At 70.2% G+C, this 56734-nt stretch carries 54 protein-coding genes (2 of these 54 running past the window's edge); 39 read left to right on the top strand and 15 right to left on the bottom strand.

The annotated features are described in order from the left end of the window. The 6 genes from ACWF7A_RS00820 to ACWF7A_RS00795 form a co-directional block, all read left to right on the top strand. Nucleotides 1-578, top strand: partial view of an NAD-dependent formate dehydrogenase gene (locus ACWF7A_RS00820; RefSeq protein WP_452248292.1) — the final stretch only. Its footprint begins 583 nt before the window's first position; the window shows 578 of its 1161 coding nt (coding positions 584-1161); the start codon falls outside the window, past its left edge; it ends in the stop codon at nt 576-578. A 4-nt stretch (nt 579-582) separates the two neighbouring features. After that, nucleotides 583-1017 (top strand): cyanase, encoded by a 435-nt coding sequence (gene cynS, locus ACWF7A_RS00815; protein WP_452248291.1) that lies wholly within the window; start codon nt 583-585, stop codon nt 1015-1017. 410 nt (nt 1018-1427) lie between these two features. After that, entirely contained in the window at nt 1428-3458 is a 2031-nt protein-coding gene (locus tag ACWF7A_RS00810; RefSeq protein ID WP_452248290.1) for a putative bifunctional diguanylate cyclase/phosphodiesterase, read from the top strand. A 48-nt stretch (nt 3459-3506) separates the two neighbouring features. Then, nucleotides 3507-5648 carry a DEAD/DEAH box helicase gene (locus ACWF7A_RS00805; protein WP_452248289.1) on the top strand — a complete coding sequence of 714 codons (2142 nt, stop codon included), beginning with the start codon at nt 3507-3509 and terminating at the stop codon, nt 5646-5648. Between the two features lie 619 nt (nt 5649-6267). Continuing rightward, nucleotides 6268-6735, top strand: coding sequence for a hypothetical protein (locus ACWF7A_RS00800; protein WP_452248288.1), 468 nt, complete (start codon nt 6268-6270; stop codon nt 6733-6735). Nucleotides 6736-6801: 66 nt separating this feature from the next. After that, on the top strand, nt 6802-8349 hold the full coding sequence (locus ACWF7A_RS00795; protein WP_452248287.1) for a substrate-binding domain-containing protein: 1548 nt from the start codon (nt 6802-6804) through the stop codon (nt 8347-8349). 3 nt (nt 8350-8352) lie between these two features. Here the strand turns inward: ACWF7A_RS00795 and ACWF7A_RS00790 are convergent, their stop codons facing one another. Beyond that, a complete protein-coding gene (locus tag ACWF7A_RS00790; RefSeq protein ID WP_452248286.1) occupies nt 8353-9063 on the bottom strand; it encodes a class I SAM-dependent methyltransferase in 711 nt (236 codons plus the stop codon). Nucleotides 9064-9137: 74 nt separating this feature from the next. Between ACWF7A_RS00790 and ACWF7A_RS00785 the strand changes: the two genes are divergently transcribed. Next, the gene (locus ACWF7A_RS00785; RefSeq protein ID WP_452248285.1) at nt 9138-13223 is read left to right on the top strand and encodes an alpha-(1->3)-arabinofuranosyltransferase; all 4086 of its coding nucleotides are present in this window, start codon (nt 9138-9140) and stop codon (nt 13221-13223) included. Here ACWF7A_RS00785 and ACWF7A_RS00780 read toward each other — a convergent pair whose 3' ends face one another. Beyond that, entirely contained in the window at nt 13224-14399 is a 1176-nt protein-coding gene (locus tag ACWF7A_RS00780) for a lipopolysaccharide biosynthesis protein (protein WP_452248284.1), read from the bottom strand. 102 nt (nt 14400-14501) lie between these two features. Between ACWF7A_RS00780 and ACWF7A_RS00775 the strand changes: the two genes are divergently transcribed. The 3 genes from ACWF7A_RS00775 to ACWF7A_RS00765 are packed head-to-tail and all read left to right on the top strand — an operon-like array spanning nt 14502 to nt 17303. Then, entirely contained in the window at nt 14502-16106 is a 1605-nt protein-coding gene (locus ACWF7A_RS00775; protein WP_452248283.1) for a hypothetical protein, read from the top strand. A gap of 3 nt (nt 16107-16109) precedes the next feature. Then, a complete protein-coding gene (locus ACWF7A_RS00770; protein WP_452248282.1) occupies nt 16110-16277 on the top strand; it encodes a hypothetical protein in 168 nt (55 codons plus the stop codon). Nucleotides 16278-16334: 57 nt separating this feature from the next. Then, nucleotides 16335-17303, top strand: a complete 969-nt coding sequence (locus tag ACWF7A_RS00765; RefSeq protein ID WP_452248281.1) for a hypothetical protein — start codon at nt 16335-16337, stop codon at nt 17301-17303. Here the strand turns inward: ACWF7A_RS00765 and ACWF7A_RS00760 are convergent. Then, complete coding sequence (locus ACWF7A_RS00760) at nt 17278-18372, bottom strand: glycosyltransferase family 4 protein (RefSeq protein ID WP_452248280.1); 1095 nt, start codon at nt 18370-18372, stop codon at nt 17278-17280. The two genes, ACWF7A_RS00765 and ACWF7A_RS00760, sit on opposite strands and share 26 nt — an antisense overlap. Nucleotides 18373-18474: 102 nt before the next feature. Between ACWF7A_RS00760 and ACWF7A_RS00755 the strand changes: the two genes are divergently transcribed. Further along, nucleotides 18475-19236, top strand: a complete 762-nt coding sequence (locus ACWF7A_RS00755) for a class I SAM-dependent methyltransferase (RefSeq protein ID WP_452248893.1) — start codon at nt 18475-18477, stop codon at nt 19234-19236. Here the strand turns inward: ACWF7A_RS00755 and ACWF7A_RS00750 are convergent. Continuing rightward, nucleotides 19220-20176 carry a DUF3068 domain-containing protein gene (locus tag ACWF7A_RS00750; protein WP_452248279.1) on the bottom strand — a complete coding sequence of 319 codons (957 nt, stop codon included), beginning with the start codon at nt 20174-20176 and terminating at the stop codon, nt 19220-19222. The two genes, ACWF7A_RS00755 and ACWF7A_RS00750, sit on opposite strands and share 17 nt — an antisense overlap. A gap of 249 nt (nt 20177-20425) precedes the next feature. Between ACWF7A_RS00750 and ACWF7A_RS00745 the strand changes: the two genes are divergently transcribed. Beyond that, the gene (locus tag ACWF7A_RS00745) at nt 20426-21553 is read left to right on the top strand and encodes a hypothetical protein (protein WP_452248278.1); all 1128 of its coding nucleotides are present in this window, start codon (nt 20426-20428) and stop codon (nt 21551-21553) included. On the opposite strand, the gene ACWF7A_RS00740 is transcribed toward ACWF7A_RS00745, so the two are convergent. After that, a complete protein-coding gene (locus ACWF7A_RS00740; RefSeq protein ID WP_452248277.1) occupies nt 21538-22650 on the bottom strand; it encodes a DUF3068 domain-containing protein in 1113 nt (370 codons plus the stop codon). The genes ACWF7A_RS00745 and ACWF7A_RS00740 overlap by 16 nt on opposite strands. 259 nt (nt 22651-22909) lie before the next feature. Between ACWF7A_RS00740 and ACWF7A_RS00735 the strand changes: the two genes are divergently transcribed. Both ACWF7A_RS00735 and ACWF7A_RS00730 read left to right on the top strand, forming a co-directional pair. Further along, nucleotides 22910-24043 carry a hypothetical protein gene (locus ACWF7A_RS00735; RefSeq protein WP_452248276.1) on the top strand — a complete coding sequence of 378 codons (1134 nt, stop codon included), beginning with the start codon at nt 22910-22912 and terminating at the stop codon, nt 24041-24043. Between the two features lie 194 nt (nt 24044-24237). Beyond that, nucleotides 24238-24534, top strand: a complete 297-nt coding sequence (locus tag ACWF7A_RS00730) for a protease inhibitor I9 family protein (RefSeq protein WP_452248275.1) — start codon at nt 24238-24240, stop codon at nt 24532-24534. 31 nt (nt 24535-24565) lie between these two features. Here the strand turns inward: ACWF7A_RS00730 and ACWF7A_RS00725 are convergent, their stop codons facing one another. The 5 genes from ACWF7A_RS00725 to ACWF7A_RS00705 form a co-directional block, all read right to left on the bottom strand. Beyond that, the gene (locus ACWF7A_RS00725; RefSeq protein WP_452248274.1) at nt 24566-25033 is read right to left on the bottom strand and encodes an AAA family ATPase; all 468 of its coding nucleotides are present in this window, start codon (nt 25031-25033) and stop codon (nt 24566-24568) included. A 33-nt stretch (nt 25034-25066) separates the two neighbouring features. Further along, nucleotides 25067-25345, bottom strand: a complete 279-nt coding sequence (locus ACWF7A_RS00720) for a hypothetical protein (protein WP_452248273.1) — start codon at nt 25343-25345, stop codon at nt 25067-25069. Nucleotides 25346-25541: 196 nt separating this feature from the next. Next, a complete protein-coding gene (locus tag ACWF7A_RS00715) occupies nt 25542-26213 on the bottom strand; it encodes a hypothetical protein (protein WP_452248272.1) in 672 nt (223 codons plus the stop codon). Between the two features lie 157 nt (nt 26214-26370). Further along, a complete protein-coding gene (locus ACWF7A_RS00710) occupies nt 26371-26658 on the bottom strand; it encodes a DUF2188 domain-containing protein (protein WP_452248271.1) in 288 nt (95 codons plus the stop codon). Nucleotides 26659-26669: 11 nt separating this feature from the next. Next, nucleotides 26670-28217 carry a sensor histidine kinase gene (locus tag ACWF7A_RS00705; RefSeq protein WP_452248270.1) on the bottom strand — a complete coding sequence of 516 codons (1548 nt, stop codon included), beginning with the start codon at nt 28215-28217 and terminating at the stop codon, nt 26670-26672. 663 nt (nt 28218-28880) lie between these two features. Here ACWF7A_RS00705 and ACWF7A_RS00700 point away from each other — a divergent pair. From ACWF7A_RS00700 to ACWF7A_RS00690, 3 genes are all read left to right on the top strand, one after another. After that, nucleotides 28881-29180, top strand: a complete 300-nt coding sequence (locus tag ACWF7A_RS00700; RefSeq protein WP_452248269.1) for a hypothetical protein — start codon at nt 28881-28883, stop codon at nt 29178-29180. Between the two features lie 215 nt (nt 29181-29395). Further along, nucleotides 29396-30841 (top strand): aldehyde dehydrogenase family protein, encoded by a 1446-nt coding sequence (locus ACWF7A_RS00695; protein WP_452248268.1) that lies wholly within the window; start codon nt 29396-29398, stop codon nt 30839-30841. A 36-nt stretch (nt 30842-30877) separates the two neighbouring features. Beyond that, nucleotides 30878-31126 carry a LysR family transcriptional regulator gene (locus tag ACWF7A_RS00690; RefSeq protein WP_452248267.1) on the top strand — a complete coding sequence of 83 codons (249 nt, stop codon included), beginning with the start codon at nt 30878-30880 and terminating at the stop codon, nt 31124-31126. Here ACWF7A_RS00690 and ACWF7A_RS00685 read toward each other — a convergent pair. From ACWF7A_RS00685 to ACWF7A_RS00670, 4 genes are read right to left on the bottom strand one after another with little or no spacing between them, the layout of a single operon-like run. Next, nucleotides 31110-31739: a GNAT family N-acetyltransferase gene (locus ACWF7A_RS00685; RefSeq protein ID WP_452248266.1), complete on the bottom strand. Its 630-nt coding sequence runs from the start codon at nt 31737-31739 to the stop codon at nt 31110-31112. The two genes, ACWF7A_RS00690 and ACWF7A_RS00685, sit on opposite strands and share 17 nt — an antisense overlap. Then, the gene (locus tag ACWF7A_RS00680) at nt 31736-32656 is read right to left on the bottom strand and encodes an ACP S-malonyltransferase (protein ID WP_452248265.1); all 921 of its coding nucleotides are present in this window, start codon (nt 32654-32656) and stop codon (nt 31736-31738) included. The genes ACWF7A_RS00685 and ACWF7A_RS00680 overlap by 4 nt, the downstream gene beginning before the upstream one ends. Then, complete coding sequence (locus ACWF7A_RS00675; RefSeq protein ID WP_452248264.1) at nt 32653-33579, bottom strand: ACP S-malonyltransferase; 927 nt, start codon at nt 33577-33579, stop codon at nt 32653-32655. The genes ACWF7A_RS00680 and ACWF7A_RS00675 overlap by 4 nt, the downstream gene beginning before the upstream one ends. Further along, nucleotides 33576-34328: an SDR family oxidoreductase gene (locus tag ACWF7A_RS00670; protein ID WP_452248263.1), complete on the bottom strand. Its 753-nt coding sequence runs from the start codon at nt 34326-34328 to the stop codon at nt 33576-33578. Before ACWF7A_RS00670 ends, ACWF7A_RS00675 begins: the two co-directional genes overlap by 4 nt. A 161-nt stretch (nt 34329-34489) precedes the next feature. Here ACWF7A_RS00670 and ACWF7A_RS00665 point away from each other — a divergent pair, with 161 nt between their 5' ends. From ACWF7A_RS00665 to ACWF7A_RS00580, 18 genes are all read left to right on the top strand, one after another. Beyond that, the gene (locus ACWF7A_RS00665; protein ID WP_452248262.1) at nt 34490-35110 is read left to right on the top strand and encodes a flavoprotein; all 621 of its coding nucleotides are present in this window, start codon (nt 34490-34492) and stop codon (nt 35108-35110) included. After that, nucleotides 35098-37713, top strand: coding sequence for a class III lanthionine synthetase LanKC (gene lanKC, locus ACWF7A_RS00660; protein WP_452248261.1), 2616 nt, complete (start codon nt 35098-35100; stop codon nt 37711-37713). Before ACWF7A_RS00665 ends, lanKC begins: the two co-directional genes overlap by 13 nt. A gap of 399 nt (nt 37714-38112) precedes the next feature. Further along, nucleotides 38113-39156 (top strand): 3-oxoacyl-ACP synthase III family protein, encoded by a 1044-nt coding sequence (locus ACWF7A_RS00655; RefSeq protein WP_452248260.1) that lies wholly within the window; start codon nt 38113-38115, stop codon nt 39154-39156. Between the two features lie 17 nt (nt 39157-39173). Then, nucleotides 39174-39419 (top strand): acyl carrier protein, encoded by a 246-nt coding sequence (locus ACWF7A_RS00650; RefSeq protein ID WP_452248259.1) that lies wholly within the window; start codon nt 39174-39176, stop codon nt 39417-39419. Nucleotides 39420-39424: 5 nt separating this feature from the next. Beyond that, a complete protein-coding gene (locus ACWF7A_RS00645; RefSeq protein ID WP_452248258.1) occupies nt 39425-40057 on the top strand; it encodes a GNAT family N-acetyltransferase in 633 nt (210 codons plus the stop codon). Beyond that, nucleotides 40041-40997, top strand: a complete 957-nt coding sequence (locus tag ACWF7A_RS00640; protein ID WP_452248257.1) for a TauD/TfdA family dioxygenase — start codon at nt 40041-40043, stop codon at nt 40995-40997. Before ACWF7A_RS00645 ends, ACWF7A_RS00640 begins: the two co-directional genes overlap by 17 nt. Then, entirely contained in the window at nt 40994-42145 is a 1152-nt protein-coding gene (locus tag ACWF7A_RS00635) for an aminotransferase class V-fold PLP-dependent enzyme (RefSeq protein ID WP_452248256.1), read from the top strand. The genes ACWF7A_RS00640 and ACWF7A_RS00635 overlap by 4 nt, the downstream gene beginning before the upstream one ends. Then, complete coding sequence (locus tag ACWF7A_RS00630; RefSeq protein WP_452248255.1) at nt 42142-43575, top strand: AMP-binding protein; 1434 nt, start codon at nt 42142-42144, stop codon at nt 43573-43575. Before ACWF7A_RS00635 ends, ACWF7A_RS00630 begins: the two co-directional genes overlap by 4 nt. After that, a complete protein-coding gene (locus ACWF7A_RS00625) occupies nt 43572-43835 on the top strand; it encodes an acyl carrier protein (RefSeq protein ID WP_452248254.1) in 264 nt (87 codons plus the stop codon). The genes ACWF7A_RS00630 and ACWF7A_RS00625 overlap by 4 nt, the downstream gene beginning before the upstream one ends. Before the next feature lie 39 nt (nt 43836-43874). Continuing rightward, the gene (locus ACWF7A_RS00620) at nt 43875-44057 is read left to right on the top strand and encodes a hypothetical protein (protein ID WP_452248253.1); all 183 of its coding nucleotides are present in this window, start codon (nt 43875-43877) and stop codon (nt 44055-44057) included. A 6-nt stretch (nt 44058-44063) separates the two neighbouring features. Next, the gene (locus ACWF7A_RS00615) at nt 44064-44750 is read left to right on the top strand and encodes a GAP family protein (RefSeq protein WP_452248252.1); all 687 of its coding nucleotides are present in this window, start codon (nt 44064-44066) and stop codon (nt 44748-44750) included. Between the two features lie 17 nt (nt 44751-44767). Further along, a complete protein-coding gene (locus ACWF7A_RS00610) occupies nt 44768-45712 on the top strand; it encodes an ATP-binding cassette domain-containing protein (protein ID WP_452248251.1) in 945 nt (314 codons plus the stop codon). Then, a complete protein-coding gene (locus ACWF7A_RS00605; RefSeq protein WP_452248250.1) occupies nt 45709-46497 on the top strand; it encodes an ABC transporter permease in 789 nt (262 codons plus the stop codon). Before ACWF7A_RS00610 ends, ACWF7A_RS00605 begins: the two co-directional genes overlap by 4 nt. Before the next feature lie 42 nt (nt 46498-46539). Continuing rightward, nucleotides 46540-47667, top strand: coding sequence for a sensor histidine kinase (locus ACWF7A_RS00600; protein WP_452248249.1), 1128 nt, complete (start codon nt 46540-46542; stop codon nt 47665-47667). Continuing rightward, entirely contained in the window at nt 47664-48359 is a 696-nt protein-coding gene (locus tag ACWF7A_RS00595) for a response regulator (protein ID WP_452248248.1), read from the top strand. Before ACWF7A_RS00600 ends, ACWF7A_RS00595 begins: the two co-directional genes overlap by 4 nt. 54 nt (nt 48360-48413) lie before the next feature. Beyond that, entirely contained in the window at nt 48414-49070 is a 657-nt protein-coding gene (locus ACWF7A_RS00590) for a DUF2306 domain-containing protein (RefSeq protein ID WP_452248247.1), read from the top strand. Further along, entirely contained in the window at nt 49067-50053 is a 987-nt protein-coding gene (locus ACWF7A_RS00585; protein WP_452248246.1) for an NAD(P)-dependent alcohol dehydrogenase, read from the top strand. The genes ACWF7A_RS00590 and ACWF7A_RS00585 overlap by 4 nt, the downstream gene beginning before the upstream one ends. A 14-nt stretch (nt 50054-50067) precedes the next feature. Then, entirely contained in the window at nt 50068-50895 is an 828-nt protein-coding gene (locus ACWF7A_RS00580; RefSeq protein WP_452248245.1) for an alpha/beta hydrolase, read from the top strand. Nucleotides 50896-50904: 9 nt separating this feature from the next. Here ACWF7A_RS00580 and ACWF7A_RS00575 read toward each other — a convergent pair whose 3' ends face one another. Continuing rightward, entirely contained in the window at nt 50905-52062 is a 1158-nt protein-coding gene (locus ACWF7A_RS00575) for a mandelate racemase/muconate lactonizing enzyme family protein (RefSeq protein ID WP_452248244.1), read from the bottom strand. Between the two features lie 68 nt (nt 52063-52130). Here ACWF7A_RS00575 and ACWF7A_RS00570 point away from each other — a divergent pair, with 68 nt between their 5' ends. The 4 genes from ACWF7A_RS00570 to ACWF7A_RS00555 all read left to right on the top strand — a co-directional run. Continuing rightward, nucleotides 52131-52874: a FadR/GntR family transcriptional regulator gene (locus ACWF7A_RS00570; protein WP_452248243.1), complete on the top strand. Its 744-nt coding sequence runs from the start codon at nt 52131-52133 to the stop codon at nt 52872-52874. A gap of 187 nt (nt 52875-53061) precedes the next feature. Further along, a complete protein-coding gene (locus tag ACWF7A_RS00565; protein WP_452248242.1) occupies nt 53062-54444 on the top strand; it encodes an extracellular solute-binding protein in 1383 nt (460 codons plus the stop codon). Next, nucleotides 54441-56450: an ABC transporter permease gene (locus tag ACWF7A_RS00560; RefSeq protein ID WP_452248241.1), complete on the top strand. Its 2010-nt coding sequence runs from the start codon at nt 54441-54443 to the stop codon at nt 56448-56450. Before ACWF7A_RS00565 ends, ACWF7A_RS00560 begins: the two co-directional genes overlap by 4 nt. After that, a protein-coding gene (locus ACWF7A_RS00555; RefSeq protein WP_452248240.1) for a mandelate racemase/muconate lactonizing enzyme family protein crosses the window boundary here: on the top strand, nt 56447-56734 show its start. 984 nt of this gene lie beyond the right edge of the window; 288 of the gene's 1272 nt are visible here — the first part of the coding sequence; the start codon lies at nt 56447-56449; the stop codon falls past the right edge of the window. Before ACWF7A_RS00560 ends, ACWF7A_RS00555 begins: the two co-directional genes overlap by 4 nt.

Raw genomic sequence — 56734 nt, 5'->3', positions numbered from 1 at the left:
TCGGCACGGTCGCGGCCGGGCGCATCGGTCTCGCGGTGCTGCGGAGGCTGGCGCCGTTCGACGTGCACCTGCACTACACCGACCGGCACCGGCTGCCGGAGAGCGTCGAGCGCGAGCTCGGCCTGACGTTCCACGAGAGCACCGCCGCGATGGTGCCGCACTGCGACGTCGTGACGATCAACGCGCCGCTGCACCCCGAGACCGAGGGGCTGTTCGACGACGAGCTGATCGCCACGATGAAGCGCGGCGCGTACCTGATCAACACCGCCCGCGCCCGCATCGCCGACCGCGACTCGGTGGTCAGGGCGGTGCGGAGCGGCCGGCTCGCCGGGTACGCGGGTGACGTCTGGTTCCCGCAGCCCGCCCCGGCAGACCACCCGTGGCGCACCATGCCGCACCACGGCATGACGCCGCACATCTCCGGCAGCTCCCTGTCCGCTCAGGCCCGGTACGCGGCCGGCACCAGGGAGATCCTGGAGTCGTTCTTCGCGGGCACGCCGATCCGCGACGAGTACCTGATCGTCGACGGCGGCAAGCTCGCCGGCACGGGCGCGCACTCGTACTCGACGAACAGCTGAGCACGTGCACGCCGAGAACGAGGCAGTGCTGGCGGCCAAGGCGCGGCTCGGGCTCACCTGGCCCGCGATCGCGGAGACGCTCGACCGGCCGCCGGTGTGGACGACCTCGGCGTTGCCGGGACAGCACCCGGTGCCGCCCGACGTCGCCGCGAGGGCCGGTGAGCTGCTGGAGCTCACCGCCGGGCAGGTCCGCGCGCTGGCGGCGCAGCCCACTCGCGGGGCGCTGGACACCGCGGTGCCGGTCGACCCGACGATCTACCGGTTCCACGAGGTCCTGCAGGTCTGCGGGCCGGCGGTCAAGGAGCTCATCCACGAGCAGTTCGGTGACGGGATCATGAGTGCCGTCAACTTCCGGATGAACGTCGACCGCGTCGCCGACCCGGCGGGCGACCGGGTGGTGGTCACGCTCGACGGGAAGTTCCTGCCCTACCAGTGGTGACCGGCCGTCCCGAGTCCGCCGCGGATCGACCCCCGCTCGTGCGACCACATCGCGTGTCGATCTGGGCCGGCCTGGATCGACACGACGCCGAAGCCGGCGCCATGGCGATCCACAGGAATCCCGGGCTGCCCGGAGAACGCGGTGATCACCCCGGCGAGCACTGTGCTGTAAAAGAAGGTGCCGCAAGGCGCAGCCGATGATGTCGCAACCTTTGTTCGGTACCCGAACGGCGGTTGCACCGTCATTTCTTTTTACAGATAGTGCGTTTTTCGTCGAGCAGGACCGGCAGGACATCTCGGACCCTGGGGGCATCTCGCGTGGAGCGTTCGCACCGTTCCAGTGCCTCGGCATCGGGGCTGGTGGACGAGTCGGAGGGGCGCACGAAGCGTGATCCTTTGCGGACGGTTCGATTGCTCACCAATGCTTTCGCGTTGCTGGGCGCTGCCGCGCTGACCGGCAACCTCCTCTTCTCCGCCGGCGGCGTGGTGCGCTTGTTCCTGGCGCCGCTGGTCGTGCTCCTCGTGAGTTCGTGGTGGTTGTGGCCGCGACTGGACGGGTGGGCGTCCGCGGTGGCGGAGGGTGTCGTCACGGCCGGTTCGGCGCTGGTGCTCCCCGGCGTCCAGCCGGTGCTCGCGTTCCTCTTCGGAGTGACGACGCGGCGCGCGTTGCAGGGCGGCTCGGGGCGGTACCCGGTGAAGTCGCTGGTGGGCCTGGCCGGGTACGTGGGAGGGCTCGGCGTGTCGTTGTCCCGGCTGGACCGGGTCGACGCCGACGTGCTGATGTCCGGCGTCATGCCGTTGCTGGGACTGGTGATCGGGACGTTCGCCCTGCACGAGACCGTGCGCGCGGTCAGGGCCCAGGAGGCCGCGCGCCGGACCGTGGGCGCCTTGCTCCAGGCCACACCGGTCGGGCTGGCGCTGCTCGACGAGCGCGGTACCCCCAGGCTGCACAACCTCCGTGCCCGCGAGATGTTCAGCTGGGACGACGACACCATCGAGGCGAGCACGGTGCCGTGCGCGCACGGCGTTGCGATCACCCGGTGCGACGACGGATGCGCGGCGGCGGACGGGCCGGTCGAGGTGGAGTCGGACGCCGGGCTGGTGCTCGCCCTGCACACGGGTCCGGTCGAGCAGCCCGCCGGGCCCGACCACACGGTGGTCGCCGCCGTGGACGTGAGCAGGCGCCGTCTCTGGGAGGAGGCGCTGCGCGACAAGGCGGAGCGCGACGAGCTGACCGGTCTGGCGAGCCGGGCGCACTTCCTGCACGTCGTGCGGGAGGCGATGGCCCTGAGCTCCACGGCCGGGTTGCTGATCGTGGACCTGGACAGGTTCAAGGACGTCAACGACGCCGACGGCCACGAAGCCGGCGACCAGTACCTGAAGGCCGTGGCGGCCCGCATGGTCTCCGCGCTGCCGCCCGAGGCCGTCGCGGGACGACTCGGTGGCGACGAGTTCGCCGTGCTCGCTCCGGGGGCCGAGGTCGAGGACGTCGTGCGGCTCGCGAAGTCCGTGCTGACGGAGCTGAACGGCGCCCCGGAGCAGTTCGGCGCGAGCATCGGCGTCGCGGTCTCCGGGCCGGGCGTCGGCACGGCCGAGCTGCTGCGGGACGCGGACACCGCGATGTACGTCGCGAAGCGGGAGGGCGGCAACCGCATCCGCCTGTTCCACCCGGACATGGGCGAGCAGGCGCTGATCCGGCAGCGGGACCGGACGGACCTGCGCACCGCGGTGGAGGACGGCCAGCTCGTCGTGCACTACCAGCCCATCATCGACCTCGCGACGGGCGCGGTGACGAGCGCGGAGGCGCTGGTCCGGTGGCAGCGGCCCGGCCGGGGACTGCTGGGGCCCGACGCGTTCATCGGCCTGGCCGAGGAGACCGGGCTCATCGTGCCGCTCGGCCAGAAGGTCCTCGAGGCCGCGTGCCGCCAGGCCGTGCGCTGGCAGGCCGAGGGGCGTTCGCTGGGGGTGACGGTCAACGTGTCCACCCGCGAGCTGTCGACCCCCGGCTTCCTGCCTCGGCTGGACGGCGTCGTCGCCGCGACCGGGCTGGCGCCGGGCAGCCTGACGATCGAGGTCACCGAGAGCGTGTGGGCGGACGGACCGGCGATGCGGAGCCTGGTGGCCGTGCGGGACGCGGGGATCCGGGTGGCGCTGGACGACTTCGGCACCGGGTACTCGTCGCTGAGCTACCTGCAGCGCTACCCGTTCGACGTCGTGAAGATCGACAGCTCGTTCACTCGTGCTCTCGGCAGCAACGGCCGCACGGAGGGCGTGATCCGCTGCATCATCGCCCTCGCCGACGTCCTCGGCGCGCAGACCGTCGCCGAGGGGATCGAGACGCCGGAGCAGGCGGAGTGGCTCCGCGAGGCCGGGTGCTCCTACGCCCAGGGCTACCTGTTCGGCAGACCGGCCCCCGCGGACAGCTGGACCGCTCAGGAGTGACGTCAGGCGTGGTTCGGTACCCTCGGGCCGCCTGACGGAAGGACACGGGTGGACGACTCGTCGAAGGTCGGTAGCCACGCTCGCACGGTGCTGGCCGCCGCGGAGGCGTTCCGCGCCGAGGCAGCGGGAGTGCGCGCGGAACCGGACCGGTTGCTCGCGCTCGCCACCGCGAAGTACGAGGCGCTCCGGGACTCGCTGGTGGCCGAACGGCTCAGCGCCATGCCCGTGGACGCGCTCCGCGACTCGAAGGCGAACCTGAGGCTGAGCACGCTGAAGGCCGCCGGGTACCGGACTGTCGCCGACGTCGCCCGGGCACGCCTGGAGCAGCTCGACGGGGTGCCCGGTGTCGGCAGGCAGTCCGCCGAGCAGATCGTACGGGTCGTCCGCGCCGTCGTCGAGGGTGTCGCACGCGACCTGACCGTGCGGCTGAACCCCGACCGCGCCGACCGCTCCCAGACCGAGCTGCTGCAGCTGATGTCCAAGCTGCGCAGGGCGAACCAGCTCGTCGGCCCGCTGCGCGAGCCGCTCGGGGACGTGCTGGACAGGGTCGACGCCGACGTGCGGTCCGCGTCCCGTGCGTGGAGCCGGCTGCGGATGTTCTTCTCGTTGCGGAAGAACAGGCAGGCCGCCCTCGACTCGCTCGGCCGGCTGGAGTCGTTGCTGGCCAGCCGTGACGTGGCGGCGTTGCGCGCGGTGGGCACGCAGCTGCGCGTACCGGACCTCGACCACCGCGCGCTGTGGCGGGACTACGAGCTCGACGCGGCCGCCTACAACACGCTCCTGGCCGACCTCGCCGGTGCCGAAGCGGCGCCGGATCGCAGTGCCGCCAAGGGTTTCGTGCCGTCCGAGATCGAGCACGAGGTCGACGCGACCCCGCTCGACACCAGCCTGCTCAAGGTGTCGCTGCGCGGCTACCAGGTGTTCGGCGCGAAGTTCGCGCTGGCCCGCAAACGCGTGATCATCGGCGACGAGATGGGCCTGGGCAAGACGATCGAGGCCGTCGCGGTGATGGCCAGTCTCGCCGCGGAAGGGCGGCGCGGGTTCCTGGTGGTCTGCCCGGCGAGCGTCGTCGTCAACTGGGTCAACGAGATCGCCCGCCACAGCGACCTGGTGCCGCACCGCATGCACGGCGCGGGCCGCGACGGCGCGGTGGGCGAGTGGCTGGCGCAGGGCGGCGTCGGCGTGACGACGTTCGGCACGTTGCCGAAACTGGTGCTGCCGAAGAGGTTCCGCCCGGCCCTGGTCGTCGTGGACGAGGCGCACTACGTGAAGAACCCGGACACCCAGCGCTCGCAGGCGGTCAACAAGGTCGTGCAGCGCGCGGAACGGGCGGTGCTCCTCACCGGCACTCCGATGGAGAACCGCGTCGAGGAGTTCCGCAACCTGGTCGCCTACCTCCAGCCCGGTGTCGCGGCCCGCACGGGCACGATCGACGCCGTGGTGGGAGCGAAGGCGTTCCGCCGCGTCGTCGCACCGGTGTACCTGCGGCGCAACCAGGAGGACGTCCTGGGAGAGCTGCCGGAGCTGCTGGAGGTGGAGGACTGGGTCGAGTTCGGCAAGCAGGACCGGAGCGCCTACCTCGACGCGGTGCGCGAGGGGAACCTGATGGCGATGCGCCGCGCCGCCTACACCCCGGGCACCCCCGACGGCTCGGCGAAGCTCGAACGGCTGCTGGAGATCATCGAGGAGTCGAGGGACAACGGCTGGAAGGTCGTGGTGTTCTCGTACTTCCACGACGTGCTGGACGCGGTCGCGGAGCACGTCCAGGTCTTCGGCCCGCTGACCGGCGCCACGTCGGCGCAGGGCCGTCAGAAGATGGTGGACGAGTTCACGGCGTGCGAGGACCACGCGGTGCTGGTGGCCCAGATCGAGGCGGGCGGCGTGGGCCTCAACATCCAGGCCGCGTCCGTGGTGATCATCGCCGAGCCGCAGTGGAAGCCGAGCACGGAGGACCAGGCGATCGCCCGGTGCCACCGGATGGGCCAGGTCCGCAAGGTGCACGTGCACCGGTTGCTGGTCAAGGACAGCGTGGACGCGCGGGTGCAGGAGATCCGCGACCACAAGACCCTGCTGTTCGACCACTACGCGCGCGAGAGCGACACGAAGCATGCGCACGCGAGCGCGCTGGACTCGGCGGTGTCGGTGGAGCAGCGGGTGGTGGAGGCCGAGCGACAGCGGCTCGGGCTCTAGGCGCTGTCCTCGCCCGACGAGACCTGCAGGACGGCGCCTGGCCCAGGAGTACCTGAGGCTCACGTCCCCGCACGTCCCCGCACGTCCCCGCACGGCCCGGCCCGGCTTGGAGGCCGGTATCCGGAACGCGGGCCTCGCCTGGGTCCTGATCGACGACACCCCGTCGGTGCGCGAGCTCGTGGACCGATTCGTGCGCAAGACATGAGGATTTCATCGCCGACGGGCTCGTCGTACACGTCCGAACGGACCACTCCATAGGCCATGAATAGGGCTTTTTGGACGCGCCTGACCACGCGCTCTCGCTATGTGTAGCAGTGGTCTAACCGGGTGAATTGTGACCATGAACACTCGCCCGAGACCTTGTCGTGTTCGTTTCGTAATATCGCGGCCCGTGTGATGCCCCGTCCCCAACGCAAGGTGCTCCCGAATGCCGGGCCGACATAGAACTGACCAGTTAGCCAGCCGAAAACTGCCCCTCGCGGTCGCCATCTCCCTCGGTGCGGGACTGGCCGCGACCTTCTGGGTGGTCCAGGAGACCGGCCGGCAGGTCGATCCCACGGGCGCCGCCGCTCTGCTGGCCGCCCCGACAACCTCTGTCAGCCAGGAAGCTCCCTCCGTCGTGGCCTCGACCACCGTGCCGTCCTCGTCGGCCGTGGTGACGACCACGGTCCCTCCGGTGACCACGACGACCCCCGAGACCACCACCCCGCCCCCACCGCCTCCTCCGCCGCCCTGCCCGACCACCCTGGACGGCGTGAAGCCGCACGTGGCCCAGGTGGGTCACCACGTGGCCGGCAAGTTCGGCGTCGAGGACATCGGCGGCGCCGCCGGCCGAGGCGGCTCCGGCGACCACCCCACCGGCCTGGCGCTCGACTTCATGGTCGACACCGCGACCGGCAACGCCCTGGCCGACTACGTGCTGGCCAACCAGAAGGCGTTCGGCGTCACCTACGTGATCTGGCGCCAGCGCTACAACGACGGCAGCGGGTTCACGCCGATGGAGGACCGTGGCAGCCCCACGGCCAACCACATGGACCACGTGCACGTGTCGTTCAAGGCGGGCGCGACCGTCAAGGTCACCTGCTGATCCTCGCCGGAAATCGGAACCCGTGAGTTCTGGTCGTGCCGGTTCCTGTTGTCTAGGGTGTCCGCCATGGTGCGACCACGGCGTGTGACGGCACCTGTTGTCGCGCTCTCGGTGCTGCTCGTCTTGTCCGTCGCCGCCTGGATCGGCGGGGACGCGGTGATCAAGCGGCTCAACGCGACGCGCTGCACGGATCCGGCGACGGTGCTCGTCACCGCCGCGCCCGCCGTCGCGCCCGCCCTGAGCGACGCGGCGGAGAAGCTCGGCACCGACCCGGACTGCTATCGCGTCGAGGTCAAGGCCGAGTCCGCGCGGGAGACGGCCGCCCGGCTGGCCGCCGGCGGGGAGTCCCCGTCGGTGTGGGTGCCGGAGTCGACGATGTGGCTGAGGCAGGCGCGGGACTCCGGTGCGTGGCGGGTGCCCGAGGCAGGCGTGTCGGTCGCGCTGTCACCGGTGGTGCTCGCCGTGAAGGACCCCGGCAAGGGCAAGAACTGGCGTGAGCTGATCGGGCTCGGAGCCAAGGCGGTCGCCGGTATCGCCGACCCCGCCAAGGACCCGGCGAGCCTGTCGGCGTTGCTGGCGATGCGCGGGTTCACGTCGGGGGAGAAGGACGCCGCGGCCGCGACCGTCGCCACCATCCGGCCGGTGTCCGCCGACTACTCCGAGCAGGCCGACGACCTGTTCGCCCGTCCGCTGGACGTGTTCCCCACCTCCGAGCAGGCCCTCGAACGGCACAACTCCACGCCGGGGGCGACCAGGCTGACGGCGGTCGCCGCGGAGCAGCCGGTGCCCCCGCTCGACTTCCCGTACGTCGTGCTGCCCGACGCCGGACAGGCGCAGCGGGCGGGTGCCGAGAAGTTCCTCGCACGGGTGCGGTCCGGCACGGAGCTCGGCCGGTTCGGCCTGCGCGCGCCCGACGACTCCGCCGCCGTTCTGGACCAGGGGGCGGTGGACGAGACGCTCCGGCTGTGGAGCGGGCTCACGCTGACCGCGCGGGTGCTGGGCGTGCTGGACGTGTCGGGCTCGATGAACCAGCTCGTGCCGAGGACCGGGACCACGAGGATGGCGCTCGCCGTCGCGGCGGCCGAGCGGGGGCTGGGGATGTTCAAGCCCGGCACGCAGATCGGCCTGTGGAAGTTCTCCACCGGGCTGGACGGCGACAAGGACTACAAGGAGATCATCCCGTTCGCCTCCGTCCGGGACCACCTCGCGAACGGCCAGGCCGTCGCCGCGGTCCGGGCCACCCGCGCGACCGCGAACGGGGCGACGGGCCTGTACGACACGACCCTGGCGGCCTACCAGGAGGCCAGGAAGAACTGGGAGCTCGGCCGGATCAACATCGTCGCGATCATGACCGACGGCCGCAACGAGGACCCGGACTCGATCGGTCAGCGCCAGCTGCTGGACGAGTTGGCCAAGCTGCAGGACAAGCGCAGGCCGCTGCCGGTCATCGCGATCGGCATGGGACCGGACGTCGACGTCGACGAGCTGACCCGGATCGCCGACGCCACCGGCGGCCGGGCGTTCACCACGGTCGATCCCGCCGGCATCAGCGACATCTTCGCCCAGGCGCTGAGCACGATGCTGTGCCAGCCACCGGCCTGCCGTCCCCAGTAGACCTCAGTACGGATCGTACGGCCCGTGGTGGCCGAACAGCCGTGCCACCGGGCGCAGCCGCAGGCGCAGCAGCACCTTGATGCCCACGTTGCGCAGGAACCACGGCATCTCGGCGAGCACCCGCCTGCGATCGGCCCAACCCGGCCGCGCCAGCCGGAAGCGCGCCAGTGAACCCGCCCGGTCCAGGTACACGTACCGGTTGCCGCACAACACCTTCAGCAGGATGCCGCTGGTGACCCCGATGGACGAGAACGCGTCGTGCACCAGGATCTCGCCGTTGGGGACGAGGTTCTCCGACCACAGCATGTCGTCGGTGAACGTCCAGTAGTCGTGTTTGCCGTCGATGTACAGCAGGTCGATGCGCTCGTTCCAGCGCGTGCGCAGCTTGGTGCTGTACTCGGCTTCGAGCCGCACGACGTCCGTCAGGCCCGCGCGGGCGACGTTCTTCTCGAACCGGGTGCGCGTGGGGGTCCCGCCGAACAGCTTGCCCTCGACGAACGGGTCGACCGCGACGACCGTCGCCCCGACGGACGTGGCGGCGAGCCCCAGCACGGTGGTGGATCTGCCCTGGTGGCTGCCGATCTCCACGATCCGCGCGCCGGGCCCGAGCCGCAGCGCGGCCTGCCACAGCATGGTGGCCTGGTCAACGGTCAACCAGCCGGGCACCTGGTCGCCCAGCTCCCACGCTTGCTCGAACGCGGTCGAAGAAGTCATCTCCACCTGCCTGAGTGCGCCCCAGAACGGTCGTGGGGCCCAAGATAGCGACAGTCGCCCGCGAGCACTACCCGGTGGTAACTTCCTGCGCCATCAGCAGCCTGAAGATCGCGCACCGGAACCCGACGACGTGGGTGCTCCTCGCACTCACGGTGCTGTCGTTCGCCCAACGCTTCGGAACGGCGACGTTCGACACGAAGCTCGACCTGGCCGTCAACCCGGCCGGGTTCCTCGGCAGGGCCCTGCACCTGTGGAACCCCGCGGCGACGGCGGGCGAGCTGCAGAACCAGGCCTACGGCTACTTCTTCCCGATGGGCCCCTTCTTCGCGGCCGGCCAGCTCCTCGGCATCCCCGCGTGGGTCACCCAGCGGCTCTGGTGCGCGGTGCTGCTCTGCCTCGCGTTCTACGGCGTGCTGCGGCTCGCCCGCGCGCTCGGCATCGGCCACGAGCCGACGAGGTACGCCGGTGCGCTCGCCTACGCGCTGGCGCCCCGGGTGCTGACCGAGATCGGGCCGCTGTCGGCGGAGATGCTGCCCGCCGTCATGTTGCCGTGGGTGCTGCTGCCGCTGGTCCTCGCGGACCGCATCGGGTCACCGCGCCGGGCGGCGGCGTTGTCCGCGCTCGCGGTGCTGTGCATGGGCGGCATCAACGGCGCCATGGTCGTGATGGCGCTGGTCCTGCCCGGGATCTGGTTGCTCACCCGCAGGTGGAACGGCGCGCACGTCCGGCTGGTGCTGTGGTGGGCGGGATGCGTGCTCGCCGTCGCGCTGTGGTGGATCGTGCCGCTGCTGCTGCTCGGCCGGTACAGCCTGCCGTTCCTCGACTACATCGAGTCGGCCGCGAACACCACCGCGCCCATGTCGTTGTTCCAGGTCCTGCGCGGCACGAACCAGTGGGTCGCGTACGTGCTCCAAGGCGAACCGTGGTGGCCCAACGGCTTCCTGCTCGTGGACAACCCGGTGCTGATGGCCGGGACGGCGGCGGTGGCGCTCATCGGCGTCGTGGGCCTCGCCCGGCTCGGTTTGCCCGAACGCCGGTTCCTCGTGCTCGGCACGCTCGCCGGTCTGACGCTGCTGACCGTCGGCTACGTCGGGTCGCTCGACTCGCCGCTCGCCGAGACGGTCCGCGGGTTGCTCGACGGGCCGCTCGCGCCCTTGCGCAACGTGCACAAGTTCGAACCGGTGCTGCGGTTGTGCATCGTCCTGGGGTTCGTCCACGGCCTGCACCTGTCCCGTCCGGCCGGGCTGCGCGCCGCTCCCGAGCACTGGCGGAGGCGGGCCCGCACCGGCCTGGCCCTGCTGCTGATCGCGGTCGTCGCCGCGCCCGCGTGGCTGCTCACCCTGCGGCCCGGGCTCGGCTGGTCGGAGGTTCCGGGGCACTGGCGCGAGGCGGCGGGCTGGCTCGCGGAGAAGGACGCCAGAGCGAGAACGTTGTTGTTGCCCGCCACGGGTTTCGGCCAGTACACCTGGGGCAGGACCGTGGACGAGCCGATGCAGTCGCTCGCGGAGGCGCCGTGGGCGGTGCGCAACCAGGTACCGCTCGGGTCCGAGGGCAACACCCGGTACATGGACGCCGTCTACGACGCACTCGCGGACGGGCGGGGCTCGGCGGGGCTAGCCGACTTCCTCGCGCGTGGCGGTTACAGGTTCCTGTTGTTGCGCAACGACATCGCCCGCGAGCAGACCGGTTCGCCGCCGCTCGCGGTGCTGCGCCAGGCGTTGCGGGGATCACCCGGCATCGAGCGCGTCGCCGAGTTCGGGCCCGAGGTGCGGATGAGCGACCAGCGGCTCGTCAGCTCGGTCGACGCGGCCGCGACCGGCAGATCGCTGGAGATCTTCGAGGTCAAGCGTCCGGTCCCGGTCGTGACCGCGGTCAACGCGGCGGACGTGCCGACGGTCAGCGGCGGGCCGGAGTCGTTGCTGCCGTTGCTGTCCCAGGGACTCCTCAAGACCGACCAGCCGGCGATCCTCGCCGGCGACGCGACGGAGGAGTCCGCGGAGCTGCTCGTCACCGACGGTCTCCGGCGCAAGGAGCGCAACGTCGGCAGGGTGTCCGACAACCTCAGCCAGACGATGTCCGCGGACGAGGCGTCCCGGCAGGGCCGTGTCGCGCTGGACGTGTCGCCGTTCCAGGACGTCCGGCACCAGACCGTGGCCGAGTACCGGGGGATCCGGGCCGTCCGGGCGTCCACGTCGACCGCGTACGCCGACGCCGCGGGGGCGATCGACCCCGCGAACTCGCCGTTCGCCGCGGTCGACGGCGACGGTGGCACCGCGTGGCACTCCTCCAGCTACACCGGCCCCGTAGGGCAGTGGCTGCAGATCGACCTCGACACCCCGCGCGCGGTCGGCGAGGTGAAGCTCGACCTCGTCGACGACCTGCGGGTGGGGTGGACGGTCAACCGGATCCGGATCACGACGGACACGGGGTCGAGCGAGCACGACGTGCCGACCGGCGGCGGCCCCCACGCGTACGCCGTCAGCCCCGGGCTGACCGGCAGCGTGCGGGTGACGTTCCTCGGCGTCGCCGCGGACCGGCAGGACGGCAACGTCGGCGTCAAGGAGCTGAGCGTGCCGGGCATGACGGCGCAGCGGGCCCTGCGGGTGCCCCGCGACCGGGACGCGGCCGAGCCGGGCTTCTCGTTCACCCGCGGCAGCCAGGCGCGTCCCGCCTGCTACCGCACGGGTGACGCGGTGCGGTGCGACTCTTCGCTGTCCCGGTTCGGCGAGGAGGTCAACGGGCTCACGCGGCTGTTCCGCACCTCCGTCGCGGGGAAGTTCGCCGTGCGGGCGACCGTCGTCCCCGCGGCGGGCGCGAAGAACCCGGTGTCCCCGGACGGGGTGTCGGTGACGGGGTCGACCTCGCTCGCGGGCGACGTCGCGGCGAGTCCTCTGTCCGCTGTGGACGGTGACCTGGGCACGTCGTGGGTGCCGGACGTGACGGACATCCGTCCGACGCTCACGGTGGCCTGGAAGGGCAAGCGGACCGTGTCGGAGTTCCGGATCGAGGGCGTGCGGGGGGCGAGGACCCCGATCGAGCTGGAGGTGAGCACCGACGCCGCCACGGAGGTCGTGCGCGTCGGCGAAGGCGGACTCGTCACGATCAAACCGGCGGACACCGAGAAGCTCGAGATCGTGGTGCGCGAGGCGGGCGGTTCCGGACCGGCCGAGATCGGTGAGCTCGCGGTGCCCGCCCTGGACGGAGTGCTGAAGCCGGTACCGGCCACGACGCCGTTCACCGTGCCGTGCGGTCAGGGCCCGGTCGTCGACATCGACGGCAAGAAGATCACCAGCTCGGTGTCCGGGGTGCTCGGCGACGTCGTGGCCGGGCTGCCGCTGCAGGCCGTGCTGTGCGACGACGACCTCGCGACCGCGCTGGAGCTGCCGGCCGGGGACCACGTGCTGACCACGTCGCGGTCCGACTCGTTCGTGGTGCAGGACGTGTCCGTGACGCACCTCGATCTCGCGAAACCCGTTGCCACGCAACGGGAGGTGACCGTCGGCGCGTGGGAGGCCACCGATCGCGAGGTCACCGTGGGACCGGGCGCGCGGGCGTTGCTCGTGGTGCCCGAGAACGTCAACGACGGCTGGACGGCGACCCTGAACGGTCAGGTGCTGGAGAAGGTCCGGGTCGACGGGTGGCAGCAGGCCTACGTCCTGCCCGAGGGCGACGGTGGTGTGGTCGCGCTGGAGTTCGGGCCCGACGCCCGGTACCGCACCGGTCTGCTCGCCGGCGTGCTCGGCGTGCTCGGCGTTCTCGTGCTCGCCCTGGTCCCCGTGCGGCGGCGCGTGACGTTCGTGGCGCCGTCGCGGAGCCGGTGGCTGATGGTCGCGATGCTGGTGCTGCTGGCGGTGCTGGGCGGGATGCTGCCGATCGTGGCGGTGATCGCGTGCCTGCTCGCCCGCGAGTTCTGGGCGGCCGCGCCGAAGGTGATCGCGGTGGCGGGCGTCGCGCTGGGGTCGGTCGTCGCGGTGCTGGGCCGGGTCCTCGGCCACGGGCAGGAGTGGGCCTACGTCCCGCTCGTGCAGGCGTCGCTGCTGGTGGCGGTCTCGGCGGTGGTCGCGGCGGCGTTCCGCCCGTTCGGCCGCAAGGACGCCGAGGAGGACGCCGAGGAGGACGCCGAGAAGGACGTGGAGACCACGGCGCCCGTCACGCCGTGATCAGGCCTGGCGGCTGCCGCGGGCCTCGATGACGGTGCCCGCGACCACCAGTCCCGCGGTGGCGAGCAGCGCGCCGGTCACGACCTGACCGGCGGAGTCGTTGAGCCACAGGGAGATCAGCGCGATCTCGGCGGCCACGGCGATCCACACGGCCGCGGTGGAGCGCCGGTCCCCGCTCGCGATCCGGGCGAACAGCAGCAGCTGCACCAGCGCCAGGCACGAACCGACGAGAGCGAACTGCCACAACGGGATCGAGTCGCCCTGGTAGTGCGCGCCACCGATCAGCGACACCCCGAGCGGTCCGAACAGCGCGCAGCCCACGACCACGAACACGTCGAGGCCCGCGCAGATCGCCAGGGCCTTCGGGAGCATCCGCCGCCGGTCGTCCGCGTCCGCCATGCGCGGCAGCACGAGCACGCCGACCGCCTGGGGCAGCCAGTACGCGATCTTCGTGACCACCGCCCCCACGGCGTAGCCGCCCGACTGGTCCGCGAGCTGGTGCCGGGCCAGCACGAGGTCGAGGTTGACGAGCAGCACCAGCGCGAGCATCGCCTGCGACGCGTGCAGCACGTCGAGCCCGCCCGCCGGGCGTGCCGGGCGAGGACGGCCGCACAGGCGCCACCCGGTCAGCACGACGAGGAACGAGCCGATCGCCGTGCCCGCGAGCACCGACGTGGACGACGGGGAGAGCCAGAGGCCGATCACCCCGCCGCCGACCTTGCCGAGTCCTTCCAGCGACACCAGCAACGCCAGCGCGCCGAACCGGTGCGTGCCCTGAAGGAGTCCGTGCAGGACGCCCAGCACCGTCAGCGGGGCCAGGGACAGCGCGAGCCACACGACCGGCCAGGGACCGTCGAGGTGCAGCAGGTTCGCGAGCAACGGCACGAGAGCCAGCGTCAGCACGGTCATCCCGGCGCTCACGCTCAGCCCCAGGCCGAAGAGCGGACGCGGGCCGAGGTTCGTCACCCGCAGGGCGGCGACGGTCTGCAGGCTCATGGCGGGCACCACGCCGATGACCACGAGCGCGAGCAGGGCGCTGAGCTCGCCGAAGACCGCGGGGGCCAGGACCCGTGCGGCGGCGATGGTCAGCAGGTAGCTCGCGGCGTTGGCGCCCAGCAGCGCGCCCGTGATCAGCACGGCGTCCATGCGGGTCGTGGTCGTGGCCGGAGCGGACACGCGGGATCCTTCCGGTGGCAGGTCTGCCGCGGTACTACCGGCGAGTACTACTGGCCGGTAGTTTCGGCGACTGTAGCCCCGGCGCGACCGGAGAGGGAGCAAGTGCGGCCGAACGGACTGACGCTCTACGCCGCGTGCGCGACGCTGGCGCTGGCGGCGCTGGCACCTGTGCTGCGGCCGGGCTACGTCCTCGTCTACGACATGGTGTTCACGCCGGAGCAGCCGCTCAACGCCGCCGCGTTCGGGCTCGGGGACGCCCTGCCGCGCGCGGTGCCGGTGGACGCCGTGGTGGCGCTCGCGACCCAGGTGGTCCCCGGTCAGCTCGTGCAGAAGCTCGCACTCCTCGCGATCGTGTTCGTCGGCGCGCTGGGGGCCGGACGGCTCGTGCCCACGGACAGGACGGGCGTGCGGATCGTCGCCGCCGTGGCGTACTCCTGGAACGCCTACGTGGCCGAGAGGCTCTTCATCGGCCACTGGACGCTGCTGCTGGGGTACGCGGCGCTGCCGTGGGTCGCGATGGCGGGCTTGAAGATGCGGGACGGCGAACCGCGGGCGTGGACCCGGCTCGTGCTCGTCAGCCTGCCCGCCGTGCTCTCGGCTCCGGGCGGCATCCTCGCGCTCGGCACGGCCCTGGCCACCGCAGGGCGCCGCGGTGCCTTGCAGGTGCTCGGCGTCGGGGTCGTCCTGAACGCGCCGTGGTGGGTGCCCTCGTTGCTGCACAGCGGACTCTCCGACCCGGCGGGGGTCGAGGCGTTCAGCGCGCGGGCGGAGAACTGGGGCGGTCCGGTGCTCAGCGTGCTGGGCCTGGGCGGGATCTGGAACGCCGAGGTGGTCCCGGTGAGCCGCGCCAACCCCGCCCTGCCCGTGATCACGCTGCTGCTCCTCGCCGCGGCGGTGTTCGGGTTGCGGGAGCTGTCGAAGCGCGTGTCCGTGTGGCCGCTGGCGGGACTGGGGGCGCTCGGCGCGGTGCTGGCCCTGCTCGCCGTGCTGCCTGGGGGAGTGACGCTGCTGGAGGCGCTGATCGAGCACGTCCCGGGCGCGGGACTGTTGCGCGACAGCCAGAAGTGGGTCGCGTGGCTGGCCCTGCCGTTCGCGCTCGGGCTGGCCGCCGCGGTGGAACGGCTGCGCGGGCGGCTGCTCGTGGCCGTGCTGCTGCTGGGACTGCTGCCGGACCTGGCCTGGGGCGGGTTCGGACGGCTCGAGCCGGTGGACTACCCGGCGGACTGGGCGGCGGTGCGGGAGGAGCTCGTCGACGAGCCCGGTGCCGTGGCGGTGTACCCGCTGTCGGCGTTCCGCAGGTTCGACTGGAACGACCGGCGCACCCAGCTCGACCCCGCGCCGCGTTTCCTGCCCGGCACGACCGTCGTGGACGACTCGCTGTCCGTCGGCGGCCGGATCGTGTCGGGGGAGGACCCCGCGGCCGCGCGCCTGCGGGCCGGCGACCTGACCGGCATCGGCTGGGTGCTGGTCGAACGCGGCACTCCGGGCCGGGTGGACGAGAACCTGCTCGCACGGCTGGAGAAGGTCCACGACGGACCCGAGCTGACGCTGTACCGGGTGCCGGGAGCAACGCCGGTTGAACCGAACGGCGCACCCGTTGCGCCCGTTGTGCTGGCCTGGGTCGCGGCCGGGTCACTGATCGGTACGAGCCTGTTGTGGAGACGGTTACCGGCCGGTAGATTCGCGGCACCCCGACCTGAGGAGTAAGACGTGGAACTGGTTTCGGTGCTGGTCGCGATCGTTGCCGGGGCCGCGCTCGCCGGAGGGGTCGGCGTGATCGTCGTCGAGCAGAACAACCCCGACAAGGTCGTCGAGCAGCGGATCGAAGAGGGACAGAAGGCCGTGGCGCCCGAGGTCCTCGACTACGGCTCCCGCTGACCGGTGCCCGTGGCCTTCTCCGGGGATCCGGCGGCCTCCTGGAGCATTCTGCTGGAGGTGACTCCGCGCGAGATGCCGGACCCGGCGGTGGTCGCCGCGCGGATGTCCCGCGCCAGCGCGGAGTTCCCGAACCTCGGCCCGGCCGCGATCGTGCTCCTTCCGTCCGATCTGGACGGTGCGCGGGCCGCGTTCGCCGACGACCACTACCACCAGGGTGACCCGCTGGTCCGGGTCGCGCTCGCCGGTGACTCCCTGCTGATCGCGGCGCACCACGGTGCCGTCGACGGCCTCGGCCTGCTCGCCTTGCTCGGCATCGCTCTGGGCGAACCCGTGCGGAGCTCCGCGACCGGAGTGGCCGCGCGCGGCTCCGACCGTACCTACCTGCTGAGCGCGCTCGACCGCGTGCGGGAGGCGGTGTGGGCGCCTCCCACGCGCATCCAGCCCTCCTTGCACGGCAACGACTTAGGCGACCACCTGGTGTCCCGCGTGCTGCCCGCCGTGAAGCTGGGCAGCGCCGGGCTCACCTCCGCCGCGCTCGGCACGACGCGGAGGTGGAACGCCGCCCGTGGCGCCGAGCACGGCCGGGTCGTCGCCGCGATCGGCGCTTCCTGGCGTGGTGGCGCCGATCCGCGTCCCGAGGCCGACAGCGCCCTGCTGCGCCTGCGGCTGCCACCGGGGGCGACCGACGAGGACGTGCGCGTCCTGCTCGCGTCCTCGGCGCCGGAGGCGGGGTTCCCGAGCGCGCACAACCCTTTGGCGCGCTGGGGGATGAGGTTGCTGGCGTCCCGCCTCGGGAGCACGTTCCTCGTGTCGAACCTCGGCGTCGTCGACGCCGGTGTGACGGCTTTGCGCTTCTACCCCGCGGCGAGCGGTCGCTCCGGCGTCGCGTTCGGTGTGGTGACGACAGGGGAGGTCACCACGGCGACGGTGCGCGTGCGGCGGCGCGACTTCGACGCGGCCGCCGCCGCGGGGCTGCTGGATCTGTTGTGCGAGACGGTGCTCAGCGGTCACGAGGCCCGGCGGTAGCACGCAAGGCGCCGTGCACGACGCTCTCGAACGCCCCGAGGCTCTCCTCCCAGCTGAACTGCCGGACGCGCCGCCTGCCCGCGGCGCCCATCCTGGCGCGCAACGGTCGGTCGCGCAGCAACGTGGTCGTGTGCCGGACGAACTCGTCGAAGTCGCCTGCCAGCAGACCGGTCTCGTGTTCCACGATCGCCTCGGCCACGCCGCCGGCCGAGCGGTACGCGACCGTCGGCACGCCGTGCGCGGCGGCCTCCATGATCACGATGCCCCAGCCCTCCTTGACCGACGGGCACAGGTGCACCCACGCCCCGGCGAGGATCTCGTGCTTGGCCTGCTCGTCGACCCACCCGTGCAGCACGACGCTGTCCTGCACGCCGCGGTCGATCGCGTGCTGCTGCAGGACGTCCTTCCACGGGCCCTCGCCGACGAGCTCCAGTCGCAGGTCCGGCCACTGTGGACGGAGCTCGGCGACCAGGTCGATGGCGTGCTCCAGGCGCTTGTGCGGCACCAGTCGCGACACCGCGACGAGCACCGGGGCCTGCGTGCGGCGGGCCGTCACCGCGGGCGGCGCGTCCAGCCCGTTCGGGACGACCGCGGTGCGTCGCAGCTCGACGCCCAGCTGCCCCAGCTCGTCGCGCGTCACGTTGGACACGGTGACGTAGCGGCACTTGCGGTACAGCCGGGGCGCGAGCCAGGACTCGATCCACCAGCCGACCCGGCCGAGCAACGGGCCGAGCGCGCTGTGCCACTGCTCGCGGTGCACGTGGTGCACCAGCACGAGGACGGGGCAGCGCGCGACGAGGCGGCTGAAGAAGGGCATGCCGTTCTGCACGTCCACGATGACGTCCGCGTCGGAGCGCAGGATCGCCAGCAGGGCGTACAGGTAGACCGTGAACTTGTTGCCGCGCCTGCGGAAGCGGACGCCCGCCACCCAGTCGCCGGACGGGGCGCGGTCGTGGCCCGCGCACTGGATCGAGACCCGGTAGCCGAGCTGGGCGAGGCCTTCGGCGATCCGCTCGACGTACCGTTCGGAACCGCCGCCCTCGGGGTGTCTGGTGTCGCGCCAATTCACCAGCAGAATGCTCGGCCGGTAATCAGGACCACGCGACATCTGCCTCTCCCGATGCTAGGTTACTGCCAGGTAGCCATGGTAGACGGAATGCGGGAGATGGCAATGGTCGAGATCGGTTCAGTTTCGGCCCGGGAAAAGTTGCGAAAGCCAACTTTCAATCGCGCCGTTCGGCTTTTTCGCGCATTTCTGAAAGAACAGTCCGACCCCGACCACTTCTACCGGATCCTGGCGGACGACTCGGTCTCCCAGGTGTCCTCGTACGCGTCGCTGGACGGTGCCGTCGTACTCGACGTGGGTGGTGGTCCGGGCTACTTCGCCGAGGCGTTCCGCGGCGCCGGCGCGCGGTACGTGGGCCTCGACCCGGACGTCGGCGAGCTGTCCGCCCGTGGTGAGCCCGACCCCGGCATGATCCGCGCGAGCGGGACCGCGCTGCCGTTCCGCGACGGCTCGGTGGACGTCTGCTACTCGTCCAACGTCCTCGAGCACGTCGACGACCCGTGGCTGATGCTGGCCGAGATGGTGCGTGTGACCAGGCCTGGAGGCACCGTCTTCATGTCGTACACGCCGTGGTGGTCACCCTGGGGCGGGCACGAGACCGCGCCGTGGCACTTCCTCGGCGGGCACTACGCTCGCCGCCGCTATGAGCGCCGAAACGGCAAGCCGCCGAAGAACGCGTTCGGCACGTCCCTGTTCCCGGTGAGCGTCGGGGCGGTCCAGCGGTGGGCACACCGCCAGACCGTCGCCGACGTGGTCGAGACGTTCCCCCGGTACCACCCGTGGTGGGCGAAGTGGATCACCCGCGTGCCGGGGGTCCGGGAGGTCGCCTCGTGGAACTTCGTGATCGTGCTCAGGCGACGTGCCTAGCCCGCCGTCCGAGCACTCCGAGAAGAATTCCGGCCAGCAGCATGACGAGGCCAACCGAAAGCAGGACGATCGGTCCGGTGCGGCTGATCAGAGTCAATTTGTCGCGTGCCTCGGTTGCCCGTTCGGTCGATTCCTCGACAGTTTTCTCGTTGAACGTCAAGGTGGCGTCGAGCAGTACCGTTCCCTCTTTTCCGTCCGGCCCGAACAGTGCCTGGCGCTGCTGTTCGGAACCCTTGACGATGAGGCCGCTGACCGGCTCGACCCACATGGTGCGGGTGTTCGAGTAGCGGCGCTCGGCCTTGACGGAGGCCTCGGTGCTGCCGACCAGCGTGCCGGGCACCTCCTGGTCGCGGAACTTGGTCGACGGGATCTTCTGGACGAACTTGTAGACCTCGAGCCCGCGGATCTCGTCGGTGCCCTCGTACCGCGCGGTCGTCGCCTTGCGCAGGGTCGTGTCGAAGTACTCGTAGTCCTGCGGCTGGGTGTCGAAGGGGAACTTGTAGTTCAGGCCCTCCTGCCGCACCGCCTTGTCGGCCGCGGTCGGGTCGCCCTCGGCGTCCGTCACGTACTGCTGGGTGCAGTCCTGCAGGGCCATGTTCGTCCGCCGGTCGAGGCACACGCGGTGCTTCATCGCGGAGACGAGCTGGTTCTCGGAGTCGGTGACGACCAGGCCCTGGTCCCACACCATCACGTCGCCGCCGACCTTGGCCTCGGCCACGGTCAGGTTGCTCTCGACCTTGCGGGTCGCCGTCAGCCGGGCGTCCCGGACCACGAGTTCCTTGGGGTAGAAGACCTTGGCGGCGCCTTCGGCGACGGACTCCGTCTTCTGGTCGAGTGGTACGACGGCGAGCTCGGGGTACACGTAGAAGCGCAGGACTGCTCCGAGCGCCAGCGAGAAGATGCCCAGGCCTACCAGCACAAGGCTCGCAACACGTCGCACTCGTCCTCCTTCTGGGGGTGTACGGGGTATGAGAGGGACGTCACAGTGGCGAGGAAACTACCGGACAGTAACCTCTGCGCAACCCCCTGACCGGGGTGACTCAAGTCATCTTGATCGGTCCGCGTGAAGAAAGCAGCTACTCGGCCGCCGAACCGCAGAGCCGTTCGGCGGAACCCCTGCTGTCCAACGGGTAGCGGCTGAACGAACCAGCTCCGTACTCATCGGCGACGAAGCCGGAGGAAGAGACACGTGGAAGAAACCCCTGTGTGCTATCCCGGAGCAGTTGAGCAGGCCCGGCTGCTCGCCGGCGGTGCGACGACCGCCGCAGAACTCCTTGCTACGACCGAACGCCGGCTGGAATCCGTGCGGCAGGTTTTCACAGATGTCGATCTGGCCGCCGCCCGGCGCAGTGCCGAGGAGGCCGATCGGCGGTTGGCAGGTGGGGTGAGCGGCGGTCTGCTCGGACTGCCTTTGGCGGTCGAGGACTCCCTGCCCCGCTCGGCTTTCGAGGCGCTGGTGGCGGCGGGAGCCGTCGTGGTCGGCACGACGTCCGCGGCCGAGCTCCATCGCAACCCGACGGCGGGTGTTCCCGCCACCGCACTGGATCCGAAGGTGTCGGGCACGGCCGTCGCCGTCGCGACCGGCGTGGTGTCCGCCGTGCTGGCGCGCCGGGCACCCGGTGCCGGGCAGGTGCCTGCGGGCGGTGCGGGCGTCGTCGGCTTCGAGACCTCCAGCGGGTCCGGCGTGGTCGCGAGGACCGTGGCCGACGTCGAGCACGTCCTGCGCGGGACGGGCTGGGCGGCCGATCCGGCGGACCGTCCACTGAGGATCGGCGTGTCCCTGCGCGGCCTGTCGGTCACCACCCGCACTCGCGCGCCCATGCGCAGGGCCGTCGAGGACGTGGCCGCGCTGTTGTCGTTGCACGTCAACGAGGTGGTCGACCACGACCCGCACCTCGCGAGCGAGTCGCGGCTCCTGCTGGCACCGCACCTGGCCGCCGGTCCCCGTGAGCTGGCGCTGCTCGACCGCTTCGTGCCGGGACCGTTCCGGGGTATCTGCCGGTCGATGCGGGCGGCGGAGCGGGTGATGATGAACCACATGTTCACCGGCGTCGACGTGCTGGTCACGCCGGGGCACACCGGCCCAGCCGAGACGATGTCTCTGCCCGGCGCCGTGCTGGTGCGCAACGGCGCCACCTCGCCGTTCTCCCCGCTGTGGAGGGTGAGCGGCTATCCGGCCGTGTCCCTGCGCGCGGGCTCGGACGCCGACGGCAACCCGTTGCCGGTGACCCTGATCTCGGTGCCCAGGGCGGAGGGTGAGCTGCTCCGCGTGGCCCGCATCATCGAGGAGGAACACGGAGCTCACCGGAGGCCGTAGTCGACGTTCGAGGACGACACCACGTTCTCTAGGTCGAGCGAGCCGTCCGGGTCGCCGGCGCTGGTGACGGAGTAAGTGATCGTGCCCGCCAGGCACGCACCGATGACCAGCGCCAGCGGCCCGGCGATCAGGCCGGTCCGCCGCACGAGCAGCAGGACCAGGCCGATCGCGATCAGCGCGGCGCCGCCGACGACCAGGACCCAGGGGAGAGCGGTGATCACGAACAGCTTCGGCAGGTTCTCCTTGACCTGGTCCACGTTCGCGGTCACCGAAGCGTTGGTCAGCCGCAGTTCTCCCGCGAACACCGGGGTTCCGGCGCCCTCCTGCTGGGTGTCGGTCCGCAGTTCCTGCCGGATGTCCTCGCTGACCGAGAGAACCGCGCCGGTCGTGGGTTCGACCAGCAACGTGCGGGTCACCCCGTAGTACTGGGTGACGTCGACGGACGGCTCGGGACTGCCGAGCAGCGACCCCGGTACGGCGAACCGGTCGAGCGCCGTCTGGGGGACCGTGTGCACGAACCGGTACACGTCGAGTCCTTGCAGCAGCTGCTCTCCGGCGAAGTGGATGTCCACCGGCCGCTTGAGAACCGTGTCGTACCAACGGTAGTCGCGCTGCTCGGTGTCGAACGGGAACACGAAGTTGAGTCCGGGCTGCAGGAGTTGCCTGCCCTGCGCCGTGATCCGCTCGCCCTGCTCGGTCTCGTAGAACTCCCCGTGGCAGGGTGCGACGGCCTCGCCGGTGCGCCGGTCGAGGCAGATCTTGCGGACCTCGGCGCTGAGCACGAGCTTGCCGGCGTTCTCCTTGACGATCGTCGCCCGCTTCCACACGGTGACGTCGCTGTCCTTCTCGACCTCCGGGGCCGCGAGATCACCCTCGACGTGCGTGGTCGCGGTGAGGCTCAGGTTGTGGCGGACCTCGGGCATCCCGCCGGGCGGGTGGACGACGGCCGTGACCCCTTCTCCTTCGGAGACGGAGACCGTGTCGATGTCGTGCTGCAGCTTCGCGAGCAGGGGATAGGCGTGCAGCTGCAGCACGAGGCCGGTCGCTACGGCGACGGCACCGAGTCCGAGCAGGGCGACGACGACTGCGGTTCGCACAGGTCCTCACAAGTATTCGGTTGGCAGGGAGGGAGATCCGTGAGGCGTGATTTCCGGTAACCGTACGTTCAGTTGTACCTGGCCGGTGACCTAGATCACAAGGGCATACCTGAATCCCATTCGGGTTACCTGGCCGCGACGGCTCGGCCACGATCTCCGCACAACCAGGTCAAGACGACGGGAGAACCTGGTGGGCCGCCAGGTCCCGGGAATGATCGGCTGCGCACGGTCCTGATCAGCTCCAGAGCTTGGGGGACTTATGAGAGTTCGCAGATGGGTGACCGCGGCGTTCGCCGTCGCGGTCGTCGCCGCCAGTACCGGTCCGGCCGCCGCGTCGGCACCCGCGTGGCGCCTGGCCCAGATCCCGCAGACCACGATCACCAGCAACCTCAGGGACGTGGCCGCGGTCGACGCGAGGCACGCCTGGGCGGTCGGAATCGAGGGCTACCACCCGGACCAGCCCACCACCGGTGGTCCGATGATGCTGCGGTGGAACGGAACCAGGTGGTCCCGCACGTCGCTCCCGGTCGTGCAGGGCCAGATCTCGTTCCAGCACGTGGCGGCGTCGTCCGCGAAGGACGTCTGGGTCACCGGCGTGCCGCGGTCGTCGGAAGGCAACACGACGCTGGTGTGGCGCTTCGACGGCAAGACGTGGACCGAGGTGCCGTACCCGCCGGGCGCCACCCCGAGCACGCTCTCGATCCAGGACCTCTCCGTCGTGGACGGTCGTGCCTGGCTGGTCGGCTACCGGGACAGGTTCCCGGTCTTCCACGAGTGGACCGGGTCGTCCTGGCAGGAACACCAGCCCCCCAACGAGTGCGTGAACGGCGGCAGCTTCCCGAACTTCTGCACCATCAACGCCGTCAAGGCCTTCGCGCCCGACGACGTGTGGGCCGCCGGCAACGGCTGGTGGAACGGGTACGTGGGTCCGCTCCTGTTCCACTGGGACGGCACGGAGTGGCAAACCGTCCAGATAGGACTGAACCAGGCGCCCGTCACCCTGCAGTCGCTCGACGGCACGTCCTCGAAGGACATCTGGGCGGTCGGCGACGGCGGTGGCATGGGGACCGACACCGTCGTGGTGCGAGGAGACGGCACGACCTGGCAGGTCGTCGACGGCCTGGACACCTCCGTCACCCCCGGCATCGCGGTCGGGGCGGACAACACCCCGTGGGTCATCGGTGACTACCCGGACGCGACCTTCCACTCCCGCGGCCCGGCGGGGTGGACCACCACCCCGGCTCCCGCACCGGTGGACTCGCCGAGGGCGTCCTACAACGCGATCACCGCTGTTCCCGGCACGAACCGGATGATCGCGGTCGGCTCGGCGGACGTGCCCGGCTCCAGCCCGCTGCGGGTGCGGGCGGTGATCGCCGAGTACTCGGCGCGCTGACCTCACGGCACCACTTACCGGATGACGAGCGTTCGCCCGCGTTCGCCGGTAAGTGGTGCGGTAGGTGGTCTTCCCGGCCACAGCTTTGAGTGTTGTCGGCCGAACAGCCGCACTTCTACGTTCAGGCGGCGGAACCCCGCGGTCACCACCGCGGTCCCTGCTCCGCACTCCCTGCGAAGTAAAGGTGCACGTCGATGCGCGAGAAAATCATGAGGGTGGTCGCCTGCGCGGCCGCCGTGGCGGACCGGTACATCGTCGTCTTCAAGGGCGAGGCCGACGTCAAGTCCTCGGCCATGGTGGCGCGGTACGGCGGCTCGGTGCGCAAGTTCTACGACAAGGTGGTCGACGGGTACTCCGCGACCATGTCTGCGGCGCAGGCGGCGAGACTCGCCAAGGACCCGAAGGTCTCCTACGTCCAGCAGGTCAACCGCATGTCCACGATGGACAGCCAGACGCCCACGCCGAACTGGGGCGTCGACCGGATCGACTGACGTGACGTTCAGCGGCCCTCCGCTATCGCGATCAGGCCGGCGACGACCTCGTCGAGGGGGCGGCCGGCATCCAGTTCGTGGGTGCAGGTGGCAGGAGCAGCGGCTCCACCTCGGCGAGATCGGCCAGGATCATCGCCCGCTCCACCGCCGTCTTGCCGTAGTCGTTGGTCGTCCTGCGCGCCACTCGGTCGAGGATGACGTGCCTCGGTGCGCTGAGCAGGACGACTGCCTGGAAGCGGTCGTAGAACCGCGACTGGTTCCGCACGCACCCTTGAACGAACATCGGCCTGCCGTCGTCGGAGTCGAGGAGCTCGGTGATCCTCTCCTCGACCCAGAGCCATTCACCGCGGTGCAGCTCGTCGACGGGAACGGCATGGGGGTGGTACTCGCGCCAGCCAGGGTCGTCGGTGTCCACGACTCGGTAGCCGCGGCGGCCGAGCTCGGCGAGCGCCGACGACTTGCCCGTCCCCGACATGCCGGTCACCAAGATCGTCGACATCGGGAGGACGTTACCGGCCGGATGTCTTGCCGCTCAAAGACATTTCAGGGGGTGGGGCGCGCCCTCGAAGTGGATCCACCTCCTGCCGGAGTCGACCTGGCCGTCCCATCCGGGCGGCAGCTGCTGCAGGTAGGCGACAGCGTCGGCGGTGAGGATCACCTCCCCGCCACCGCGACCGCGGGTGATGCCCTCCGGTTCGTCCAGCTCGCAGAGGAACCGGGCGTGGACCGGGTCGATCTGGGCGACGTAGCGCCGGGGATCGTCCGCCGCCTCCTGCGCTGCCCGCCGTGACCGTTCCGCCCCGCCGCTCATCGCGCCCCCACCGCGACGTCGCCGAACCGGCGCCCCCTGTTTTCCCGCTGTGCCTGTGCGGGAGTGGCCGCTGCCATCTCGTTCCCCTTCCTGCGACACCACGTCCGTGGTCATCACAGTGCGGAGCGTCGTGCGAGGGCCAGGCCGGCGACCCGGCCATGTGTGGCCGGTCCCTCCCACCAGGCCGAAGACGGTGTCAGGACCGGCAGTCACAGCGGTAGTGATGGGCGACGCCGAGCCGGTCGATCAGGTCGTGCGCGAGGATCGGCTCTGCGTCCGGCTGCGTCGCGCACTCGAAACGATCGCCACAGCCCGGAGAAGCGCCGAGCATGCACACGAACAGTTCGATCTCGCAGTCCGGGTGGTCGGCCTGCAGTCGCGCGACCACAGCATCGCGCGCTTCACCGGTGCGGAGAACGTCATCGGCCTCGAGGCCGGCGACGACGGCGACGAGGTGCGTCTCATCCTCGCGCCACACGTGCAAGGCGCAGGGGCCGGCAACACGATCCGGGAAGGTCCATCGCGGATCGTCGCGGATCAGCGCCGCCCTGCGCACGACGCGGGTTCCGCTCATGCCGCGAGCGCAACGCAGTCGTGCCAGCTCTCGCATCAGCGCCCGGCGGACGGGTTCCACCTCGGCGATGTGGTCCGCGAGCTCGTCGAGGCCCGACGCGTGGGGGTGATCAAGGCGCCAGCGCGCCAGTTGCCGCGCCATCGTCGCGCGCCGGACCTCGACGTCCTCGTACTCGTCCTCGAGCTGTTCGCACCACGAGCGGTCGGCCTGCGCCGGTGTCATCCCGGCCAGCTCCGCGGCCAGGCGGCGTGCCTCCCCGAGCTCGACGATCAAGGCAGCCAGCGCGATGGGCACCATCTCGATGCTCAGCTCCGAGCAGTCCTGATCGTCCTCATGATCACTTTCCACGTCGGCACGATACGAACGTGCTCAGCGGTGCGGCGCCACGACACCCCGCGCGATCTCGGAAGTTCGCTGATCTGTGCTATTTGGACAGACGGCCCAGCGGGCGTCAGCCGGGAATGTCGCGGGGGTCGCTGCTGCGCGGATAGGTGTTCTTCTCGCCGATCGTGCCGTCGAGGTTCTTGATCACGTGCTCGGCACCGCGCTCGATGGCCATCTCGCGGCCCTTGGCGACGGCCTCGTCCTTCGTGTCGTGCGTGCTGGAGGCTTGGGAGTTGCCCTCGACCTTGTTCTTCCAGGTCCCGTTCTCGTGGTACGTCTCGACATCGCCCTGCATCACGGCCTCCTCGCTCGTCGGTTGTGACGAGGGGGTGCCCGCGAACGGGATCTCCGACACGCCCGGCGACGTCAGTCGACCGCCACCAGGGCGTTCGCCTCGACCTTCGGCAGGGTGAAGCGGATGGTCGTACCGCTGGTGACCTGGGTGTCGAGCCAGATGCTGCCGCCGTGGTGCTCGACGATCTTGCGGCACAGGGCCAGCCCGATGCCGGTGCCCGCGTACTCGTCCTTGGCGTGCAGGCGCTGGAAGATGATGAAGATCCGTTCCGCGTACTGGATCTCGACGCCGATGCCGTTGTCCCGCACGGAAAAGGTCCACATGCCGTCGTCGTCGGGCTCCGCGTCGATCCGCACGTGGGGAGCCTGCTCGCCGCGGAACTTCACGGCGTTGCCGATCAGGTTCTGGAACACCGCGACGAGGAGCCGGACCTCACCCCGCACCTCCGGCAGCTCACCGACCTCGATCTCGGCGCCGGACTCCTCCAGCGCCTCGGCGAGGTTGCGGCGTGCCTCCTGGACCAGGTCGGTGGCCGGGACGACGACCTGCTTGTCGCGCAGGCGGCCGACCCGGCTGAAGGAGAGCAGGTCGCTGATGAGCAGCTGCATGCGCTTCGCGCCGTCGACGGCGAAGTCGATGTACTGCTTGGCACGGTCGTCGAGCTGGTCGCGGTAGCGCTTCTCCAGCAACTGGCAGAAGCTCGCGACCTTGCGCAACGGCTCCTGCAGGTCGTGGGAGGCGACGTAGGCGAACTGCTCCAGCTCCGCGTTGGACCTGCGCAACTCCTCGGTCGCGGCGTCCAGCGCGACGTTGCGTTCCTGCGCTTGGTCCAGCTCCTCGACGATGCGGGTCCGCATCTTGTCGACGTCGAGGCCCAGCGCGCGGAGCTCGACCGGGCCGCTGGCCGTCACCGTGTGCGCGAAGTCGCCGCCGGCGACCTGCTCGACCTCCCCGCGCAGCCTGCTCAGCGGGCGCACGACGTAGCCGAGCAGTGCCGCGACGCAGCCCAGCACGGCGACCAGCAGCACCGCCAGGGCGACCACGCACGTGGCCGCCATGGTGCTGGCCGAGTTGTTGAGCGCCGCGCGGGCGTTCGCGCGTTCGACGGCGAGTTCGGCCTGCAACGCGGACAGGGCGGTGCGCACCTCGTCGAAGCGCTGCTTGCCGATCGCCTCGTCGGGAACCTGGGTGCCGCCCCGCACCGCGGCGATCGTGGGGTCGGCGTACTGGCCGCGCCACGCCGCCAGCGCCTGGTCGAGCGCGCTCGTGGTCTCGGCGATCTTCGGGGCGTCCAGGGCCGTGACCGTCTCCCGTGCGGCGACCTGCCGGTCCAGCCCGTTCTCGTACGGCTTGAGGAAGTCCACGCGGCCGCTGAGCACGTAACCGCGGACGCCGTTCTCCTGGTCGACGACGTCGGCACTGAGTTGCTGCGCGCTGACCACGGCGGGGCCGACCACGTCCAGCAACCTGGACCGCGCCTGGGAGAGGCCGCTGATCGCCAGCAGGACCGCGGCGGTGGACGCCAGGAGCACCACGACCAGGGTGCCCGAGATCAACACCGACCACAGCTTCAGCGACGGACCGTTCGCTTCGGTGCCGGAGAACCGACTCCCGTGCATTGAACCCTCCCCGAGTACGACGCCGAGCGCCATGCTCAACACACGATGAGCCGCGCAATCGTAGGGTCGCGCCGTCGCACGCGGTTCACCCGGGCCCGGTGTGCTCGGCGGGTTTGAGGCGGCGATCCGCCTGATCAGTCATGACGAAGGAGGGTTCGAGTTCGGCATTCGCACGTTTCCGCTCATCCATAGGTGAAGAATGGTTGAACGTCGCAGTGCGACTGCTGTCTGAAGGTGTGATTTGAGGAAGTAGGCGCTCTCGCGACCCGCCTGCTCGAGCGCAGGTGTGAACGGTTCGGGCAGGCCGCCGACCGTCGCGTTCAGCGTGGCGTGAGGGGAGACCGACGCCGAGCGCGCGGACGTTCCTCTTCGTGCCGGTGACAAACCTCAGGCGCGCGACCACGTCCGGCGAACTGGACCTCGGTGCCGCACGATCCCGCTGGTCGAACACCGACGGGCGTGGTGAACGCGGTCGACGTGTGCACAACGGCGTCGTGCTGTGGCTCCCTTTCGGCGAGTGTCGACCTCGCCGCCGGCTCGACTCGCCGATCGACGGCGTGACAACGGCTCTCGACGCCGGATGTGTCCTCCTCCGACCTCCATCACGCCCTGGCTCTCGGCTTCGCCGTGACACTGTGAGTGCATCCGTGCCAGGTCGAACCGGTGAACCGCGCGTTCGGCTCCTCCAGCGAGCGGCTTGAGCAGGCATGTGTCGTTGCCGCGTCCGCAGCGGCCGGTGCCACCACCGCGCTCGACGGGCAGATGATCGACCGTCCGGTGGTGTTGCGTGCACGAGCGCTGCTCGTCGCTCACAGTTCTGATCAGCGCTCGGCCTTTCTCGGCGAAGTGCTGTTCGGTTCTCGGATTTCGCCCATGTGCAACTGTGATCGCGAATCCATCTTGGGATGTCGGTATTTCGCCTATACCGACGTCAGGTGGGAGTGTCAACATACTTTGTCCTGAAAGGTGTCGAGCTGCCGGTCGGGATGCTCCCGGTGGTTGTGGTGTGCCCGGACGGCGCAACCGCTGTGTGAGGTATTTGACTTCGACTTCACGTGCGTCGCTTACTCCTGTTCGGGTGGAATTGGACAATTGCTTTCCTGCCCGTCCTGGCTGTGGCAGGCTGGACCCGTCGGGGCCGCTCACACCTGCGGCTGCGTCATCCATTGTGATGCCGAATGCCCTGGGGGGAATTCGTGGTATCTGCTTTTCAGGCAGACTCGTACGTGGACAACTTCGTCAACAATGAGCGCCGGCCGCCGGAGGCGGGAGGTAGATCGGTGCTCGTGGACCCGTCGACAGGGAAGTCGTCGGTCGGATCGGCGCTGTCCTGCGCTCGTGACGTCGACGCCGCGGTGCGTGCCGCGGCCGCCGCGTTCGAGTCGTGGAGGTTCACCACGCCCGGCGATCGAGCCACCCGTCTGCTGAGGTTCGCCGACGCGGTCGAACAGGACGTGGACGTCCTGGCCGAGTTGGAGTGCGCGGACACGGGCAAGCCGCGGCAGGCGTTCATCGAGGAGGAACTGCTCCCCGCCGCTGACCACCTGCGGTTCTTCGCAGGCGCGGCACGTGCGGGCGCGGGACCGTCGGCGGGGGAGTACCTGGACGGCTGCACCTCCTTCGTGAGGCGGCAGCCGGTCGGCGTTTGCGCCCAGATCACGCCGTGGAACTTTCCGCTGATGACGGCGGTGTGGAAGATCGCGCCCGCGCTCGCCGCCGGGAACACGACGGTGGTCAAGCCCGCCGAGACCACGCCTCGGTCGACGCTGCGGCTGGCCGAGATCGCCGCGGACTTCCTTCCCGCGGGCGTGATGAACGTCGTGTGCGGTGACCGGGACACCGGCAGGGCGTTGGTGGGGCATCCGGTTCCGGCGATGGTGTCGTTCACCGGCAGCACCAGGGCGGGGGCCGAGGTGGGCGCGGCCGCCGGCGGTGCCTTGAAGCGGTTGCAACTGGAACTGGGGGGTAACGCGGCGGCGGTGGTGTTCGCGGACGCGGACCTGGAGCACGCCGCGGACGAGATCGCTGCCGCGGCATTCGGCAACGCAGGTCAGGACTGCGTTGCGGCGAGCCGGGTGCTGGTCGAGGAACGCGTGCGCGGCGAGCTGACCGCGCTGCTGGTGCGCCGGGCAGAGGCGCTCGAGGCCGGGACCGACCTGGGGCCGCTGAACAACGCTGATCAGTTCGGCAGGGTGTCGGGGCTGCTCGAACGGCTGCCGGCGGGCGCGGAGGTGCTGACCGGCGGCCATCGCCTCGGCGACGTCGGGTTCTTCTTCGCGCCGACCGTGGTCACCGGTGTGCGGCAGCGCGACGAGATCGTCCAGGAGGAGGTGTTCGGGCCGGTCGTCACCGTGCAGGGCTTCCCGGACGAGGCCACCGCCCTGGAGCTCGCGAACGGCGTGGAGCACGGTCTCGCGTCGAGCGTGTGGACGCGGGACCACGGCCGGGCGATGAGGTTCGCGGCCCGCCTCGACTTCGGGTGCGTCTGGGTCAACACCCACCTCCGTTTCGCGGCCGAGATGCCGCACGGAGGGTTCAAGAAATCAGGTTTCGGCAAAGATCTGTCGATCTTCGCCCTGGACGACTACACGGCGGTCAAACACGTGATGTCGAGTTTTTCCTGAAGTCGCCATCGCGTTCACGAGGGGGAGTGTCAAAGCATGCACGAGCGGGAATTGCGCGCATTCGTGGTGATCGCCGATGTCGGCCGAATGGATGTCGCAGCCAAGCAACTGGGGTACTCGCAGCCCGCGGTGAGCTATCAGGTCAAGAAACTCGAGCTGGCCATCGGCGCCCAGTTGTTCGACCGCAAGTCCGACGGGGTCGTGCTGACAGACCGCGGTAGAGGTGTGCTGCCTTCCGCGCGGGCGGTCCTCGCTTTGATGGAGGACATCAAGTCGGCCGGGTGAAAGGCGCTCTGCTCGACGAGACGTAGTCGTCGAGCAGGGCCCTCGCGTCCGCCTTCTCCGCGTCCGAGATCGCGTTGGCCGAAGTCAGGTCCGCACCGGCGTAGTACTCATCGCGCAGGATCGAGAACACCACGGCCGGGTGGTACCCGCCGTCGAGGAAGAAGTGGTCGCGGAACTCGCCCTCCACCCTCAGCGAGTTCGCGGCCGCGCCTTCCAGGACAGGAAGGTTGAACACCCCGGCGACAAGTCCCGCGCGATGGGCGTTGAGCGAGTGGAACAGGTAGGTCAGCAGCAAGGACAACGCCCGCGCCCCGACGCCGTCACACCACGCGCGGGGGTCGTCGACCAGATAGCCGATCTCGAACGAGCCGGCGTAGGAACCCGGTGTCCAGTACAGCGCGCCGATCCTGGTGCAGGACTCGGCCCGGACGACGACCAGCAGCCGGTCGCGGACCGACTGGAGGAACTTCTCGGTGGCTCCTGGGGACAGCAGCTGCGGCCCGGTGGAGGAGTAGGCGGATCCGCTGCCCGACAGCGCGGACCGCAGGAACTCCCAGTCCTCGTCCCGCTGCGGGACGACGAGCTCGATGGAGGTGCCCTGCGAGGTGTTCATGAGACTGCTCCCGCGGGCATCGCCCGTTCCGGGCCCGCGGCGTGCACCTCGAAGTGCTTGGCCGACAGGCGGTCGAAGAGATTGCTCGGGCCGGGCACGCACACGCGGGTCACCCCCGCGGCGCGCAGACCGGCGGCCGCGGCGGGCCAGTCCACCGGCCGGACGCATTCGCCGGCGAGCAGGCCGAGAACCTGGTCCGCGCTGCTCAGCACCGTGCCGTCCTGCGCCGAGACCAGAGGGATCGCGGGGGGCGTGAAGTGGAACTTCGGGTACACCTCGGCGGCGAGCCGGTCGCGCAGGCCGGCGAACAGCGCGCAGTGGACCGCAGGTCGCAGGGTGTGCAGCGGCACGCCCGACGCCGCGAGGACGTTCTCGCGGAACCACGGCACGTCCTGCTCCCGCAAGCAGATCGCGTGGAAGTCGTCGTCGAACCGCGACGACAGCTCGAACCAGACGTTGTCCGCTACCGCCCTGGCGAGCAGGTCCGCCAGCCGGTCCGGTGGCGTCCGGTAGAAGAAGTGGGTGACCACGTCGCGGTGGTGCTCACGGAAGTACTGGTTCTCCATCTCCGCCACCAATGCGACCAGTCGAACGAGTTCGGTGAACGGCAGGCACCCCGCGTACGCCGCGGCGGCGAACTGGCCGAAGCTCGGCCCGGCGCACGCCACCGCCTCCACGCCCAGTTCCTCCTCCGCCCAGTCGGCCAGGGCGAGGCAGTTCACCGCGAAGCTGACCTGGGCGGCCACCGACGTGTCGTCCCGCGAGTCGCGCAACGCGTCGACGAGCCGGAACCCGAGCACCTCGTCCGCGACGGCGAGCCGCCGGCGGGCGTGCGGGCTGCGGGACATGAACTCGCCGACGGCGGCGTGGTTCGACGGCGCCATGCCGGGAAAGACGAGACCCCAGCCGTCGCTCACGCGGGCTCCCGCTGCACGAGGTCGGCGGCGGACAGGTAGGTGCGCACCTCGAACTCCACGCTGGTGAAGTCGAGCGACTTGCGTACGAAGTGACCTGGCCCGACGATCGTGAGCCGCTCTACGCCGCGCGCCGCCATCGCTCGCAGGCCGCGGTCCCAGAGCACGGTCCTGGTGTACTGGGTGACAAGCGCCTCGTGCACCTCGGCTGCTGTGCGGAGGGGTTCGCCCGTCAGGTTGCAGATCAGCGGAACCCGCGGGTCGTGTGGCTCGTCGAGGTACTCGAACTCGGTGGCGAAGCGTTGTTGCACCTGGGCGAGCAACGGGTTGTGCGCGGGCGGGCCGTACGGCACGAGGATGCCCAGCCCGCCGTGGACGGCCGCGCGCACGTTCAGCGTGCGCAATGCCGGCAGGTCGCCCGAGACGATCATCTGGTTGTCCGCGGTGTACGCGCACGGCACCAGGTGCCTGTTCTGCGGCGCCAGTTCCTCGACCTCGGTCCGCATCACCGCGAGGTCCACGTTGTAGTAGAACGCCACGCCCAAGTCGTCGTCGCCGTACTCCTCGTGCTCGATGGTCGCCATCGCGTGCACCATGCGCACGGCATCGCGGAAGCTGAGGCAGCCGCTCGCGCAGGCGGCGGTGATCTGGCCCATGCTGAGCCCCGCCATGAGGTCCGGTGCCGCGAGGTCGCGGACATGCCCGTCCCACAACGCCATCGCGAGCGCCAACGAGGCCGGCCGCACGACCGGACCGAAGTTGATCCGGCCGGGGTCGTCTGAGAAGAACTCTGCGGTGAGGTCGACGCCGATCGCCTCGCTCGCCTCGGCCAGCCGCTCCCGCGCGACGGGGAGACCGTCGTGCAGGTCCCGGTAGTGCCCGGGCTGCACGTGCACCTGCGGGTTGAACAGGACAGCTTCGCTCATGCCGTCAGACCTCCGTCCGCGACCAGAGTGTGGCCGGTCAGATAGGACGAACGCCCGGACGCGAGGAACAACACCGAATCAGCTATTTCGTCGGTGCGGGCGAGCCGGCCGAGTGGAATTCTGGACCTGATCTCGGTGAGTTCCTTCTCGCCCACCCGTTCCACCATCGGGGTGTCCGCCACATAACCGGGGGCCACGGTGTTCACCCGGACGCCGTGAGGTCCCCATTCCCTGGCGAGCGCACGCGTCATTCCGATGATCCCGGCCTTGCTCGCCCCGTACGCGCTGAGCCCGGCGATCCCTGTGGTACCCGCGATCGACGCCACGTTCACGATCGACCCCGACCGCGCGACGAGCATGTGCAGCGAGACCGCCCGGACGGCGTGGAACGTGCCGATCAGGTTGGTGTGCACCGGCAAGGCCCACTCCTCGGCGCTGTTGAGCGGGCTGACAGCGCCCGCATCGCCGACGGCGGCGTTGTTGACCAGCACGTCGATGCGGCCGTGGTCGTTCTTGACCTGGCGCATCAACTCCATCGCCGCGGTCGCATCGGTGACGTCGAGGAGGTGGGCGCTCGACTTCGCCGACCCCAGGTCGTGCAGTTCGGCGACCAGCTCCGCTGCTGCGGCGGCGTTCGTGCGGTACCCCACGGCGACCGTGGCGCCCTCCTGGGCCAGCCGCAGGCAGATGCCACGCCCGATACCCCTGGCGCCACCTGTCACCACTGCTACCGCATTGGCCATCTCCATGAGGGTCACGCTATCCAGAAAGCACGGTACATCGGCACCCGAATTCAGTTTTCCTGATATGGAGAACTTCGAATTCGAACTCTTCGAACTGGCATTGCGGCCGCATCTCGGTGCCCGGTAGACATTTACTCGTTGGCCGGACTCGCTGGGGGGTGAGCAGGATGACGACGTCGGAAAAGGCGAAGAAACCGGATTTCGGTGCACGGGCCGTGCTCGTGGTCGGTACCGGCGCGATCAGCGCCATGCACCTCCCGTTCTGGCTCAACTGGCTGCGGCTGAGCTACCCGGACACGGAGATCCAGGTCGCGCTGACGAGGAGCGCCGAGGCGTTCGTCAGCAGGCACTCGCTGACGGCACTGACACGCCGTGAGGTGATCCGAGACCGGTGGCCGGAGGAACCGGAACCCGCGGCGCTGCACGTCCGCCTGGCCGAGTGGGCGGAGGCGGTGCTCGTGTACCCGGCCTGTGTGAACTTCCTGGCGCGGCTGTCGCTCGGGCTCGCGGACACGCCGGTGCTGATGGCCCTGCAGTGCACGTCGGCTCCCATCGGGCTGGCGCCGGCACTGCCACCGGGTGCCGCCGCCAACCCGGCGGTGGTGCGCAACCTGGCGGAGCTGTCCGAGCGGACGAACGTGGTCGTGGCGCCGACGAAACCCAGTCGCAGCCTGACGACCGGTCGCACCGACGCCGACGGGCTGGTGCCGCTGTGGGACCTCATCACCCGAGTCGAGGAACGGCGTCTGCTGTTCAGCCAGGTCCAGGAGGACACGTGTTCGAGCTGAGACAGCTCTACTGCTTCGCGGACCCCGTCTTCTTCGAGGACGTGAGCCGGTGGACCACCGGCAGGGGCTTCCTCGCCGCCGCCGAGCTCGAGGTCAGCCGTCGCCCCGTCCCCGACGGCTGGGCGCTGAGGAAGCGCGGAGTGTGGACCTCGCTCACCCCGATCGGTGGGGAACTGCCCGAGCAGGGCTGGAAGATCCACGTCAGCGCCACGCCCCAGAACGCGGACCGCGTCGTCACCGCTGTGTGGGATCACTGCGTGGCGAACGGAGTCCGGTTCAAGTACCTCGGCAACCGCAACCTGGTCTACGCGCTGAACGCCAAGTACGCGCCGCGGGAGTCGAGTGGGAAGACCGTCACCGTCTATCCCGCGGACGAGGCGCAGCTGCGGGTGCTCCTCGACGACCTGAGCGAGCTGCTGCGCGGTGAACGCGGGCCGCGGGTGCTGAGCGACCTCCAGTACGGCGACTCTCCGTTGTCCGTGCGGTACGGCGCTTTCGTCCGCCGGTATTGCCAGAACGAGCACGGTGAACGGGTGCTGGCGCTGCGACGGCCGGACGGCGTCCTCGTTCCCGACCGGCGCAGGCCGGTGTTCCGCACGCCGGAGTGGGTCGAGCTGCCCGGGTTCCTCGAACCACATCTCGAACGGTTGCGCGCCGGGGCGTCCGACGACCAGCCCTACCGAGTCGAACGGACGCTGCACTTCTCCAACGCGGGTGGTGTCTACCGCGCGCGCAGGGTGACCGACGGCGCTCAGGTCGTGCTCAAAGAGGCACGGGCCGGTGCCGGCGTCGACGAGAACCAGCACGACTCGGTCGCCCGGCTCATGCGGGAGAAGCACGCCTTGGAGAAGCTCGCCGGACTCCCCGGTGTGCCCGAGGTGCTCGACCACTTCAGCGTGGGAGACCACCACTTCCTCGTCCAGGAGCACGTCGCCGGTCAGCCCTTGCACGTCTGGCGCGGCTGCAACCACCCGTGGGTGGTGAGCGCGGAGGCCTCCGGGGAGCAGTTCACCGCCTACACCGAGAGGGTGTTGGCACTGCTGGGACGAATCGAGCTGCTGCTCGGCGAAATCCACGACCGCGGGATCGTGTTCGGTGACCTCCATCTGGGCAACATCCTCGTGGGCGACGACGACTCCGTGTCGTTCATCGATTTCGAGCTGGCCTTCGACATCACCGAGACCGGACATCGGCCCGGCCTGGGTGCCACCGGGTTCACGTCGAAGCACCGCACGGGCGTCGGTGTCGACGAGTACGCGCTGGCCGCCGTGAAGCTCGGCGTGTTCCTCGTGCTGAACCGCGTGATGGCGCTCGACCCGGCCAAGGTGCACGACTTCGTCCGCACGGTCGCGGAGCACTTCCCGGTGTCCCAGGCGTTCGTCGACGACCTGCTCCGTGAACTCACACCGCCCGAGGGCGTGCACGGTCCCGCGTCGCTCGGCTTGCCGCTCGACGTCCGGTTCGACACCGACGACGTGCGCACCGCCGGCAAGTCTGTGGTCGAGGCGATCCTGCTGTCGGCGTCTCCCGCCAGGACGGACCGGCTGTTCCCCGGTGACCTGGCGCAGTTCGCCGAGGGCGGCGGGGCCTGTCTCGCGCACGGTGCCGCCGGAGTGCTGTGGGCGTTGCACGCGTCGGGGATGGGCGGCCGGCACGCCGAGCACGAGGACTGGCTGCTGCGCGCAGCAGCCTCGGAGCCGAACCTGAAGCCCGGCTTCTACGACGGCGCGGCGGGCATCGCCCACGTGCTCGACCTCTTCGGGCACCGGGACGAGGCCAGGGATCTGCTGCTGCGACACGACGACGTGCTCGACGCGGGGCTGGGGATGTCGCTGCACTCAGGGCTCGCGGGCATCGCACTCCACCGTCTGCACCTGGCCGGTGCTCACGGCGAACGCGACGACCTCGTCCGCGCTGTGGAGATCGGCGGGCGGATCGGCGAAGCGATCACCAGCGGTGACCACACCTCGTTGTGGCGCCGGGATCTGGGTCCCTCCCGCCGTCCGGTCGAGGCCGGGTTGATGCACGGATGGTCCGGCGCCGCGCTGCTGATGGTCCGGCTGTACGAGCGCACCGGTGACCGGTCGTGGCTCGATCTGGCTGTCAGGGCCGTGCACCGCGATCTCGATCGGTGCGTCACCACCGCGGACGGGTCGTTGCAGGTCGAGGAGACCGGTGTACGGACCCTGCCGTACCTGGAGAACGGCAGCGCGGGCATCGCGCTGGTGATCGGCGAACTGCTGCCGCACGTCACCGACGACCGCTTGACGGCCGCGTTTCCCGCGCTGACCCTGGCGCTGTCGCGGGGCTTCGTGATCCAGTCCGACCTCTACCACGGTCGTGCGGGCCTGCTGGCGGTGCTGGCGCGACTGAGTCGCCGGACCGGCCTGCCGGACGCGACCGCCGTGCTCGAACGACACGTGCACCGGCTCGACTGGCACGCCGTGTCGTACCGGGGACGCGCCGCGTTCCCCGGCACCCTCGACTTCCGGTTGTCGATGGATCTCGCTACCGGGAGCGCCGGCGTGTTGCTCGCGATCGCGACCGCGGACCGGCCCGATCTGGGCTTCCTGCCCTTCCTGTCTTCGTCGGCCACCGGTTGACGACGACCCAGTCACGACACTTCCGGGGGGAGGTTTTCACATGGACCTGTTCAACGTGCTCGAGCTGCAGGACAGCGAGGTCGAGGGCGACCTGACGGCGCTGCCGGCCAGCTTCGACTCCGCCACGTGCTGATTCCGGCACAGGACTGACCGCCGCCGGCCACCGGTAACGGATGGTCTGCCGACCACCTGGAGGGAGGAACCGACATGGACCTGTTCAACGTGCTCGAGCTGCAGGACAGCGAGGTCGAGGGCGACCTGACCGCGCTGCCGGCCAGCTTCGACAGCGCCACGTGCTGATCGAGTCGGCCGCGCTGACGCGGTGACGTTCGCGGGGCGTGGCCGATCCCGGCCACGCCCCGGCAGCACCCGAGACGCCAGACCCGAAAGGAGTTCCAGATGACCAGTGTGGTGCGCCCCGCGGGAACCGCCGCGCCGGTCGGTGCCGGCGCCGCGGGACTCCGCGTGCCGGTGGGGATCCTGTCCACCGGGGTCCACCTGCCGCCCAGGGTCGTGCCCAACAGCGAGATCGTGCGAGGGCTCGACACCACCGAGGAGTGGATCGAACAGCGGACCGGCATCCTGTCCCGACGGTTCCTCGACCCGGGACAGTCCACTTCGGACATGTGCGTCGCGGCGGGAAGGCAGGCGATCGAGCGGGCCGGCATCAGCGCGGCCGACCTCGACGCGGTCGTCGTCGCCACGTTCACCCAGGACCAGCCGCTGCCGTCGACGGCGCTGATCGTCAAGGAGGCGCTGGGCGCGACCCGCGCCTGGCCGCTCGACCTCAACCAGGCCGCCTGCGCCGGCGGCGTCCACGGCATCCTCGTGGCGAGCCATCTGATGCAGAACGACCACTTCCGGCACGTGCTGGTGATCGGCGCCGAGGCGTTGTCGCGCATCACCGACCCCGCCGATCGCACGACGAGGGTGTTCTTCGGGGACGCCGCCGGGGCGGTCGTCCTCGGCAGGACCGCCCCGGGTTTCGGTCTGCTGTCGTGGGACGTCGGAGCCGACCTGTCGTACAGCGTGCAGGTTCCGGCCGGTGGCAGCAGCCGGCCCGCGACCGCCGAGACGGTCGGGGATCGCGCCCACTACCTCAAGATGGACGGCCGGGTCGTCTGGGAGCAGGCGACCGAACGCATGCCGGTGAGCATCCGGCGCGCCGTCTCGAGGGCCGGGCTGTCGCTCGGCGACGTCCGGCACTTCGTTCTCCACCAGGCGAACCGCAACATCATCGAGGCGGCGCTGAAGGCGCTGGAAGTTCCGCTCGACCGAGCGGCCGTCACCATCGACGTCCTCGGCAACACCGGTGCGGCCACGATCTTCACGGTGCTCGACCGGCTCGCGGCCGCCGGTGAGCCGCAGCCGGGCGATGTCGTCGCGATCTCCGCGATCGGCGCCGGTTTCCTGTGGGGCACCCTGTGCTTCCGCCAGTTCTGACCAAGGGGAGTGTTGTGGTGAGGAAAGAGTTGCGCGAGGTGTTCGTCAGCACGTACGACCAGCTCGGCCTGGCCGCCGGGGACGTCGGCGACGACGAGCCGTTGTTCGGGCCGGACGCGAGGTTCGGCCTCGACTCGATGGACACGTTGAAGTTCATCGCCGTGTTGCACGAGCGCTACCAGTTCGACATCGGCTCCGCCAAGACCGACACGTTCCGCACTATCGCGCGGATCGAGGAGTCACTGGCGGCGCAACGAGCATGAGGGCCATGATGACGGGAATGCTCGTGCGGGTGCGTGCCGTGTGCGATGCGGACTTCGCGAGGATTCCCCTCTGGCTCAACCACTCCCGCGCGGGCGTCCTGGTCGGAGGCGGCCAGGGCGGAGTGTCCACCGAGGACGGCTGGCGGAGCGCGGTCGAGCACGGTGACACCCGGTACGCGGTGATCGAGACCATCGCCGGCGAACCGATCGGCGCGCTGTCCTGGCGTCAGCACGGTCACCGGGACGGGTTCGAGCTCGGCGGCGTCGTGGGTGACGAGTCGTTGTGGGACAGCGGATGCGGGATCGAGGGCGCCATGCTGCTCGCCGACTACCTGTTCCAGGTCGAGGGCGCCCACCGGGTCTCGATGACCGCCGCGCTCTACAACCGCAGGACCATCGGCTTCCTCGTCAAGGGCGGCTGTGTGATCGAGGCGCTGTTGCGCGACTACCTGTTCGCGGACGGCAGGTACTACGACGCGGTGGTGTGCTCGCTGCTGCGCGAGGAGTTCTACGCCCCGTTCGAGGGGCATCAGCCCACGACGAGCTTCCTCGACGCCGGATGGGTGCGGGACGGGTCTCGGTTGCTGGCCGGGTACACGGTGGACGGACAGGGGGAACGCAGTGACATCAGGACTTGAACGCGCGGCCGCACTGCTGGCCGACACCGCTCGTGACCTCGCCGGGCGTGGAGCGACAACCGATCGGCTGTGGCAGGACCATGCCGTGCCACCGGAACTGTTCGCGGCACTGGCGGAGCACGTGCGGCCGCCGGACCGCGAGACCGGGTACCGGATCGTCCCCGGTCTGCTGGGCGGACTCGTCGACCTGGGGCCGACGCCTGCCTCGTGGCGGGAGGCCAAGGTCGAGCGCGGGCAGGCGGTCGACCTCGCCATCGTTCTGGTCGGATCGGTACTCGGCAGGGTGTTCGGCTGGGCGAACCAGCAGGACGGGCGGCTCGTGCACGACATCGTGCCCAGCCAGGGCGCCGAACGGATGCAGGTGGGCGCCAGCAGCACCGTTCCGCTGGTCTGGCACACGGAGGACGCCTTCCACCCGCGCCGCGCCGATCTGCTGTTGCTGGCGTGCGTGCGCAACCCTGACGGGATCGGCACCGACGTCGCCAGCGTTCGACGCACCGGGCTCGCGCCCGAACGACTGCGGCTGCTGGGCCGTCGTGGAGTGGTCATCGAGCCGGACGACTCCTACAGCTGGGACCAGGACGGATCCGGCCGCGGGGTCGCGACCACGTGGCAGGCCGACGACGGTCCCTGTCTGCGGTACGACCCGTCGTACAGCAAGGTCCTGGACGAGGACCCGGAGTTCATGGCCGCCTACGACGAGCTCGGCCGCGCGCTGGACGGGTGCGGAACGACCGTGTACACCTCGCCGGGCGACATCCTGTTGGTGGACAACGACATCTCGGTGCACAGCCGGCGTTCCTTCCGGGCCCGTTACGACGGTACCGATCGCTGGATGAAGCGCACGATGATCCACCTCGACCGGTCGCGGCCCGCGGACGAGCTGACGGAGCACGGATACGGGCAGCGACTGGTCGAGCTGACCGGAGGGGCGCGGTGAACTTTCCCGGCTGGAGGCCACATCTGCACAGGTTCGACGGGCCGGGCGGCACGCTCGTGCACGGCGAGGTGCGCGACGCGATGGCGGAGTACCTGGGCGGCGAGCACGTCGCGAACGATCACGGCGCCTTCGCGCCGAGCCGCGTGTCCACCGCGCTCGTGGACTCCTCGGCGGCTGCGGTCCGGTCCTTGCTCGGCGCGTCGGGCGGTCACGTGCTGTTCGGTGCCAACATGACCAGCCTCACGACGATGTTCGCCCGCGCCGTCGCGCACACCATCGGGCCGGGCGACGAGATCGTGTGCACCGAGCTGGATCACGAGGCGAACTTCGCACCGTGGCGGGATCTGTGCGCTCGCCGCGGCGCGACCCTGCGCGTAGCACGGATCGAGCCGGACGGAACGCTGCCGTTGGAATCGGTGCGCGCGGTGATCACGCCGCGGACCAGGTGGGTCGCGGTCACCGCGGCGTCCAACGCGCTCGGCACCGTACCCGACCTGCGCGGGATCGTCACCGCGGCGGCGGAGGTGGGCGCCTCGGTTTTCGCCGACGGGGTCCAGTCGGTCGCGCATCGCTTCGCCGATGTCGACCGGATCGGCGTCGACGCGTTCGTGACGGCGCCCTACAAGTGGTACGGGCCGCACTGCGGGGTGCTCTGGTTCCGATCCGAACTCGCGGGCTCGCTGCGGTTGCCCGAGCAGGTGCCGTCGGCGGGTGTCCACGCACCGGGGTCGTTGCAGCTGGGCACCTGCAACTTCGAGGCGGTCGTCGGCGCGGGTGTCGCAGCCAGAGTGTTGTCCGAAATGGACACGACTGCTCTCTGCATCCAAGAGACGAAGCTCTTTTCGGCACTGCACGGTGCGCTGACGGAGATGCCGGGTGTGCGCGTGCTCGGTCCAGCGCCGGATGCGGACCGGGTTCCCGTGCTCACCTTCCAAGTCGAGCGTGTGAAGCCCGCGGACGTTGCGGAGCGGCTGGACGAGGCCGGTGTCTGCGTGTGGGACGGCACCTTCTACGCCTCCAGTGCCATGCGGGCCGTGTCACCGGAGGCGCCGGAGGCCGTGCGGGCCGGGATCTGCTGCTACACCACGGAGAACGATCTGGACGCCCTGGTCGGTGCGCTGGCGCGGATCACGGAGAACAGGACGTGACCGCGGTCGGACAGCGGTCGGAGTTCGCGGTCGCGCTCACGCGGAGGCTCACCGGTGACGCGCCTGCCCTCGTGTACGACGGCAGGCGGATCGACAACGCCGGTCTGGGCGCGCTGGCCGGCGAGGCTGCCGAGGGGTTGCGGGCGCTGGGTCTCGTCGAGGGCGAGGCGGTCTGCGTGTCCGCCGCGACCTCACCGGAGATCATCGCGCTGGTGATCGCGTGCGCCCGAGAAGGTCACCCCGTGCTGCTGCCCGCGGGGGATCTGCCCGTGGGGGTGCTGCGGGAGGTCATGGACCGGGTGGGATGCCGGTACGCTCTCGCGGCCGGCGCGCGAATCGAAGTCGACACCGGAGCCGCGGCCCGTTCCGCCGCGACCACGGCGCCGTTGTTGCTGACGACGTCGGGCTCGACGGGGACGCCGAAGGTGGTGCCGATCGTCGGCGACGTGCTGCGGAGGTTCTTCGCGTGGGCCTCGTCGCGGTTCGGCGTGGGACCGGGACGCACGGTGTTCGCCTTCGCGCCGTTGAACTTCGACCTGTCGTTGTTCGACGTGTGGACCACGTTGGCGAGCGGTGGCCAGGTGGTGATCCCGGATCGTCGCAGGGTCGCCGACAGCGCGTACCTGGCAGGGCTGGTCCGGTCCGAGCGAGTCGACGTCGTGCAGGCGGTGCCGGTGCTGTTCAGCATGCTGGCGTCCACCGGGGACCCGTTCGACTGCGTGGACACGGTGATGTGGAGCGGCGACCTGATGCCGTTGCCGGTGCTGCGCCGCCTGCCCGAGCTGTTCCCCAATGCCCGCTTGTACGACGTCTACGGCTGTACGGAGATCAACGACGCGTTCGTGCGCGAGATCCCCGCTCGGGAAGCGGTGGCGGCGGTTCGGTCGGCGGCTCTGGGTGAACCCGTGCTGACGACCCAGGTCGTGGTGCTCGCAGCCGACGGCACCGAGCTGACCGGGCCCGGCCGCGGCGAACTGCTGGTGAGCACGCCGTTCCAGACCCCGGGCTACCTCGACCCGTCGCTCGACGCGGAGAAGTTCTCGGTGCGTCGAGGCGTCCGGTACTTCCGGCCCGGTGACCTCGTCGTGCGGGCGCCCGACGGGGAGCTCTCGCTGGACGGCCGTGAGGACTTCCAGGTGAAGGTGCGCGGTGTGCGGGTCAACCCGGCCGAGGTCGAGCAGGCGTTGCTCGCCCACCCGGAGGTCGCGGAGGCGGGCGTGGCCGCGGTTCCCGACGAGTTCGCCGGGCACCTGCTGCACGCGCTCGTCCGGCGGGTCGATGGCAGCACGCTGACGAGTCTCGTCCTGCGGACGCACTGCGCGGCGTTGCTGCCCCGCAGCGGGATCCCTTCGTCGTTGGTCGTGACCTCGGACCCGTTGCCACGCACCACCAGCGGCAAGGTGGACCGTCGCCGGATCGGGGCACCATGACGTCCCGGCGTGAGGAGATCGCCCGGTTCGTCGTCGCCGAGTTCGGCTTGGACGTCGGCCCGGCGGACCTGCCACCGGACTACGACCTGCTGGAGGCCGGGGTGCTCGACAGCATCGGCGCGTACACGGTCGCCGCGTGGCTCGTCCGCCGGTACGACCTGGATCCCCGGCGCCAGGAGGTCCTGCCGGAGCAGGTGTCGTCCATCCGTGCGATGGAATCGTTTGTGACCGCACTTGCTCACTCATCCGGCACTGTCTGATACTTTGAGTAATCAAGGGTCGCGAGTGGGGGAGACTCGATGAAGAGTGCGGGAATCGCGTTTTTCGCCATCGGTGTGGGTTCGTTGTGGATGCGCAGCACCGGAAAGCAGTACTCGTTCCTGGAATGGGCCGAAGGTCTGCAACCGGTGTTCGGGATCGTGCTCGCAGTGGTCGGAGTGATCCTGTTCGGTGTCGCGTCGCTGAGCAAGAGGAGCAGCTGAGCCGTCGTGGGTGGGGTGCTCTTGGGGGTCGCCGGGCTCGCTTTGCTGGACAGCGCGAACCCGTCGGCGTTGGCGGTGACGGTCTACCTGTTGCTCACCGGTGGCAGGGTGGGGCGCAAGGTGCTGGCGTACGTGGCGGGCATCGTGTCGGTGTACCTGCCGGCGGGTGTCGCACTGTTGCTGGGCGCGGGATTCGTCGGCGACCGGCTGTCGGCGGCGGTGAGCAGCGATGTGGGATACGTGCTGCAGGGCGTGATCGGCGTCGTGCTGTTGGTGTACGGGTACTGGCCGCGGAAGCCCCGGCAGGACGACGAGCCGGACCGGGCCGAGAAACGACTGAGCGAGTCGCAGTCGCTGGGTGCGGTCTTCGGGCTCGGGGCGCTGATCTCCGTGGTCGAGTTCTCCACGGCGTTCCCGTACCTCGGCGCGATCGGTGTGCTCGGGTCAGCTCAGCAGCCGTTCGTGCTGAATCTGCTCGTGCTGGTCGGCTACAACGCGGTGATGGTCCTGCCGCCGCTGGCGATCTGCGGCGCGTTCCTGCTTTTCCGGGACCGCGTCGAACCGCATCTCCGGCGTGTCCGCAAGAAACTGGTCGAGGAGACCAGGAAAACGTTTCTCTGGATTCTCACCGCGGTCGGCGCGTTGCTCGTGCTGAGCGCCGTTCACCATTTCAGGTTGCACGAGCTCATCTAGTCCATTTCGGGGGAGCCATGGACGTCGCGGTCGATGTGACCGGTGTGGAGAAGTCCTTCGGCGGTCATCGGGTGCTGTCGGGACTGGACCTGCGGGTGTCGCGTGGCGAGGTGGTCGGGTTGCTGGGGCGCAACGGCGCGGGCAAGACGACCACGGTGCGCATACTCGCGACGTTGCTGGACCCGGACGGCGGCCGTGCCTCGATAGCCGGGCACGACGTGGTCCGCGACCGCCGCCGAGCCCGTGCGTGTCTCGGGCTGGCGGGTCAGTACGCGGCCGTCGACCAGCACCTCACCGGCCGCGAGAACCTGGTTCTCATCGCCCGTCTGCACCAGCTGGGCCTGCGCGGGTCACGGGCCAGGGCAACAGAACTGCTGGCGAGCTTCGGCCTGGACACGCACGCCGACCGCCCGGTGCGCACCTACTCCGGTGGCCTGCGCCGCCGCCTGGACCTGGCGATCAGCGTGATCACCGACCCGGCCGTGCTGATCCTCGACGAACCCACCACCGGACTCGACCCGGCCAGTCGCGCCGCGGTGTGGCGACTGGTGCTCGACCAGGCAGCGGCCGGAGTGGCCGTCCTGCTGACCACCCAGTACCTGGAGGAGGCCGACCGCCTGGCCGACCGGGTCGTCGTGCTCGACGGTGGCCAGGTCGCCGCGGAGGGCACGCCGGCGGCGTTGAAGCGCGGCATCGGCGGAGACGTGCTGGAGATAACCGTCGCCGCAGCGAGTTCTCTGTCCTTGGCCGCGTCTGTGCTGGCGGACGTCGCGACGGCGGAACCCGTGGTGCGTCCCGACCAGCGCAAGGTCCAGGTACCCCTGTCCGGTGGTATCGAAGCGATCGCGGTCGCTTCCTCCGCCCTGAACCGGTCGGGCGTCGAAGTCGAGGACTTCGCCATCAGAAGACCTTCGCTGGACGAGGTCTTTCTGGGGCTGGTGTCCGGGGTGAGCGCGTCATGAGCATGACGATGGACGTGCTGGCGTTGTCCGGCAGGCACACCAGACACCTCGTGCGTCTGCCGGAGAAGCTCATCGGCGTCGTCCTCGGTCCGATCATCGTCGTGCTGCTCTTCGGCTTCCTGTTCGGCAACGTGGTGGTCGTGCCCAGCGGTCCGTACCAGGAGTTCGTGGTGGCGGGCGGCCTGGCCCAGGTGATGCTGTCCCTCGTGGGCGGTACGGCGGCGGGCATCTCCGACGACCTGCGCAACGGCCTGGTGGACCGCTTCCGCTCCCTGCCCGTCCACAACGTGTCGGTGCTGTTGGCCCGCACGATCTCCGACCTGCTGCTGGCCCTCGTCTCCTGCCTGATCATGGCCGTGGTGGGCCTGTTCATCGGCTGGCGCGTCCACACCGGCCCGCTGGAGGTGGTGACCGGCTTCGCGCTCCTGTCGTTCCTGGGTTTCACCATGGCGTGGACCGGTGCCCTGATCGGCCTCAAGATGCGCAGCGCCGAGGCCGTGAACTCCCTGACAGCGCTGCTGATGGTGCCTCCGGCACTGCTGTCCAGCGCGCTGGTCCCAGCGGAGTCCCTACCGGGTCCGTTGCGTGACATAGCGATGTGGAACCCGGTGAGCGGAATCGTCAACGCCACCAGAGAGCTCTTCGGCAACCAGCCGCCGCCGTCCGCCGACGCGGCGTTCCCACTGAGGCATCCGTGGGAGGTGGCGGTGGCGGCACTTCTCGTGTTGCTGGTCGTGGTCGCACCGCTGGCGGTGAAAGCCTTCCAGCGCGCCGAACCACGCTGACAGCACCTTCTCGGACAGCTGCTGCTCTCGTACGATGTCGCCGTGTTCGCCCTTCTGCGGTCGGTCTGGGACGAGCCACGGCCGGCACGCGCGGCGGCACGGCCGTGGCACGACTGGGCGTTGGTCGGCGCCCTGCTGGTGGTCGCCGTGCTCGAGACGGCGCTGCGGCCGGACCTGAGCTGGCGGGTCGGTTCGCTCGTCCTCGTCGTGGTGTTGCTGCCGTTGCTGCTGGTGCGCCGGAGCAGGCCGTTGCTCGCGGTGGCCGCGGCGTTCGGGATCGCCGCGGTGGCGTCGCTGGTGTTCGGGGGCGAGTCCGACCTCACCGTGCTGGTGTTCATGGTGCTGTTCCCGTTCTCGCTGTTCCGGTGGGGGTCGGGGCGGGAGTGGGTGCTCGGGCTCGCGGTCATGCTCGGCAAGGTCGGGCTGTCCGTGGTGCTCGGCTACACCGGTCCCGGTGACGCGGTGGCCGGGTGTGCCGTGCTGGGGACGGCCTGTGCGGTCGGTGCCGCGGTGCGGTATCGGGGGCGGGCCCGGGCTCGGGAGCTCGAGCAGGTCAAGTCGCTCGAACGCGAACGGCTGGCACGGGACCTGCACGACACCGTGGCCCACCACGTGTCGGCGATGGCGATCCGGGCCCAGGCCGGGCTGGCGACGGCGGCGCACCGGCCCGAGGCGGCGACCGAGGCGCTCGCGCTGATCGAGTCGGAGGCCTCGCGGGCGCTCGCCGAGATGCGCACGATGGTGCGGGCGTTGCGGCACAACGACTCCGCGGACCTGGCGCCCAGTCCCACGGTCTCCGACGTCGAGCTGCTCGCCAGCGCGGGCAGGCCCGGTCCGGAGGTGGACGTGCGGATCGACGGAGCCGTCGGCGGCCTGCCGAAGTCGGTGGGAACGGCGATCTACCGGCTCACCCAGGAGTCGGTCACCAACGCCCGCAGGCACGCCCGGCACGCGACCCGTGTCGAGGTGAGGGTCACCGTCGGCGAGGAGTCGGTGCGGCTGCGGGTCAGCGACGACGGCACACCCGGAAACGCCCGCTTCCTGCAGGGGCACGGGCTCATCGGCATGAAGGAGCGGGCGACGTTGCTCGGTGGCACCTGTGAGGCGGGCCCGGACGCGGAGGGCTGGACGGTGACCGCGGTGCTGCCGCTGAACGGGGCCGCGCGATGAGCGTCCGCGTGCTCGTCGCCGACGACCAGGAGATCGTCCGCACCGGCCTGTCGATGATCCTCGCCGTCCAGCCGGGCATCGAGGTCGTCGGAGAGGCGCCCGACGGACGGCAGGCCGTGGAGCTGGCCCGGAGGCTGCGGCCGGACGTGTGCCTGTTCGACATCCGGATGCCCGGGATCGACGGCATCGAGGCCACCCGGTTGCTGGCCGGGCCCGGTGTCGCCGACCCGCTGGCCGTCGTGGTGATCACCACGTTCGACCTCGACGAGTACGTCTACGCGGCGTTGCGGGCGGGCGCCAAGGGGTTCCTGCTCAAGGACGCGGGTCCCGCGCTGCTCGCCCAGGCGGTCCACGCCGCGGCCGCCGGTGACGCCCTGATCGCGCCCAGCGTCACCGCCCGGCTGCTGGACGCGTTCGCGGACACCGGCCCGGCGACTCCCAGGCAGCCCGTCGACCCGCTCACCGATCGGGAGGAGCAGGTGCTCGCCGCCGTCGCCCACGGGCGCACCAACAGCGAGGTCGCCCAGGAGCTCCACATCACGCTGAGCACCGTGAAGTCGCACCTCGCGAGCCTGATGGCCAAGATCGGCGCGAGGAACCGGGTCGAGGTCGCCATCTGGGCCTACGAGACCCGGCGGGTCCGGCGGTCAGCCGAAAGTACGACGAGCACGCCCGACCATCGGCCAGGATGATCGAGGCCCTTCCGCCGATGATCCGACCGAGCCCCGGACGCCACGATTCGGGGCATGAACTCCAAGTCCGACAAGCTGATCCCGGCCGCGATCATCCTGCTCAGCGTCGTCCCCGTGCTGGGCGGTGTGTTCCGGCTGACCGAGCTCGGCGGAGCGGAGATCACCCCGGACAACGCGCGGTTCTTCGCCTCGCCCGTGCCCGTGGTGGTGCACGCCGTCACCGTCAGCGTCTACAGCCTGCTCGGGGCCTTCCAGTTCTCCCCGTGCTTCCGCCGCGGCAGACCCGGCTGGCATCGGCTCGCGGGCCGCGTCCTGGTCCTTTGTGGACTCCTGGGTGCGTTGTCGGGTCTCTGGATGACCGTGTTCTACCCCAAACCGGCTGACGTGGGCGCGTTCCTCACCGGCATCCGGCTGGTGTTCGGCACGGCCTGGGTGGTGTTCCTCGTGCTGGGGTTCCTCGCCATCCGCCGCCGGGACGTCCTCGGGCACCGCGCCTGGATGGTCAGGGCCTTCGCGATCGGCCTCGGTGCCGGCACCCAGGCCGTGCTGCTCGGGTCGTGGATCGCCGCCACCGGCCCGCTCGACCAGCTCACCAAGGCACTGCTGATGCTCGCCTCCTGGGTGGTCAACCTCGCCGTGGCGGAGTGGGTCATCCGTGCGCCCCGGCGCACGACCACCCGCGTCGCACTGGCCCGAGGAGCACACCGATGAAGGCGATCGTTCAGGACCGGTACGGCTCTCCGGACATGCTGGAGCTCCGCGACGTCGAGCCACCGTCCGCCTCCGGCAACGAGATCCTCGTGCGGGTGCGCGCGGCCGCGGTCAACGCGTACGACTGGCACGTCATGCGCGGCGACCCCTACCTGGCCAGGCTGACCGGCATCGGCGTCGCGCGCCCCAAGGCCATGATCCGCGGCCGTGACTTCGCGGGCACCGTCGAGGCGGTGGGCAGGGACGTGCGGCGCTTCCGCCCGGGAGACGAGGTGTTCGGCGACCTCGGCACCGCCGACGGCGCGTTCGCCGAGTACGTGGTGGTGCCGGAGGACCTGGCCGAGATGAAGCCGGCCACTCTCACGTTCGAGCAGGCCGCCGCGATCCCGTTGGCCGGCCAGACCGCGCTGAAAGGCCTGCGCGACGACGGAGGACTCCGGCAGGGCCAGCGCGTGCTGATCAACGGCGCGTCCGGAGGCGTCGGCACGTTCGCCGTGCAGATCGCCAAGTCCCTGGGCGCCACCGTGACCGGCGTCTGCCGCACGAGGAACGTCGACCTGGTGAGGTCGCTGGGCGCCGACCACGTCGTGGACTACACCGTGGACGACTTCACCAGAACCGGCCAGCGCTACGACCTGGTCTTCGACCTCGTCGGCAACCACCCGCTGACCGCCCTGCGCCGTGCGCTCACGCCGGGCGGGACGATCGTGCTGTCCGGCGGGGGAGTGTTCGACGGTGGCAGCCTCCTCGGCCCGATGAGGCTGATTCTGGGCGCGAAGCTGCGCGCGCCGTTCGTCCGCGACAACCTGGTCGTGCTCACCACGGCGGCCGGACGCGAGTACCTCACGGCCCTGCGGCACCTCGCCGAGTCGGGAGCCTTCACCCCGGTCGTCGACCGCACCTACGCGCTGGCCGAGGCACGCGAGGCCCTGCGGTACGTCGAGACCGAGCACGCCCGCGCGAAGGTCGTCCTCACGGTGTGAGGATAATGCTCAGCATGCTGAACAAAGTGCTGCGGCGCGGTGCGGCGGCCCTCTGCGTCGCCGTGCCGCTGGTCCTGCTCGCCCTGGCGTGGGGGCCGCTGACCAACGGCCACCCCGCACACCTCGTGCTGCTGGGCGTGGCGGTGCTGGCCGGCGCAGGCCTCGCGCTGTGGCAACGGGTTCCGTCGTGGCTGGCGGTGTTGCTCGCGATCGTCCTTCTCGTACCGTTGGTGTACCTCCAGCCGTTCGCGGCCACACAGGACACCGACGGCGCGACGGTGCTGCGCCCGGACGGCCCGGCCAAGGCAGGCCTGGTGTTCCACCCCGGCGCGCGCGTCGACCACCGCGCCTACGTCCCGTTGCTCCGACGCGTCGCCGACCGGGGATTCCTCGTGGTCGTGGTGAAGGAGCCGCTGAACCTCGCACTCCTGGCCGGCGACACGAAAGACCTCCGCGCCGCCCACCCCGATGTGCCGGTGTGGGCGGTCGGTGGCCATTCGCTGGGCGGTGTGGCGGCGGCGCGGGACGTGCTCGCGGACCCGTCGACGCGCGGCCTCGTGCTGTGGGCGTCCTATCCGGTCGACGACCTGTCGGGCCGTGCGGGGCTGGCCGCGTGGTCGATCAGCGGCTCCCAGGACGGCTTCACGACTGCCCAGGACGTGGCCGACTCGCGCGAGCTGTTGCCGCCGGACACCCGCTTCGAGGAGATTCCCGGTGCGGTGCACGCCTTCTTCGGTGACTACGGCGACCAGCCAGGTGACGGCGTGCCGACGGTGTCCCGTGCCGAGGCGCAGGAGCAGATCGTCGAACGGACCGTGGAGGCGTTGACGGCACTGGGGTAGCCGGGGCCGCTACTCGAACACCCCGTACCCCGCGACGGCGTGTGCCCGCACGCCGTCCATGTCGAGCTCCACGCCGATGCCGGGGGTGTCCGGCAGCGTGATGTAGCCGTCCTTCACGATCGAGCCGCTGCCGTCGGGGGCGCGGACGTAGCTGTCCCACACCTCCCGCTCCTCCAGCGCGTGCCACTCCTGCACGTAGAAGTTGGGGATCGCCGCGCACTGGTGCGACGTGGCCATCGTGCCCAGCGGTGTCGACACCAGGTGCGGCGCGAACGGGATGTAGTGCAGCTCCGCGAGGTTGGCGATCTTCTTGGCCTCGGCGAGGCCGCCGCACTTCGGCACGTCCGGCTCGATCACGTCCACGGCGCCGCGTTCGAGCAGCTCGCGGAACCCCCAGCGCAGGTAGAGGTTCTCGCCCGCGCAGATCGGGGTGCGGGTCTGCTCCCGCACCCGCACCAGTGCGTCGACGTTCTCCGCGGGCAGCGGTTCCTCCAGCCACATGAGGTGGAACGGTTCGAGCTCCCAGGCGATCCGGCACGCGCTCGGCACGTCGTAGCGCGCGTGCAGGTCGATGGCGAGGTCGACGTCCGGGCCGATCGCCTCGCGGACGGCGGCGACGCGGTCGACCATCGAGCGCAGCTCGGCGTTGTTGATCGTGTGGTTGAAGTCGTCGAACTTGGCGGGGTGGCGCAGGTCGTCGATGTCGAACTTGATCGCGGTGAAGCCCTCGGCGACCATCCGCTGGGCCCGGTCCACGCACCCGGAGACGGAACCGGCCGGGTCGTCGCCGTCGCCGCAGTCGGCGTAGAGGCGGACGCGGTCGCGGAACTTGCCGCCGAGCATCCGGTGGACGGGCTGGCCCGCGGCCTTGCCCGCGAGGTCCCACAGAGCGAGCTCGATGCCGGACAGGGCGATCACGAACACCCCGCCCTGTGGCCCCGCGAAGACCTTGCTCCGGCGGAGTTTCTCCCAGCAGCGCTCCACGTTGCGCGGGTCCTCGCCGATCAGGAGCGGTGTCAGGAACTGGATCATCCCGACGACGCCGGCCGCGCCGGCGTCGGGATTGGCCTCGCCGAACCCGCTGAGGCCCTCGTCTGTGTCGATCCGGACCAGCGTGGCCTCGCCGTGGTAGGCGACCACTGCCGTGGTGACGTTCACGATCCGCATTGCTCTCCCGTCTCCGGGTGGTGCAGAGGGACTGTCGCGATGCTCAACTTGTCCTATAAGCTGATGACATGCAAAGGGGACAAGAGTCTCCGGACGTTGTCAAGGTCCGGACTCTTCCGGTGCAGGTGGCCGCACACCTGACCCGGCGCATCGTCAGCGGCGAGATCGAGGACGGCCGGGGGCCGTCGGAGCTCGACATCTCGCGGGAGTTCGGGGTGTCCCGCGTGGTGGCGCGGGAGACGCTCAAGGTCCTCGCCTCGCTCGACATCGTCGAGGTGGCGCAAGGTCGCCGAGTCGTCGTCCGTCCGCCGGCCGAGTGGGACTACCTGAGCCCGTTGCTGATCGAGTGGCTGCCCGCCGAGATCGTCGGCGAGCTGTTGCAGGAGCTCGACCAGATGCGCATGCTGCTCGAACCCGAGCTCGCCGCGATGGCGGCGGCGCTCGTCACCGAAGAGACGCTGGAACGGCTCAGGGACGAGATCGGCCGCATGGCGGCGCTCGAGGGGGATCCCAACGCCTACCTCGAGGTGGACCACGAGTTCCACATGGAGATCTGCCGGGCCGCGGACAACCGCATCCTGGACCGGATCATGTACTCCGCCCGGTGGCTCGGCACGGCCAGCCGGCGCATCACCAACGAGGCGCCGGCCGCGCTGTGCAAGGCGACCGCCGACCACACGGAGATCTACGAGGCGCTCGTGGCGCGCGATCCAGACCGTGCGCGCGCGGCCATGCGCAAGCACCTGGCCAACAACTCCAACCTCATCGCGGAGAGGAAGCGGAAGGCCGGGCAGGCCTCCCGCAAGACCTAGCCGCATCGTTCGACCACCAGCAGTTCAGCGTTTCTTCGTCACATGAACGACCCGGCAGCGAGGTCCTCACCCCGTTGTCCCGCCGGTTGCAGAGTCGCCCCGTCGGTACGCGTCCGCTCGGCCGGACGCGAGAGGAGTTGTTGTCGTGGAAGAGAAAGCGGACTTATCAAGGCGTACCTTCCTGGGGATGAGCGCGCTCGGCGTGCTCGGTCTCGCCGGATGCGGGGGCGGTGGGCCCGCCGCACCGCAGGTGGACGTCAAGGTGCCCCAAGCCTTGCTCGACCAGGCGGCTCCGCTGCGCGGCGGATCCGTCGGAATGCTCTCGCAGAAGCTCTACTCGGAGTCCGCGAACAAGGCGCTCGACGCGTCGCTGCAGGTGTTCGCGCAGGCCACCGGCACGACGGTCCGCAACGACCTGGTCTCCGGGGACGCGGGCGACATGGTCGCGAAGATGGACGCCGAGGTGAAAGCGGGCACCAGCCGCGACTTCGCGTTCGTGAGCGATCGGCGGTTCGTCGGGCAGCTGCACAACCTCGGTGCCCTCACCGACGTCACCGACGTGGTCGAGGAGATGAAGAAGCTCTACGGCGAGCCCGCGACGGAGGCCACCAACTACTGCGTGTTCGGCGGCCGCTGGTTCGCGATCCCGTACCACTTCATCGCGTCCGCGATGTACCTGCGCAAGGACTGGTACACGGAGAAGGGCCTCGACCTCAAGCCCCACTACACGTGGGAAGAGTTGCGCGACAACGCTTTGGAGGTGTCCGACCCGTCGAAGAGGCGCTTCGGCTGGGGTCTCACGGTGAACCGCTCCGGCGACGCGAACGGCTTCATCGCCAACGTCATCAACTGCTACGGCGGCGCGCTCGCGGACAACACCGGCACGAAGGTGGTGCTGAACTCGCCGGAGACCGTCGCCGCCGTCACGTTCATGGGTGACATCTACACGAACCCGAAGTACGCGCCGATGCTGCCGCCCGGCATCGGGAGCTGGACCGACTCGAGCAACAACGAGAACTGGCTCGCCCAGATCCTGGGGCTCACGCTCAACCAGTTCAGCGTCTACGCCGACTCGAAGACCAAGAACAACCCGGTCTACGCCAACACCCACCCGTTCAACGGTGCCACCGGACCGGCGATCGACAAGCCGCTCGCGTTCGGCGAGTCCAACTCGTTCGTCGTGTTCAAGGGAGCGAAGAACCCCGACCTCGCCAAGCTCGTGGCCAAGTACATGGCCAGCGGGACCGCGCTGCTCGGTGTCGCGAAGGGAGCGCCGTGCCTGGTGAACCCCTCGTGGGACAAGGTGTGGGACTCCGACCCGTACTACACCAGCGGTGATCCGGCGTTCCCCGCGCTGCGGGAGCAGACCCGCACGCCGCTGCCGGTGACCACGAAGACCGGCTTCAAGTTCCCGCAGGCGCCGAGTCCCGGCGAGCAGGCCGCGACCGCCGCCTACCTGCTCACCGACATGATGCAGTCGGTCATCCAGGGCACCAGACCCGCCGACGCCGTGGCCGCGGCCCACACCCGGATGGTCCAGGTCTTCGAGCAGCAGGGCTACAAGCAGTGACCGATCTGCGCACGCGGCCGGCGCCGGTCAGCCCGGCGCCGCGCACGTCCTCCTCGCTGTCCCCGTCGCAGCGCGTGCTCGGACGCGACTGGCGCCTCGCCGCGCTGTTCGTCGGGCCGACGCTGGTGCTCGTCGCGGGGCTGATCCTGTTCCCGATCGTCGACTCGGTCCTCACCAGCACCACGGAACGCCACGGTGCGGAGACGGTCTTCGTGGGGCTGGACAACTACGCCGCCCTCGTCGGCGACACCGTGTTCCACAAAGGAGTCCTGAACTCGTTCGTCTTCACCGCGTACGCCGAGATCTTCAAGGTGACCCTCGGCCTCATCGCGGCGTTGATGCTGCACCACATGCGTCGCGGACGGGCGATCATCGCCGGCGTGATCCTGCTGCCGTGGGTGGTGCCGACGGTCGTCACGGCCTTCACCTGGCGGTCCCTGTTCGACCCGATCTTCGGCAGCGTCAACGTCCTGCTGACCGACTCCGGGATCGGGCCCGGCCTCGCCGCGATCGGTCTCGTCGACCGATGGCCGGCGGAGTGGCTGTCCGATCCCGCCCTCGCGATGCCGTCGGTCATCCTGGTCAACGTCTGGAAGGGCATCCCGTTCTTCACGGTGACGTTCCTGGCCGGGCTCAAGGCCATCGACAGCCACCTGTACGAGGCGGCGATGGTGGACGGAGCCTCGCCGTGGCAGCGCTTCGTGCACATCACGCTGCCGGGGCTGCGCCACGTCATGATCGTGACGGTGCTGCTGTCGTCGATCTGGACGTTCAACAACTTCGACCTCATCTGGTTGATGACCCAGGGCGGTCCGGGCGACGCCACCGCGCCGTACGTGATGGTGGCCTACTCGAAGGCCATCCAGCAGCTGCAGCTGGGCGCGGGGGCCGCGGTCACGCTGGTGATGCTGCCGATCATCGCCGTCCTCGTGGTGATCCTCGTGCGCATGATGCGGCGCAACGACCTTCCGGCCGCGAGTGATCTCGGACGGAGGCGGCTCACCCCCGCCCAGCGCCGGGCGCTGCCGTGGGTCGTCGTCGCGGCCTCGACCCTCGTGCTGGCCTGGGCCTCGCCGCACATCGTGTGGAAGGCGGCGCTCGTGCTCGCCGTGTTCGTGGTGCTCGCCGCCGCGGTCGGACGGGTCGTCTCGGTGCTCGCCGCGCGGGGCAACCGGCTGGCCGCGCGTCTCGTCGGCGGCACCGGTTCGGGGATCGCGCTCATCGGCTTGCTGGGCTTCGTGCTCGCGCCGCTGTACTGGATGACGGTCACGGCCTTCAAGTCCGACAACCAGATCGTGGCGCGCACCGACGACCTCTGGCCGACGCCGTGGACCACCGAGCAGTTCACGAACCTGTTCACGGGCAGGGCGTTCGGCACCTGGTACCTGAACACGATCCTGGTGTCGGTGGCGTCCACGGTGATCGCCCTGGTCTGCGCGGCACTTGCCGGATACGCGTTGGCACGGCTGAAGTTCCGGGGCTCGGAGAGCTTCACGGTGACGATCCTGCTCACGTACGTGATGCCGGGCGCGCTGCTGTTCATCCCGCTGTACCAGATGATGAGCGGGATCGGCCTCAACGACTCGTTGTGGTCGCTGGTGCTCGCCTACCCCACGTTCACGCTGCCGTTCGCGACGTGGCTGCTCGTCGGCTACTTCAAGTCGATCCCGGCCGACCTCGAGGAGGCCGCGCTGGTCGACGGCTGCACGCGGTTCGGGGCGTTCATCCGGATCGTGCTGCCACTGGCCAAACCGGGTCTGCTCGCGGTGGCGCTGTTCACGCTCACCAACGCGTGGAACGAGTTCCTGTTCGCGTTCGTGTTCATCACCAAGGACGACTACAAGACGCTGCCCGTCGGCATGCAGTCGATGATCTTCGGTGACGTCGTGCCGCAGGGCCAGCTGGCCGCGGCCTCGCTGCTGATCAGCATCCCGGTCGTCACCATGTACGCGTTCGGGCAGCGGTTCCTGACCGAGGGCCTCACCGCGGGCGCGGTGAAGGGATGAGCGAGGCGATCACCGAGGAGCACGTCCCGACGGCGTCCCGGCCGAGCGACCTGCGGATCACCGACCTGCGGGTGGCCAACCTGACCGGCGTGCCGTTCCGCTCGTCGGTCATCAGGATCGACACGAACCAGGGCCTGTCGGGCTACGGGGAGGTGCGCGACCAGGCCAGCGCGACCTACGCGCTCCTGCTCAAGAGCAGACTCGTCGGCGAGAACCCCTGCAACGTCGACAAGATCTTCCGCAGGATCAAGCAGTTCGGGGCGCACGGACGGCAGGGTGGCGGG

The sequence above is a fragment of the Lentzea sp. NPDC055074 genome, assembly GCF_053608005.1.
The sequence above is the reverse complement of the archived record's forward strand: the minus strand, read 5'-3'. Positions and strand labels throughout refer to the sequence as shown.

Excerpts from the sequence above, each read along its gene's own strand:
- ACWF7A_RS00795 (WP_452248287.1), top strand. The coding sequence starts at position 6,802 with ATGGTGCGACCACGGCGTGTGACGGCACCTGTTGTCGCGCTCTCGGTG.
- ACWF7A_RS00790 (WP_452248286.1), bottom strand. The coding sequence starts at position 9,063 with ATGACTTCTTCGACCGCGTTCGAGCAAGCGTGGGAGCTGGGCGACCAG.
- ACWF7A_RS00755 (WP_452248893.1), top strand. The coding sequence starts at position 18,475 with ATGGTCGAGATCGGTTCAGTTTCGGCCCGGGAAAAGTTGCGAAAGCCA.
- ACWF7A_RS00735 (WP_452248276.1), top strand. The coding sequence starts at position 22,910 with ATGAGAGTTCGCAGATGGGTGACCGCGGCGTTCGCCGTCGCGGTCGTC.
- ACWF7A_RS00730 (WP_452248275.1), top strand. The coding sequence starts at position 24,238 with ATGCGCGAGAAAATCATGAGGGTGGTCGCCTGCGCGGCCGCCGTGGCG.
- ACWF7A_RS00725 (WP_452248274.1), bottom strand. The coding sequence starts at position 25,033 with ATGTCGACGATCTTGGTGACCGGCATGTCGGGGACGGGCAAGTCGTCG.
- ACWF7A_RS00720 (WP_452248273.1), bottom strand. The coding sequence starts at position 25,345 with ATGAGCGGCGGGGCGGAACGGTCACGGCGGGCAGCGCAGGAGGCGGCG.
- ACWF7A_RS00705 (WP_452248270.1), bottom strand. The coding sequence starts at position 28,217 with ATGCACGGGAGTCGGTTCTCCGGCACCGAAGCGAACGGTCCGTCGCTG.
- ACWF7A_RS00695 (WP_452248268.1), top strand. The coding sequence starts at position 29,396 with ATGCCCTGGGGGGAATTCGTGGTATCTGCTTTTCAGGCAGACTCGTAC.
- ACWF7A_RS00690 (WP_452248267.1), top strand. The coding sequence starts at position 30,878 with ATGCACGAGCGGGAATTGCGCGCATTCGTGGTGATCGCCGATGTCGGC.
- ACWF7A_RS00685 (WP_452248266.1), bottom strand. The coding sequence starts at position 31,739 with ATGAACACCTCGCAGGGCACCTCCATCGAGCTCGTCGTCCCGCAGCGG.
- ACWF7A_RS00675 (WP_452248264.1), bottom strand. The coding sequence starts at position 33,579 with ATGAGCGAAGCTGTCCTGTTCAACCCGCAGGTGCACGTGCAGCCCGGG.
- ACWF7A_RS00670 (WP_452248263.1), bottom strand. The coding sequence starts at position 34,328 with ATGGAGATGGCCAATGCGGTAGCAGTGGTGACAGGTGGCGCCAGGGGT.
- ACWF7A_RS00665 (WP_452248262.1), top strand. The coding sequence starts at position 34,490 with ATGACGACGTCGGAAAAGGCGAAGAAACCGGATTTCGGTGCACGGGCC.
- ACWF7A_RS00655 (WP_452248260.1), top strand. The coding sequence starts at position 38,113 with ATGACCAGTGTGGTGCGCCCCGCGGGAACCGCCGCGCCGGTCGGTGCC.
- ACWF7A_RS00645 (WP_452248258.1), top strand. The coding sequence starts at position 39,425 with ATGATGACGGGAATGCTCGTGCGGGTGCGTGCCGTGTGCGATGCGGAC.
- ACWF7A_RS00625 (WP_452248254.1), top strand. The coding sequence starts at position 43,572 with ATGACGTCCCGGCGTGAGGAGATCGCCCGGTTCGTCGTCGCCGAGTTC.
- ACWF7A_RS00620 (WP_452248253.1), top strand. The coding sequence starts at position 43,875 with ATGAAGAGTGCGGGAATCGCGTTTTTCGCCATCGGTGTGGGTTCGTTG.
- ACWF7A_RS00610 (WP_452248251.1), top strand. The coding sequence starts at position 44,768 with ATGGACGTCGCGGTCGATGTGACCGGTGTGGAGAAGTCCTTCGGCGGT.
- ACWF7A_RS00605 (WP_452248250.1), top strand. The coding sequence starts at position 45,709 with ATGAGCATGACGATGGACGTGCTGGCGTTGTCCGGCAGGCACACCAGA.
- ACWF7A_RS00595 (WP_452248248.1), top strand. The coding sequence starts at position 47,664 with ATGAGCGTCCGCGTGCTCGTCGCCGACGACCAGGAGATCGTCCGCACC.
- ACWF7A_RS00590 (WP_452248247.1), top strand. The coding sequence starts at position 48,414 with ATGAACTCCAAGTCCGACAAGCTGATCCCGGCCGCGATCATCCTGCTC.
- ACWF7A_RS00585 (WP_452248246.1), top strand. The coding sequence starts at position 49,067 with ATGAAGGCGATCGTTCAGGACCGGTACGGCTCTCCGGACATGCTGGAG.
- ACWF7A_RS00580 (WP_452248245.1), top strand. The coding sequence starts at position 50,068 with ATGCTGAACAAAGTGCTGCGGCGCGGTGCGGCGGCCCTCTGCGTCGCC.
- ACWF7A_RS00575 (WP_452248244.1), bottom strand. The coding sequence starts at position 52,062 with ATGCGGATCGTGAACGTCACCACGGCAGTGGTCGCCTACCACGGCGAG.
- ACWF7A_RS00570 (WP_452248243.1), top strand. The coding sequence starts at position 52,131 with ATGCAAAGGGGACAAGAGTCTCCGGACGTTGTCAAGGTCCGGACTCTT.
- ACWF7A_RS00565 (WP_452248242.1), top strand. The coding sequence starts at position 53,062 with ATGAGCGCGCTCGGCGTGCTCGGTCTCGCCGGATGCGGGGGCGGTGGG.